The organism is Caballeronia udeis, assembly GCF_001544555.2.
Taxonomy (GTDB): Bacteria; Pseudomonadota; Gammaproteobacteria; order Burkholderiales; family Burkholderiaceae; genus Caballeronia; species Caballeronia udeis.
The window spans coordinates 228704-277297 of record NZ_FCOK02000003.1 but is presented as its reverse complement, the minus strand read 5'-3'; the positions used below and the strand labels follow the sequence as shown (position 1 = coordinate 277297).

Here is a 48594-nt window from a genome sequence, read left to right as displayed (position 1 = left end):
GGCTACACCTAAACCCTAAAAATAGCCGAAACCCAATGCTAGCGGAGGTTTCGGCTAATTGATGGGGAAAAGTACGGCTTAGGCATGGCCCGATCAACGAATACGATTTCTGGACGCCGTCAATGAGCGTTCCACATCGGGTGGCTCATCTTGTTCCCGGCATCCCCACCCGACACACCCTATATGAGCGTCAGCGCGAAGCGGATTGGCTCGTGGCCGGCGCGCGTGAAAAAACTGGCGGGCGCTCGCAGGAAGAATTGGCATTGTATGGGCGGGCAGTCCGACATTCGGCAACGACCAATTCCACTCCATGCCGTTCGCCGCGTGGTCACCGTTCTCGGAGGTGGCGAACACCGAGTGGTTTTCGTTGCAGAAGGGGGCGGCACGCAACCAGCTTTCGCAGCCCGGTTGCGCGTTGAAGCCCCACGACCTGACCGACGACATCCACGATTTCGCCGATACCGCCGCGCTGATCAAGCAACTCGATCTGGTGATCTCGGTGGATACGTCGGTTGCCCATCTGGCGGGTGCGCTTGGCAAGCCCGTGTGGGTGTTCCTGCCGGCGAGTTACGACTGGCGCTGGATGCTCGATCGCGACGACAGCCCGTGGTATTCCGGCATGCGTTTGTTCAAGCAGACCACGCTCGGCGACTGGGCTGAGCCCGTGGCGCGGGCGAAAGCGGCGCTGATGGGCAACGAACCTTAATCGCCGCTTACTTCTCCGCTGTCTGCATCGACTCGATGGGCTTATCGCGGGTAATCAGGCGCAAGCCGCTTGCAATACTGGCCACGCCCGCGAATCCGGCGCCAATCGCGAGCGCGAGCGTCGGACCGTGATGCCCGGCAATGCCAAAGCTTAGCGCGACCAGCGCTGCGCCAGTCGCCTGGCCGATCAGCCGAGCGGTTGCCACCACGCCGCTTGCGCCGCCGCTGCGTTCGCGCGGCGCGCTTGCCATCAGCGCTTTCAGATTGGGCGATTGGAAGAATCCAAACCCCGCGCCGCATATGCCCATACGAATACAGATATCGAGGACATGGGGATGCGCCGGCATCAACGCTAGCGACGCCATGCCCGCGCACATGACCGCGAGCCCGACGCCGCCGAGCAACCCTGGTTGATGTCGATCCGATAAACGCCCGGCGACCGGCGCCAGCAAGGCCACCATCACCGACCATGGCGTCATCAGGAAGCCGGTTTCCACCTGGCTGCGTCCGAGCACGCTTTCGAAATAGAACGGCAGCGAGACGAACGCCAGCCCTTGCGCGGCGAATGAGCACACGGCGGTTGCCGTCGATAACGCGAACATCGGGCGCTTGAACAGATCGACGGGAAGCATCGGCGCCGGATGACCGCGTTCCCGACGCAGCATCAGCCCGCCCGCGAGCACCGTCACCGCGAGCGCGATAAGCACGATATGGGTGGGCGCGCGCTGCGCCGCTTCGCCAAGCGCGAACACCAGCGCGGCGAACGTGATCACGTTCAGTCCGGCCGCCACGCGGTCGAAGCCGTGCTTGGCGCGCGGCGTCTGCGGCAACGCCGGCCAGCCGATGATCAGCGCCAGCAGCCCCACGGGCAGGTTCACGGCAAACAGCCAGGGCCAGGGCCCGAGCGAGAGCACGATCGATGCGATCGTCGGCCCGATTGCGAACGATATCCCCACCACGAGCGCATTCAGCCCAAGCCCGCGCCCAAGCCGGTGATGCGGATAGATTGACCCGATCAGCGCCGTGTTCACGCTCATCACTGCACTTGCACCCACACCCTGCAACAGCCGCGCCGCAGTGAGCGACGGCAGCGACCACGACAGCGCGCATGTCAGCGACGCCACGAGGAACAGGATCAGCCCGCCCAGATAGATCTTCCTGTGTCCGACGATGCCGCCCAGCGCCGCGAACGGCAGCAGCGTGGCGACCATCGCGAGCTGATAAGCGTTGATGATCCAGACGGACGCGGCAGGCGCTGCGTGGAGATCGGCGGCGATCGCCGGGAGCGCGGTATTCGCGATGGCCGTATCGAGGGTGGCGAGCGAAACGGCGAGCAGGATTGCCGCCATGGCGCGACGCTGGAGCGCGGTCATAGGGCTATCGGCGGGAAGAGTGGTCTGGTCTGACACGGTTTTTAGGATTAGGCGTGATCGGCGATAGTCCGACACGATACGGGATCGTGGCGAAGCTCGCCGGGCACCCTCGCGGGAGCTTTCAAACAGGTGTCAGTACGGCCTCGCCGGCGAAGTGCCGAGTGGCGTTGTCGACGAACATCTGCACCGAGGCCGCCACTGCTTCCGGCGAGCGCCCGCCCACGTGGGGCGTCAGCACGACGCGCTCGGAGCCTGTCAGCAACGCCGGCGGCGCGGGTTCGCCTTCGTAGACATCGAGTCCCGCGCCGGCGATCACACCACGGTCGAGGGCATCTGCCAGAGCAGCGGTATCCACAACACTGCCGCGCGACACGTTCACCACATAGCCTTTTGAGCCGAGTGCGGCGAGCACGTTGGCGTCGATCAGATGTTTGGTCGATGCGCCGCCTGGCGTGGCGACCACGAGGTAATCAGCCCATTCGGCCAGCGCGATGACTGAATCGAAGTAGGTGTAGGCCGAGTCCGGTTGCGGGCGGCGATTGTGATAACCGACCTTGATATCGAAGCCTTGCGCTCGTTTAGCCACCTTCCTGCCGATATTGCCCAGCCCGATTACGCCCAGTTTTTTGCCCGAGAAGTTCGGCTGGAACGGCAGGTCGTCGCGCCAGACGCCGGCGCGGCATGCGCGGTCGAGCACGGGGATCTGGCGGACGACGCCAAGCAGCAGCGCGAAGGCGTGATCGGCGACGCAGTCGTCGTTGGTACCCGCGCCATTCACCACGGTGATGCCGCGCGCTTGCGCCGCATCGCGCGCGATGTTTTCGTAGCCCGCGCCTAACGCGCCGATCAGCTCGAGGTTCGGCAGTTTCGCGACGGACGCTGCATTGATGCCGATAGTGCCGTTTGTCAGAACCGCGCGGATTTCTTCGGCATGGCTGGTCAGGGCTTGATCGAGCGCGGGTTGATCGAGGGCTGTAATGACGTTGAAGGCACTGGTGATGGTGGTCTGGCTTTCAGGACGAAGCGGGACCACGACGAGGACGGTGGGGAGCATGGGCACAGGGTTGAAGGAGTGAAGGGCCAAGTTTCGCATTTTTTTGAGATGGCGTTGGGACGTCCCGGCTCTCTTCAAACGTCTCGGCACGTTGCCGCGCTCGCTAATATTGCGTTGCTACGGATCGTTCCATGTGTGGCTGACGCCGCGATCCCGTCACAGAAACTGATCGACTGCCTTCGCATTCGCCCAGATTCTCCCAGCTCGGCGCAGTACTTCCTTGCATGTCGTTTGACGAGTTGTGTGAGGCAGAGGAAATATCTTTTCCGGGCCGGGCGCATTAAGTTGATTCGTACGGGGATCCTTTGGACGATCCGCTATAGGAGCGCAGACGGCTCCGTTGATTTGATAAAATCATATACATTATTTCGGATACCTTAGTTATGAAGAGCAAGCTGATGCTGTGCTGAATGCTCGTCTGAAGTTTCATGTGTGCGCCGTGAAGAGATGGAGCAGCATTGATCGGAGCGGGGACAGCCGTCTTGCATACGGCGACGTGTCCGCCCACGTCTACTCCAAACGGTGGTCTCGCTCGCGGCAAACCGAGCCGTCAAGCTATCACCTCCCACGCCAGCAGCAGCCGCCACCAAACCCGATCCCCACACCAACCGTCGGCGCCGCGTAATACGCGGGCGCATAGGCATATCCATATCCCGGCGCGGGGGCATATCCATAAGGCGGCGCGACGATACACCCCGAAAGGCCAACCGCTAGTCCCACGACAAGTAAGAGCCTGACCATGATTTTTCTCCCTGTTACGGGTTAGAGGGATGGGACCGGGCCATTGTTCAGCGGGAATTGTGTCGCGTGTCGCGAGTTGGTATCGGGAAATTACACGCTGTCCGAACCAGGAATCTGCCCCCAATCGTAGATTAGGGTTTCCACCTAAAACGACAATAATCTCTTGCTTGCATCGCGCTTAATTTTCAGAGACGGCTTACCTACACTGGAAACACTGAACGCGAACAAGGTTGTTCGCGGCAAAACAAGATTCGGAGGTAAGTATCATGAAATCGCTCATTCAAGCCGTTGTAGTTGCCGCAGTGCTCGCCGTCCCGGCCGTGTCGTTTGCTCAGTCAAGTCAACAACCGCTGACCCGTGCTGAAGTGAAGGCGCAATTGATTCAGATTGAAAAGGCCGGTTACAACCCGGCGACTGCGAACGATTACGACTACCCAGCCAACATTCAAGCCGCAGAAGCCCGTGTCGCAGCCCAAAACGGCGGCACCAGCAGCTACGGTGGCGTGGCTAACGGTTCATCGGATTCCGGCAACGCTGTCCAATCGTCATTCGGCGACAGCGTGCACTCGGTGTACATGGGCCATTAATCAGATAAGCATCACGCGGTACGAAAGACGCCGGCGACGAACACGAACGTGAGTCGTCCGGCAGCGTAACCCGAGCGTGCAGAATGCTTGCCCGCCTGAATAAAAACTGAATTCGCACCTCCTCCAACGGGTTAATCCCGGTGGACTTGCCCAGCGCCCCTGTCTGGGCTTTTTTGCATCTTTCGATGACGCGTAAAAAGCAAGTTCCAGACGTCCAGTAAAGATCGTTCTTACATACTGAAAGGTTCGCATTTCAAATTGCGTGACCTAAAATGTAAGCAGTCTGTGACGCATTAAGGAGGCGGCTATGACTGAGTCGATGATCGGTTTTGTAGTGGGCCTTGCGGTCCTGATAGCGATTGCGGCTGTATTGGGCCGCCGGTATCGACGCGAACACCCGGAAGACGGCAGCGGATGGGTGCGTATGCGTGAATGGCTCGATGCCCACCACATGAGCTGGATGCACCATAAGCATTAATGCGTCGCTAAAAAACAAAAAGGCCACTCGCAACGCGCAGTGGGCAAAGATGAAGAGAGTAGCGAACCGTCATGGCGCGGATGCGGAAGCGCCCAGTGGAGCGGTGCGGGGCGCACCGTCTTCAGTTGCTGCAGGCGGCTTCACCGCTCGCGGAGGCCTCCGTCCGTCGACCTCTGCTTTTCCATATGCAATTGCAAACCGGCAGGCGTCGTCCGCTTCCGCGAAATGTCCCAGCACGCCGGACGCCCAGCGCGCACCGTTCGGTTTCGTGACAATGACCATTGACGCAAAACTGCCGCACTCGCCGGCTGCGAGGGGCATCAAAACATGATCGTTATAGTCGAGTGGAATGGCGTGCATTCGCTCTCCCCGTTAAACGAGTTTTCGATGGATGATTCTCCCGTGTCGGGGTAAACGTGGTTGTTAGTAATTGAAAAAAACGGAAACAACGCGTGCAAAAAGACCCGAATGCGCTGGGCAAGGCTGTGAACGCAGGTTCTGGTCATGTCGGGTCTTTGCAAGCCCCGAAACACGATACTCACGGAGAACACTTCTGCTTGAGCAATCCTCCATTACCAACCATAAAGTCGGTAATGCTTTCGTGAAGCTTTTGGAAAATATTCTTATCGTGAAAGAACAAGGATTGCGTAAAGTTATCGCGCTGTTTTGACAGGTGCGCGTAGCCAGTCGTGATTGCTCAGAACGAAATTTTGAGAATTTGCGCTCCCGGTCCTTGGGTACCCGCATACAGGTTGTTGTTTTTGTCGATCGCGAGGGAGGTGACGAAGCCCGAAGGCGCAGCGAACGGATACGCGGTGACTGTGCCACCGACCGACATGCGATAGATCGTTTGTATGTCAACGGTAAAGATATCGCCTGCAGCATCGACGGTAAATCCCGCGCCCGTCATTGGTGTGGGCGGCGTGATTGTCGTCACGGTTCCATCAGGCGCTATCTTGCGGAATACGCTGGGGCTTCTCACATAAAGGTTGTCGTTGGCATCGATCCCCAGATTGTTGGAGGTCATCGTCAGCGTCGCGGCAGTCCCGGCTCCGTCCGCGTTTCCAGCCGTGCCATTGCCTGCAAAAACAGTCCAGCCGGTCGGTGGGGTGAACTTGACGATCCGGTTATTGACTACATCGGCTAAAAACAGGTTTCCCTTGCTGTCGAACACAAGTCCGCCAGACGCAACGTTGGGGGAAGGGGAACTCTCCCAGTTCGGATACGGACTTGCCAAGGCTCCTGAAGCCGTCATTTCGGAGATCGACGCACCAAACAATGCTGGCGAAACGGAGGCGAGCGTCAAGCTGGGGGCCGAGCCGTAGATGTCGTTAGCTGAATCAATCGCAACGCCGTCCCATGCGTAGGGCTGAGCCAAAGCGGACAAGGTTGTCACTACCCCTTGCGGCGTGACTTTCCGGAGTGCGCCTTCGTCCGAGAAGATCACGTTGCCATTGTTGTCGACGGCAAGAAATCCACCGCCATGAAGTATTGCGGCAGCGCCCGTTCCGTCCTGGATAGCAGGTGTCGACGGAGAGCCGGCGAAGGTCGTCGCCGATCCCGCCAGAGCCGTGATCGTGACCGGCGCGGCAGAGACGGTCGCGCTCGATGTTTGTCCGGTCGTGACCACGTTGTTCGCGGCGCCGGTTGCGCTCGCTGGCACGGTCACCGTTGCGCCAGCTTGTGTGGAGACTGTGTTCGATGATCCATTCAGGGTGATGACGCTGCCATTCGGCGACGTAATGATCGCGCCGGAAGGCACCATCACCGACTCGTTCGCGGTCATGGTCACAGAGGCGCCTGCTGCCACGGTGGCCGGTGCCGCCGAGCCGGGGCTCGCCGCCGTCGTCGAATTGCCGCCGCCGCCGCAGGCGACCAGCATCGTACTGACGCACGACACGAGAATGGCGCGCAAGAAAATCGTCATGGATCTTCGTTCCCTAATAAATGGGAAAGAAGAATACATCGGCGCTTCTTAATGAGACGGCTGTCATCGACGACCGAGTGTTACAAAAAATTACCGATATCAACCCGTGCCCACTCTCAATGGACATCCTTGAATCGGAATATGCAGATGCCTACATACGAAGCTTAACTTTGTAGTTTGCCTTCATATCTGCTAACGTACCGACATGAAGACGAACGACAAAATGGAACCCATCGATCCGGAAGGCGCGCATGCGCATGCTGTCGCGGGGGAGTTGCGCGTGGTGCTGGGCAAACTGAAGCGGCGGCTGCGTGAAGAGGCGAGTCTGGGAGAGTTCACGTTGTCGCAGATGTCAGCCCTTAGCCGGCTGGAGCGCGAGGGTCCCGCGACCGTTACCACACTCGCGCGGGCTGAAGGTGTGCGACCGCAATCCATGGGCGCCACCGTGTCGGCTCTCGAGGCGGCCGGGTTTGTGATCGGCACGCCGGACCCAGCCGATGGACGTCAGACCATTTTGTCGCTCACTGACACCTGCCGCGAATGGATCAAGGCGAGCCGTGCAGCCCGGGAAGACTGGTTGTTCCGTGCCATTCGAACCAAGCTCACGCCCGCGGAGCAGCAGGAACTTGTGACCACCGTGGTGCTGCTCAACCGGCTCGTCGATTCCTGATTGATCCAAGCCGCGTGGCAGAAGCAGTGCCATCGGCTCAGCTATTCCCGTTGCCGTGCCTTATTCCGGGCCGCGCCGCAGTCCACCTCGCATGAAGGAAAACACCATGGCAATCACCACGCTCGACCCGAAAACGGCCCTTGTCGTCATCGATTTGCAAAAGGGCATTGTTGCGCTTCCCACCGCGCACCCCGTCAATGAAGTCGTCAAGCACGCCAGCGAGTTGCTTGACGCGTTTCGCAGCCACGGCTTGCCGGTCGTGCTCGTCAACGTCGTCGGCGGCGCGCCGGGACGCGCGGAGCAGGCCCGTAGTCTCTCTGGGCTTCCCGCCGACTGGGCCGACCTTGTCCCCGAACTGAAGCAGCAGTCGGACGATCACATCGTCACGAAGCGCACGTGGGGCGCGTTCACGAACACCGACCTCGATGAACATCTGAAGAAGCTGAGTGTTACGCAAGTCGTTATCGCCGGCGTGGCGACCAGCATTGGGGTGGAGTCGACGGCCCGCTACGCCCACGAGCACGGCTTCAATGTGACGCTGGCTACCGACGCGATGACCGACATGAACGCCGATGCCCACACCAACAGCATCACGCGGATCTTCCCAAGGCTGGGCGAGACGGGCACGAGCCGCGAGATCATCGATCTGCTTGGCAGCACCCGCGCGTGAGCTCGTTCAGCGCGGAGATCGTAGCCTCGGGAGCTGTCCGATGAAAGGCACCTTCCGCTCGCTGAACAGCTTCAACTACCGGGTCTGGGACGGCGGCGCGATCGTGTCCAATATTGGAACGTGGATGCAGCGCACCGCCCAGGATTGGCTCGTGCTCACGCAACTGACCCACCACAATGCGACTGCGGTGGGCATTGTCATGGCGCTCCAGTTCGGCCCGCACCTTCTCCTGCTTCCCTTCACCGGTCTCGCGGCCGATCATCTCGATCGCCGCAAACTTTTGATCGGCACGCAGGCGGCGTTGGGAACGCTCGCGCTTGGGCTGGGTGTTCTCACTGTCGCCGGATGGGTCCAGTTGTGGCACGTGTACGTGTTTGCGTTCTTGCTCGGCAGCGTGAGTGCCTTCGATGCCCCCGCGCGTCAAACCTTCGTCTCCGAATTGGTGGGGGAAACTGATCTGTCGAACGCGGTCGCGTTGAACTCCACATCGTTCAATGCCGCGCGGATGATCGGGCCGGCCATTGCAGGCGTGCTGATTGCATCGGTGGGGACCGGGTGGGTGTTCCTGATCAACGCGGCGTCGTTTGTCGCGGTGCTCTGCTCGCTGGGGTTCCTTCGCGTGCGTGAGTTTCATCAGAGCAAGCGGGCTGTCCGGGCGCGCGGGAGTCTTGCTGAAGGGTTTCGATATGTCTGGAAGCGGCCGGATCTGAAAGCGGTGCTGCTCATGCTGTTTCTGATCGGAACGTTTGGACTCAACTTCCCGATTTTCATCTCCACGATGTCCGTCACCGTCTTTCACGCCGGAGCGAGTCAATACGGACTCCTGTCGTCGATCATGGCGATAGGTACGGTCGCGGGTGCGCTGCTCGCCGCGAGGCGGGCGAAACCGCATATTGGTGTGTTGTTCGCGAGCACTGCGATCTTCGGCGTTGGCTGTGCTTTGGCAGCAATCGCGCCGGGTTATGGGTTCTTTGGTCTTGCGCTCGTGGTTATCGGCGTGTCCGCGCAAACCATCACCACGACGACGAACAGCACCATGCAGCTATCGACCGAACCCGCCATGCGCGGTCGCGTGATGGCGATCTTTCTCGCGATCGCGCTGGGCGGCACGCCTTTGGGTGCACCGGTGGTGGGCTGGGTCGCCGACAGGTTTGGCCCGCGCTGGGCGCTTGGCGTTGCCGCGGCGGCGGGGTTTGCAGCGGCTATCGTCGGGATTCGGTATTTGGCGAAGTACCGCCAGTTGCGAGTGTTCATCGACGCGGGGAGGCTGCGGTTTAGTATCGATGACGGTGATGCGGTGGTTTGAAGGGCGAATATCTCTGGCGATAACCGAAAGTCACAAAGCAAATCTATGGTCACGCCCATTTTTGCAACGCTGATTTTTGATGATGTAGTGGGGTGGCTTGCGTAAATCTATCCGAAGGGCTGCGGCGGCGCATCTGCTCTCGTTGGCTGCATGGCAAGACTTCTCACGGCCGTGATCGAAACCCCGCTTGGCTATCAAGCATCATGAACTGACGGCTGAGCTTGCCTCGTCAGCACGGTAACGACGGTCGCACGTGACTGGGCGGCGGCACATTGGATGCCTAACGGGGATGGATGTCGCTTACCCTCCATCAGACCAAACACCAGATGCTCGATGACTTCCTTCGTCAGCAGCTCAAAAATCCGACTGCTCGAATGAAATTTGCGTAAGTTCGAGATGTGTATAATTTTAAGAGACTATACACATTGCGAGGTATACCATGCGCACCAACATCGAAATCGACGACAGGCTGATGGCCGAAGCGCTTGCCGCCACAGGCATCAAGACCAAGCGGGAGGCTGTCGAACTCGGCCTGAAGACGATCATCCGGCTCAAGCAGCAGGAACAGATCCGTCAGTTCCGCGGGAAGCTTCACTGGGAAGGTGATCTTGATGCAATGAGAACGGATCGATGACGCTCGTCGATTCGAGCGTCTGGATCGATTATTTTCGGGGCGTGATCTCGCCGGAAACCGACAAACTCGACGCCTTGTTGGGCGCGGAAGCGCTGCTCACGGGTGACCTGATCGTGGCGGAGGTGTTGCAGGGCTTCTCGGCCGAGTCCGAATTCAACACGGCCAGACAACTGATGACGACGCGCCTGAGCGTTGTGTCGCTCGTCGGCCCTGATAACGCTGTTCAGGCTGCGCGAAATTACCGCGCCTTGAGAGCACAAGGCGTGACGATCCGGAAAACCATTGATACGCTGATCGCAACTTACTGCATCGAGAATGGCGTGTCGCTGCTGTTTAGCGACAGGGACTTCAATCCTTTTGTCGATTACCTAGGCCTTAGATCAGCGATAGTGGACAACTGATCAGGCCGAGGATTGCGTCCGCAACCCACGACTGTATTTCGCCTCCGGGATTTTTGGGGCGGCCGCATCGTCCGTTTCCTGTGTCAGGTCGCGATTGAGACGCACATCAGCGGCTGGCCCTCGCCGGCTGCCTTCTCGCTGGGCGGCTCAAGTCGCACGAGGAAATCGAAATCGCGTTCCACGAGCCTTGCGAACTGTTCCTGCACGGCACCGAGCTTCAGAAGACACTGTACGTGCCAGTTGATCCCGACAACGAGCCAATCCGTCAGGCCGTTCCATTCGGCCAACAGGATGGCGCCAGCGGTACAGTTCTCCTCGGCGAACTTTTCGATGCGCCGCCCGATGAGCCGGGCATCATCCCGGAGCATCGTGCCTGAGATGTGCAGCGACACCGTATGTGCGGTTTCGTCGTGCGCAAGGTACACGCTGGCGAAGCCGCTCAGGTGCCGCCGGACCCGCTCGATCTGTTCAGCTTCCAGGTCGTCATTGACGGGCAGCGAGCCCGAGAGGACGTACGTTCCTTTTTCCATGGCGGCCATCCTTGTATGCTTGCGATGATGCCTATTATCGACCAGTGGGTTCTGTTGCTGGTGCAACGTCCGTGGTGCCTAGTTGGGCGAGGATGAAGGCCTGACGAGCCAGCAGTGCGTCCAGCTGGGCGTGCAGATCCGTGAGTTCGTCGAGCAGTTCGACGTGTGACGCCAGCCCGAGGGTGAGGAATGACGGCTCGCCATAGCGTAGCCGGCTGAAGATCGCGCCCGCCGCGGCCCAATCGCGTGAGAACTGTTCGAGCGTATCTTCGACCGACTGCTGTTCGTCTTCCGAGAGCGCACCGCGCACGCGTATTACGAGCGAATGGGTTACGTCGTCAGTTGCAAAATAGACGTCAGCCGGGTTTTCGAGGCTTTCGGCGAGTGCCGTGCGTGGGCGTGCTTGAAACTTGAGCGCAGCGGCAGGGCACCACGGATTTCGTAGTTGGCGGACATGACATTTCCTTTTCCGGAAGGCAGCAGACCCTTTGTTCAGGCATAAACGGGCGCGTATCGTGACCGACGGAATGCCATCGGTAGGTCGTCAAGCAGGTATGCCACTTATCAACGGGCCGCTGGGGCGTAACAGACGCATCGATTCTGGCGTGATGTCGTTGTTGCGAAATCATTTATATCCTACTTTAATCAACAAAAGCGTTCATGTCAAATAAAAGTCCACGAATGAATAACTTCACGCTGCGGTTGAGGCAGGAGCGGCGGCGTCTTGGCATGAATCAAACAGATTTCGGCAATGCAGGTGGGGTTCTAAAGCAAGCGCAGTCCAATTACGAGAAGGGCTTGAGATATCCGGATGCCAGCTATCTGGCCGGGATTGCGGAGGTCGGCGTCGATGTCATGTATCTGCTGACTGGGCGCACTTCCGATCCAGCAACCCTTGCGCTTGATTGCGATGAGGAGAGGCTTCTCGCCGGATATCGTGAACTGAAGCCTCGCGAAAAGAGGGGAGTGCTGGGGCTAGTGAGCGCAATCATCGATACATCTCCCGAGGGTGGGGCGGATGTCGGGAATACTGCGGCATCTGAATAACTGCGTGCGCTCTGGGCAAAGAAGGCTGCGGAAGCGGCCAAATCACCCAGCACTGAGGCGCAGAACGGGACAGTCGCATGCGAGTCGAAGTGAATGGCGTGACTGTCGCCGCTCAGGACAGTGGCCACCGCAGGTATGGCGCATTTCCCTGACTAGGGAGATCCACGTGCGATAGCTAGTGGGCACACGGAGAGCCGCCGACGCGGCGACCGTGATTGGCGGACTCCCGCAGCGTCGCCCGCAACTCGACGTCGAACGCACGTAGCACGCGCATCACGTCACGACGGTCCGCCTTCAAGCGTTCTTGAGGGCGCCACAACAGGTCGGCGGCGAGATCCTGGCAAGCCTTGGGCACAGATTTATGCATCAAATGATGCTATAATAAAAGCCTTACTGCGGAGGCGTTTATGCGTACCACCATTGCCTTGGACGACGAACTGATCGCCAAGGCTCAAGCGTATACGGGTTTGGACGAAAAAACGGCGCTGGTTCGTGAGGCTCTCAAAGCCCTTATCCAGCGCGAGGCCGCGCGCCGACTGGCGAGCCTTGGCGGCAGCCAACCGGGAATTCAGGGGGCGCCGCGTCGTCGGCAGGATATCGAATGATTCTGGTCGACACATCAGTATGGATCGACCACATCAACGCGTCTGATTCAATGCTGGTGAACTTGCTGGCAGAAGAACGCGTGCTCGCCCACCCCTACGTCATTGGGGAAATCTCTCTCGGCAGCTTGCGCAATCGCGAAGTCGTCCTTGGCGCGCTACGTGACCTTCCGAGCGCCCCTATCGCCACGCCCGAAGAGATTTTTTATCTCATCGAGGGCGAGCAACTATTCAATCGCGGAATTGGATACGTCGATACGGCGCTACTGGCATCCACGCGGTTGCAGCCCGGCGTAACCATCTGGACGCGCGACAAGCGACTGAAGAAGATCGCCGACGAACTCGGATTGGGTGCAACGTTGGGACACTAGCCGCGGGTTTCAAGACTAGAATGATCATCGCACTTCTTGCTGGCCTCGCGCAGTCGTGCTGCCAGCGTTGAACTTGGGGCGTCGTCAACGAAAGCCGCTTCGCAGTGCGCCACGTTTACCACGCGTGACACTCGCGTTACATCCCGATGTTCCGCCACTCCATGCCGGACGGCGGATCTGCATGGGCATCGGCCAGGACACCCCCTGCTACTTCCGTGTCGCCCTCAAGGAGCCGCAGTCTCCAAGCGCCGCCCAAATTAGAAGGGCGCGGTGTTGGTGGCTCGATCGAACCCGTACATAACGCCGTCACGATTGCCGAAATCTCTGTCGAGAAAGGGGCGACATCGCTGTTGATGCCTGTGGCATGTCGACGCCAGCTGGTCGATTTATCCGATGATATGGCAACCAAGATTGACATCCAGTTTTACTCCGATGCCAGAGACGCGCTCTTGAAGGCCATGGCTGAGTGACCCAAAATGAACGATAGCCCGATGACGACCCGGTGGTGTCACGGCAAAATAGCTTTGCTTTTAAATTGGAAGTGTTTGATTTATATAGGTTTTTTGTCGAGACGGGTGTAGATATCGCTTTTGCTATAAAAAGAGATTCGAACCCGTCTCGCCGATCGCCTCTTACGCCCAAAAGGGCGCGTATCGCGCGTAGCGGCGCGAGGTTGATTCTGAGTCATCCAGCTTGATCTTTCCAGCCTCCAGCGTTTGATTGATGATCACGGAAACAGCCTCAACCTTCGTAGCGGGCAGATGGAAACGTTCCCGAAGGCTTTGGTTCGACATGCGTCGGTTGCTTACATACTGAAGTACGCAATGTTGATAGCAAGCCCGGATCCGGTCCGCTTTGCTCATGTCTTTAAAATCCTGATGCGCAAACATCACAGCCGTTGTTCGGACGTCGCCAACCCGGAAATCTGGAGCCGGCAGTTGGAACATTTCGGATGCGGAAACGACCTTGTCGATGCCACTGCCTTTTTCTTCGCAAATCCCCATGCGGCGCATCAGATCAGCAAGTCTTTCATTTCGAGACCGGTATTCGTCAATAAATCGTTCGAGAGGGATCGGTGGGATGCCGGGGTTAGATATCTCGACACGATCAGAATACATCTCAATCATTACCGACATGCCGGTAAGCGAGAAGTCCTGATGTACAAGCGCGTTAGCGACCAACTCTCGAAGTGCCTGCTTCGGGAACATACGCACTTCTTCACGAATGGTTTGCTCTATTACCCTATTCCTCGGCGCATGCCCATGGAGAATTGAAAGTGCAGCTTCAAACCCGATTGCATAGCCCTTCTTGCCGATTTGCTCCAGCTTAGTCTCGACCTTGTTCGTGCCTTCATAAACGACCAGCCGCAAACCCTTCCGAGATACTGACAATGGGAAGCTATCCAGATGCTTACCAAGCAAGATAGCGCCAAGATTCGATATCGACCAAGTTTGTCCCTCTCGAAAGATGAGAGCCTCGCTTTCCAACCGGGAGATTACGCCATCGCGGCTTGTAGGATATGGTAGTTTCACCAAGTCAAAATATGCTTGCGTGTCCAAAAGCGCGACCACCTCGTCCGCACTGCAACCAACGACTGCGAACTCTGCCAGCCAGTCTGGCTTCCCCTCTGCAAAAATGTCTCGCAAACGGTCTTCCGACATTGGCACGAGTTCGTCGGTCGAACGCATCCAGTAAGCACCATCCAAGCTATAAGCGGTACCAATAGGCCGGGAAGGGATATGGAAAATGACAACCCGCCCGTCCGCGTGTGCAAAAGTTTCGACATCGACTCGGAAACGCAGTGCTGTGAGCAGCCGACTCGCGATGTCGGCCGTGTTTGTGAACGCGGCGGTTCCGACTACCCTACGCGGAATCTTGTCGCTGACACCCAGGATTAAGACCCCACCGCCCTCGTTCGCCAGAGCGACGCAATATCGTTTCAGCTTGGTGGTATCAAATTGTTCTTTGGCTTCTTTGAACTCTAAGTGCTCGTCTTCAGTATTGGCTGAGGTCCACTGAGAGAACTGTTCCGGCGTTGTCATCTTTACCTTTCGCTGCCTAAGATAGTGCGAACAACATTTTCGTGTACACGTAAGCTTGAATCTTACCCGAGCGAGTTTCTCAGCAAGCGATAAGCCGCCGTGAACCACGCCAAGCATCTTTTTTTTGGGAGGAGGGTACACGCCAAGGTACACAAAAGACGGAAAAGCTTGGCCGAGTCGTGCTGTTCCGAGTCGTGTTGTTTAAAGGCATAAAGACTTCACAAGGTTCGGTATCGGGCACGTGCTCCAGTCGGTCGGTGGCCAGGGAGCACGACGCGAAACGCGCGAGCCGGTTGAGACTTACCTAGCCGGGGTGATTCGCTCAGCGTGCTCAACGACTCCAGTCGTGTGCCGCACGAAGAACGTCGTGAATCAGCAGCGCGGCAATCGCACCGTTGGTTGCCGGATTGAGATGTGTATCACCCCGATTTCATGTGGTCGCGATTCGGCACCGCCCACGCCGCACACGTGCAAACTTGCCGGAGCGGCAAACTTAGCGCGCCACAGCGCCCGTTCGCCGCGGGGCGTTACGGCCCCCCCGTTAGCCGAGCCGTTCGCGTTGACAGCTGTAGCGCGTTTGCGCCCCCCGGTTTGGCCGACGAACGCAGGGGCTCGGCGTCACGATCGCTGCCTTCCCGCTGTTGGCCTTCCCCGAATCGGGTTACATGACGGTTACATGGCTCAGAAAAACAAAAAGCCCAGTCGCAATGACTGGGCTAAGTGCTTGATATCTTTGGTGGGGCGTGACAGATTCGAACTGTCGACCTACGGATTAAGAGTCCGCTGCTCTACCAGCTGAGCTAACGCCCCGAAAAACTGAATCCGAATTATAGCGACGTTTTCCGCGATTACGCAACTGTCTGCAACGCAAAACCTGAAAATACCGTCTCGCTGATGCCCGAGAGCCGCGCGGCACATGGCGTGGACGTTCATCGTCCGTCTCAAAAAAGCCTCGCTTCGGGCAATTGTCACGAGCCGTTATCATGACGGACGCGTGAAACACGCGCTCGTTGCGGCACCGGCAATCGCACGAAGGCAGCCACAAAAACACCCGCGAGACCAACATTACGAAACCGACTCCATGGACGAATCCGCCATCCGCACTCTGCTCGACACCACCTTCGCGCCGTGGATCCGCGACCTGGGCCTCGCGCCGGAAAGCGCCACCGATACCAGCGTCACCCTGCGCCTGCCCCACGCGGACAAGCTCCGCCACGCGGGCGGCGTGATCTGCGGCCAGGTTTTCATGGCCGCTGCCGATACCGCCATGATCATCGCCATCGCGCATGCGCTGGGCGGTTTCCAGCCGATGACCACCGTCTCGCTCACCACAAGCTTCCTGCGTCCGATAAAAACCGGCGATGTCCTGGTAACCGCGTCAATCCTGCGCCGTGGCCGCAACCTGATCTTCGGCGAAATCGAACTCCACGATGAAACCGGCGCGCTCGCCGCGCACGCGACCACCACGGTCATGCTCCTCACATAATTCAATCAAAACATGTTCGATCAAGTCGTATTCGCCGGCGGCGGCAACCGCTGCTGGTGGCAAGCCGGTTTCTGGGACGTCGTCCAGCCGGAACTCAAGCTGCGCCCGCGTGTGATCACCAGCATCTCGGCCGGCGCGGCCACGGCGTGCATGCTGTACATGAACCATTCCGAATGGGTGATGGACTACTACGCGCACGTGCTGCGCGACAATTCGAAAAACGCGTATTGGGGCAATTTGCTGCGCAGCGAATCGGTGTTTCCGCACTATCGGATCTATCGCCAGGCTTTACTCGATATCTACGGCGCCGAATTTCCATCGCTGCAGGACGCGCCGGAAATTCGTATCGGCTTATCGCATTTGCCGCGTTGGCTCGGTGCCCGCAGCGGGGTGGCGGCGGGGCTGATCGCCTATAACATCGAAAAGTACGTGCGCAAGAAGCTGCATCCCACGCTCGGTCAGTCCCTCGGTTTCCATCCGGAATTCGTGAAAGCGCAATCGTGCGCGACGGTCGAAGACCTCGCCGACCTGATCCTGCAGTCGTCTTGTACGCCGCCGTTCACGCCGGTCATGCGTCGGCACGGCCGGCCCGTGCTCGACGGCGGCATGGTCGACAATGTGCCGGTCGGCGCGCTGGATGCATCGCCGGGACTGGTTCTCGTGATGGTGACGCGCGTGTATCCGCGACCGCAGATGTTTGTCGTGGAGCACGGTGCGAACCGCGACCAGCGCCGCGTTTATGTACAGCCGTCGCGCAAGGTGCCGATTTCGGCGTGGGATTACACGAGTCCGTCGCTGATGCGGCCCGCGTACGACCTGGGCCGTGCCGACGGCGAGCAATTCCTGACACGCTTGCCCGATCTGCTGGGCGCAGCCGCGCATCTCTAAGAAGGAGTATCGAACCCATGGCCAAACACCACAAATACACGCTGCAAGTTGTCTGGACGGGCGACCAAGGCTCCGGCACCTCGCGCTACGACGCGTACTCCCGCGACCACCTGGTTCGTGCGGCGAACAAGCCGGCCATCGAGGCATCGAGCGATCCGGCGTTTCGCGGCGACGCCACGCGCCACAACCCGGAAGAGCTGTTCGTCGCGTCGCTTTCGTCGTGTCACATGCTCTGGTACCTGCACCTTTGCGCCGTGAACGGCATCGTGGTGACGGGTTACGTGGATGACCCCGTTGGCACGATGGAGGAAACGGCGCAAGGAAGCGGTCGCTTCACCGACGTCCTCCTGCGCCCGCAAGTGACTATTGGCGCAGGTGGCGACGTGAAGCTGGCGGACCGTTTGCACGAGGAAGCGCATAAGTTCTGCTTTATCGCGAACTCGGTCAATTTCCCCGTCCGATGCGAACCGTCCACGGACATTTCCACGCTTTAACTATCGCCGGCGTCCGCCCACGAGCGCTTCCGGATTCGCGACGCTCGAGGTGTCGCCGGCATCGAAGGCGAGGACGTTCTTGAACGCCGCCGTGAAATAGAGCTCGTAGCTTTCGCGCTCCACGTACCCGATATGCGGCGTGCAAATGACGTTTTCCATGCGCAGCAGGCTATAACCCTGCAGGATCGGCTCGCTTTCGAACACGTCGATGGCAACCATCCCCGGCCGGTTGTGATGCAGCGCGTTGAGCAGCGCATTTTCTTCGAGCAGTTCGGCGCGGCTGGTATTCACAAACAGCGCGGTGGGCTTCATGCGCATCAAGTCGGCGGCCGTGACAATGCCGCGCGTTTCGTCGTTCAGCCGCAGATGCAACGAGAGCACATCGCTCTGTTCGAACAATGCTTCGCGGCTCGCGGCCACATCCACGCCGTCCGCACGCGCGGCGGCCTGCGAATGCTCCCGGCCCCAGACCATCACTTTCATGCCAAATGCCTTGCCGTAACCGGCAAGCAACTGGCCAATTTTTCCGTATCCCCAAATCCCCAGCGTCTGGCCCCGAAGCACCTGGCCCAGGCCGAAATTCGGCGGCAATGCGGAAGTCTTGAGGCCGGACTGCTGCCACGCCCCCTGCTTCAGGTTCGCCACGTACTGCGGTATCCGGCGCTGTGCGGCCATGATCAGCGCCCAGGTCAGCTCGGCCGGCGCAATCGGCGAACCGGTGCCTTCGAGCACTGCGATTCCGCGCTCGGTACACGCATCGAGTTCAATGTGGCCGCCCGCTTTGCCGGTCTGGCTGATCATGCGCAGCCGCGGCAGTTTGTCGAGCAGTTGCGAGCTGATCCGGGTGCGCTCGCGGATCAGCACAAGCGCTTCTACTTCCGAAAGTCTGCTAGCCAACTGTCCGAGTCCGCGCACCGTGTTATTGAATACTTTCACCTCATGATCGGCGAGCAGACTGAAACAATCTAGCTTGCGAACGGCGTCTTGGTAGTCGTCCAGGATGGCAATTTTGATTGGCATGGATTGGCTTTTGATAGGCATCAAACGTGCTGCAGAAATTCGAGGATGGACAGGAATCGACGCGGTAAGTTCGGGTAATTACGGATTTATCGGGTAATTACGTAGAAATTCGCCGGAATACGGGCATCGCGTCGCGTTAAGCTGCTGGTGTAGCACGGCGAATTTACCGGTCGCCGAATGGGTATCTGAAAGAATTCGAATGCGGAATAGGGCAGTTTAGCCATTCACGCGTCACTAGCGCCGGAAAACCGGCAACGATGGAGACAATTCTTATCCCTTTTTAACAGTATGTTCCGTGCCGACGCAAGCCGCGATTCAGACGGCAGTCGCCACCAGACTAGTCAACTCCCCGACGCATGCCTTGTTTTTGTGTCGCCGTCTGCCACGTGAGTTCCGCCGTGCAGGCAAAACCGGCGACCTGAAATGCGCCTCTCGCGAGCAGCGCCGGCGGGTTGCAAACCGTTTTCTCATCTAAGAACGGAGTGTGCTCGATGAACCAGCCCGCAGTAGTAGATCAAAACGTAGTCGCCGACCGCGACGCACCGTCGTATGTGAAGAACCAAAAACTCATCGACTGGGTGCAGCGGGTCGCCGCGCTGACGAAGCCGGACCGGATTGAATGGTGCGACGGGTCGGAGGAGGAATACGACCGCCTGTCCCAGCAAATGGTCGATGCCGGCACGCTCAAACGCCTCAATCCGGCCAAACGGCCTAATTCCTATCTCGCCTGCTCGGACCCGTCCGACGTCGCGCGGGTGGAAGATCGGACGTTCATTTGCTCGGCGCGCGCAAGCCAGGCCGGTCCGACGAACAACTGGATCGACCCTGCGGAAATGCGTCTTACGCTGGACGGTCTCTTCGACGGCTGCATGACCGGCCGGACGATGTTCGTTGTCCCCTTTTCGATGGGCCCGCTAGGCTCGCCGATCGCGCACATTGGCGTGGAACTGACCGACAGCCCGTACGTGGTCACCAACATGCGCATCATGACGCGCATGGGCCGCGCGGTGTATGACGTGCTGGGCGCCGACGGTCAGTTTGTTCCCTGCGTGCATTCGGTTGGCGCTCCGTTGCAGGCAGGGCAGAAGGACGTGCCGTGGCCGTGCAATGACACGAAATACATCGTCCATTTTCCGGAAAGCCGCGAGATCTGGAGTTTCGGTTCGGGTTACGGCGGCAACGCGCTCCTCGGCAAGAAATGTTTTGCGCTGCGGATTGCATCGACAATGGGACGCGACGAAGGCTGGCTCGCCGAACACATGCTGATTCTCGGTGTGACGTCGCCGGAAGGGCGCAAGTATCACGTCGCGGCCGCGTTTCCATCGGCGTGCGGCAAGACCAACTTCGCGATGCTGATCCCGCCGCAGGACATGGCGGGCTGGACGGTCTCCACCATCGGCGATGACATCGCCTGGATCAAGCCGGGCCGCGACGGCCGCTTGTACGCGATCAACCCCGAAGCGGGCTATTTCGGCGTGGCGCCGGGCACGAGCGAAAAGACCAACTTCAATGCCATGGCGACGCTCAAGGAGAACGTGATTTTCACGAACGTGGCCCTTACCGACGACGGCGATGTCTGGTGGGAAGGCATGACAGACACACCGCCGGCGCATCTGATCGACTGGCAGGGTAACGACTGGGCACCCGAGTCGGGCAAGAAGGCGGCGCATCCGAACGCGCGCTTCACGGCACCGGCCGCGCAATGCCCATCTATTGATGCCGACTGGGAAAATCCGGCGGGCGTAGCGATCGATGCATTTATTTTCGGCGGCCGTCGTTCCGACACCGTGCCGCTCGTGACCGAGGCGCGCAACTGGAATGAGGGCGTCTACATGGCCGCCACGATGGGCTCCGAAACCACCGCCGCCGCGGCCGGCCAGCAAGGCGTGGTCAGGCGCGATCCGTTCGCCATGCTGCCGTTCTGCGGCTACAACATGAGCGACTATTTCGGGCACTGGCTGAAAGTGGGCGAGCGGCTGGAGAAACTCGACGCCAGGCTGCCGAAATTCTTCTGCGTGAACTGGTTCCGCAAGGGCGACGACGGCAAGTTCGTGTGGCCCGGTTTCGGCGACAACATGCGCGTGCTGAGCTGGATGATCGGCCGTATTGAAGGCACCGCGAAGGGTGAGGAACATGCGTTCGGGTTGTCGCCGCGCTTTGAGGACATAGACTGGGGTGCACTCGACTTCACCCGGGAACAGTTCGAACGCGTGGTCTCTGTGCAGGACTCGGCATGGCGCGCTGAACTCGAATTGCACGATGAGTTGTTCACGAAACTCGCCCAGGGACTACCCGACGAGCTTTCAGAGACGAAAGCCGGGATCGAAAAAAGACTTTCAGCCTGACTTTCTGTTACAGCACGATTAGCGCGATTAGTGACGGAAGTCGACATAATCGATGAAATAAGGGCCGCATTAGCGGCTCTTATGCATTTCCCGCAGTACTGCGCCAAAATTGCTTCAGCCAGTTTTTCAGAATTATATCGGCTCTTACTTTAGAGCTACATCGTTCCGAATTTAGCAACAATGCACTGTGTTTTACCTTACTGAATGTTAAACCCGAAATTTTTTGTCGTAAAAAGTCACATTTTCGGCAACTTCTGCACGAAAGACGGAGTCCTAGGATAATTCCGAATTGCTTCTGGAATTTAAAAGAGGCCGTCTAGCAGCAGGAGTTGTCTCATGGATCATTTGCAGTCGATGAAAGTATTCGTCCGAGTGGCGGATCTCGGCAGTTTTGCCCGCGCAGCCGGCGCAATGGATATCTCGAATGCAGTGGCAACACGTCATATTGCTGACCTGGAGGGGCGTCTGGGCACCCGCTTGCTCAACCGCACTACGCGCAGCCTGTCGCTAACCGAGTCCGGCCAGGTGTACCTGGAACGCGCTCGCCAGATCCTCGACGAGCTTGAGGACGTCGAACAAATGGTGGTTGCACGTAACCACGAGCCGGTTGGATCGCTACGAATTGTCGCACCCGTCGTGTTCGGCCTGCACAACCTCGCGCCCGTGCTGCAGACCTACGCGCAACGCTATCCGAAAGTCGTGCCGGACGTCACGCTGGTCGACCGGCAAGTCGATCTGGTGGAAGAGGGCTTCGACGTGGGCATTGTGATCGCGCGCCAGATGCGCAGCGCAAGCATTGTCACGCGGCGCCTGACGACCGGGTGCCTGACCGTATGCGCGACGCCCGGGTATCTCGAAAAGCACGGCGTGCCGGCGCGGCCGGAAGACCTGGCCGAGCATCCGTCGCTGAGCTTGCCGTCCGAATATTTCGGCGATGAGCGCGTGTTCACCGGCCCGGAAGGCGAAGTGCGCGTGCGGCCGACGAACGTGATCGTCGCGAACAATACCGAGATGCTGCGCCAGTTCGCGCTGCTCGGCATGGGCATCGCGATCCTGCCGAGTTACCTGATCGGCAACGACACCACGCGCGGCAGGCTCGTGCGCCTGCTGAGCGACTATCAGCTGCCGCAGGTCGAGATCAACGTCGCGTATCCGAGCCGGCGCCATTTGCCGGCGAAGGTGCGCACGTTCATCGATCACCTTGTGGAGCATTTCAGCCAGACGCCGAATCATCAGTTGGGCGAGCAATGGGTGAAGGACGGGTTCGTCAAGCCGGGGGCGCCGGCAATCGATGAGCGCGATTCCGAGCCGCTGGTTGCGCATGCGGCGTACGCGGAAGCAGAAGGCGGTGCACGATTCGAAGCGCCTTCCGCCGATGACAGCAAGGTCGGAAGCAAGCCTGCGAAGTCGCGCTCGCGTGCGACGCCGGCCATGCCCTCGCCGTTCTGATGGGGGCCGCCTTGGTGGGGCTCATTGGGCGGTCAAGCGTTGTCCAGCACGATGAACGAAAAAAAGCCCGCGGATGATTCGCGGGCTTTTTTAATGCGGGGCCTAACCTACGGCCCTCAAAACCTGAATACCTGAAAATTAACCCGCCTTGCGAGCCGGTGCCTTCTTGGCCGCCACCTTCTTCGCAGGCGCTTTCTTCGCCGCAGGCTTGACGGTCGTTTTCTTGGCCGCCACGGCGACGTCGCCGTCGCCTTCGTCTTCTGTTTCAGCAGCTGCCGCAGCACCGCGCTTGACGGCCGGCTTGGCACCCGGCTTCGGTTCCTTCTTCTCGAATTCGAAGCCGATCTTGCCGTCCGGCTGCTTCACGAGAAACGCCTTGAAGTTACGGCCCGTGCGCGACGACTTGAAGCCCGTCAGCAAGTCCGTGCGTCCTTCTTCGAGCAGTTTCGTCATTTGCTCGCGCGACATTTCCTGCTGCAGGATCACCTTGCCCGAACGGAAATCGCAGGTCTTCGGATTCGCCACCGAGTTTTCGCACACATAACTCATGCCGTGCTCGTACACGCGCGACTGGCACTTCGGACACGCGCCAACCGGCGTCTGCTCCGAGAAATCCACCGGTTCGCCGTCTTCGCCGCCTGAATCCTGACCGAAGTCGAACTCGAGTTTCCAGTTCTTGATTTCGTCGTCGAAGGACAGCTTCAGGATGGCGGAAAACGGCCGGCCCATCTTGCTACGGAAACCCGACAGCGGCCCGATGGTTTTATCCTTGATCAACTGCTCGACTTCCGGAATCTCGAACTGCCGTCCGCCGGGAATCTTCGACATCGAGAATTCGCACTTCGTACAAGCGAATCGCCGATAGTTCTCTTTAATCTGGCTGCCGCAATTCGGACACGGTGTTTCGAGCGTCGAATAATCGCCGGGGATGGTGTCGGAGTCGTATTCCTTCGCGCGCTTCACGATGGTCTGTGTCATGCGCGCGATTTCCTGCATGAACTCGTCGCGCGGGAGCTTGCCGCGTTCCATCTGCGACAGCTTGTGCTCCCACTCGCCGGTCAATTCCGGGGCCGTCAGTTCCTCTACGCCCAGACCGCGCAGCAAGGTCATCAACTGGAACGCCTTTGCCGTAGGAATCAGCTCGCGGCCTTCGCGCACCATGTACTTTTCGCCCAGCAGCCCTTCGATGACCGCTGCACGCGTAGCCGGCGTGCCCAAGCCCTTTGCGGCCATTGCTTCGCGCAATTCCTCATCTTCAATGAGCTTGCCCGCGCCTTCCATGGCCGAGAGCAACGACGCTTCGTTGTAGCGCGCCGGCGGTTTCGTCACGAGACCCACTGCGGCGACCTTCTCGACGTCGACCTTCTCGTCCTTCTGGACCTGCACGAGATTGGCTTCTTCGCCGCCCACTTCCTTGCCGTAGACCTGCAGCCAGCCCGGCTCGACGAGCACCTTGCCTTCGGTCTTGAAATGATGGCCGGCGACTTCGGTGATCCGCGTGGTGACCAGGTATTCGGCCGCCGGGAAAAATACCGCGAGGAAGCGCTTCACGACCAGGTCGTACAGCTTCTGCTCCGGCTCGGACAGCGCTTTCGGCGCCTGCAGGGTCGGGATGATGGCGAAGTGATCGCTGATCTTCGAGTTGTCGAAGATGCGTTTGTTCGGTTTCACCCAGCCCTTGTCCAACGCCTGCTTCGCGTGCGGCAAGTAGTTGTTGCTCTCCTTGAGCATCGCGAGCGTGTCTTTCACCGTCGGAATGTAATCTTCCGGCAGCGCGCGGGCGTCAGTTCGCGGGTACGTCAGCACCTTGTGCTTTTCATACAACGCCTGAGCCAGGCCGAGCGTGTTTTTGGCCGAAAACCCAAAGCGGCCATTGGCCTCGCGCTGCAAGCTGGTCAGGTCGAACAGCAACGGCGACATCTGCGTGGTCGGCTTCGCTTCTTCCGTGACCGTGCCGGTCTTGCCACGGCAAGCCGCGACAATGGTTTCCGCAGCGGGCAAGCTCCAGAGGCGCGAGTCGCGCTGCTCCGGATCGCCCTCGACGCGCTTGAATTTCGGGTCGAACCAGCGACCTTCGTACATGCCCTTCGCAGCGATAAATTCAGCACGCACTTCCCAATAATCGCGCGGCACGAAACGACGGATCTTTTCCTCGCGTTCCACGACGATAGACAACGTTGGCGTCTGAACGCGGCCAACCGTCGTCAGGAAGAACCCGCCGCCCTTGCTGTTGAACGCGGTCATGGCGCGCGTGCCGTTGATGCCCACGAGCCAGTCGGCTTCGGAGCGGCAACGGGCGGCGTCCGCGAGCGGCTGCATGTCGGCGTCGCTGCGCAGGTTCGCAAAACCGTCGCGGATGGAACCGGCGGTCATCGACTGGAGCCAGAGGCGCTGCACCGGCTGCTTGGCTTTGGCGTGTTGCGCGATCAGGCGAAAAATCAGCTCGCCTTCGCGCCCCGCGTCACAAGCGTTGATCAGGCGATCGACGTCCTTGCGCTTGAGCAGTTTGCTCAGCACCTTCAGCCGCGATTCGGTTTTGGCGATCGGATTCAGGTCGAAATGGGGCGGAATGACGGGCAGGTTGGCGAAGCTCCACTTGCCGCGCTTGACCTCGTACTCTTCCGGCGCGGCAATTTCGAGCAAGTGGCCGACAGCCGACGACAGCACGTAGTCTTCGCTTTCGTAATATTCGTCATGCTTGGTGAAGCCGCCCAAAGCGCGCGCGATGTCGTTCGCGACAGAAGGCTTTTCAGCGATGATCAGGGCTTTGGACATGACTCGATTCTAGTTAGGGACTGGCATGAGGCCGGGTTTGGGCGGCTTGCGCCACCACGGTTCGGACTCGTTAACGTCCGCTTTATAGCATATGGCGTGCGGCGCGCGGTCTGGCATTTAGTGAAACGCGGGATGCCGAACGGTGAATGTGGGCGCTTTGTGATGCAAGCGCGAAAGCCGTTTCAGCTTACGAGTGCGCTCAGTTGCGCATATTGGTCTTGCCAGTTGATTCGAATTTACGCGGCGACGAGCGCGGGCCGGATCTTCGGTGCGCCCACCATCCCCGGCAACGCGCTCAAATCGGTCAACATGCGCGCGACAATGGACGTTTGCGGCAATACCGTTCCAAAAAAACGGGTTGTCACAGCGTCTTCAATCAAGACGGTCGGAAAATTTTCCACATCGAGGTCATCGAAGCGATCCGCCTGGTTTTCAATGTCGATCCATGCAAAGCAGATGTCCGGATGGGCGTCGGCGAGCAGGTCGAAACCCTCGCGATAATCGCGGCACGTCCCGCACCATTCGGCGCACAGGCAGGCGACGAGCAGCGTGCCGGCGCTGGTCAGGCGCTCGGCGATCTGATCGGCGTCGGTGTCGAGATTCAGCGCGGGCATGGTTCCTTGCGGTCCTTTTCGTCAGTCATTTGTTGGGTTTGCAAGAAGCGGATTTTGTCGCGAATGTAGCATGGTGCCGAAAAATCAGCGCTCAAGCCGGGTAAAGCGTCCCCCCCGGCAACGCGCCAACCCGTCCCGACAATTCGAGTTGCAACAGCAGGCTTTGTAGCGTCGCACCATCCATTTCGGTCCGCTCGGCAAGAATTTCAAGCGTCGCGGGCGCGTGCCCGAGTGCATCGAGCAGGCGGTCGGTTTCGGGAGTGGCCAGTTTTATTGACGCTGATGCCCAGGACGCGCTCGCCGGCTTGCTACGCGCGGCGGTTGCTGACCCCGACGCGCTTTCCCACGCTTTCGTGGCTTCGAAACGGGCGCCGCCGCTGCTTTGCTCTGAACCGAAAAACCGAACTTCTCGAGAATGTCCTCGGGTGTTTCCACGAGCTTCGCCCCCTGCTGGATCATCCGATGACACCCGCGCGATAGCGGCGCGTGGATCGAGCCCGGGATAGCGAATACGTCGCGCCCCATTTCGTTGGCGAGCCGGGCGGTAATCAGCGAACCCGAACGCGTGGCTGCTTCGACGATCAGCACGCCACTCACCAACCCCGCGATCAGGCGGTTACGCTGCGGAAAATTTGCCGGCCGGGCCGGTGTGCCGAGTGGCCATTCCGACACGATCGTGCCGTTTGTCGCAATTTCGTGCGCCAGCGCGTGGTGCAGCGGCGGATAGACAAGATCCGCCCCCGTTCCAATGACCGCAATCGTGCCGCCGAGACCGCTTAGTCCTCCACGATGCGCCGCGCCGTCGATACCCAGCGCGAGCCCCGACACAATCGCGAGCCCCGCATCCGAAAGGGCCTGCGCGAAGCGGCGGGCGTCGTCAATGCCTTGCGGCGTTGCGCTTCGGCTGCCGACAATTGCCACCGCCCGGGCCTGAAGCAGGTCCAGCCGTCCCTTTACATATAGCAGCGGTGGCGGATCGGGCATGGTCAGGAGCGCCGGCGGGTACGCTGAATCCGCAAGCGTGACGATCCTGTTGCCCGGAACCGACGCCCACTCAAGCGTGCGCGCAAGGCATTCGTCGAATGGACCGAGTTCCGAGCGCGGCGGGGGCCCAAGCACCGCACAGGCCGCTTTCTCTCCGGCGATTGCCGCGGGCGCGCCGAATGACTAGTTCAGCACCGCCTGCGGCCCGCCGAATTCGGCAAGCAACGCACGCAGCGCGATGGGCGGTAAACCGCTCGCATTAGCCAGCCGCAGCCAGGCCGAAACGTCCCGCAAATCGGTCTCTCCCAGACAGGGCTTGGCGTCGGCCGTCGGCAACAGGAAAGGTGTCATGTTAAAATTTTCATATTCCGAAATACGAAAGGATTGTCGAAGGGCCTTTTTCCTGGCCTTTCGGACAACGCGTTGCCGCCCCGCGAGCGGCACTGAAACGACGTTGAAGCGCCGCGTTTCGGCCCAATCATCTTCTCGATACCGGCACTCTTTTACAACCTGGCCGAATGGCCGACTATCGCGCGCCGCGGCGTGCGTCGATAATCTGAATCATGGCTCTGCTCAACATACTCAAATACCCGGACAAGCGGCTGCACAAGGTCGCGAAGCCCGTAGAGGTCGTCAATGACCGGATTCGCAAGCTCGTCGCAGATATGGCTGAAACCATGTACGCGGCGCCTGGCGTCGGCCTTGCCGCGACCCAGGTGGACGTGCATGAACGCGTGATCGTGATCGACACGTCGGACACGCACGACCAGCTTCAGGCCTTCATCAATCCGGAGATCATCTGGTCGAGCGACGAGAAGAAGGATCACGAGGAAGGCTGCCTGTCGGTGCCGGGCATCTACGACTTCGTCGAGCGGCCGGAAAAGGTGCGCGTGCGCGCGCTGAACGAGAAGGGCGAGACGTTTGAAATCGACTGCGAAGAGTTGCTTGCGGTGTGCATCCAGCACGAGATGGATCACCTGATGGGACGCGTGTTTGTGGAATACCTTTCGTCGCTGAAGCAGACGCGAATTCGCGGCAAGATGAAAAAGCTCGAAAAGGCGCTGTGACGGGTCGATTCACCAAGACGGATGCTGGAATTTGCAGGTTGCTGAATCGATGACTCAATCGCTGCGTGTCGTATTTGCCGGAACACCTGAATTTGCCGCTGCCGCACTGGCCGCCATTCACGCGGCGGGTTTTCATGTGCCGCTCGTGTTGACGCAGCCGGACCGGCCCGCCGGACGCGGATTGAAACTGGCTCCCGGGCCGGTCAAGCGGTTGGCGGTCGAGCGCGGCTTGCCGGTGGCGCAGCCGACCTCGTTGCGGCGCAATGGCAAGTATCCCGAGGAAGCGGCCGCCGCAATTGAACTGCTGAAGGCCACGCCGCACGACGTCATGGTGGTTGCGGCGTACGGGCTGATCCTGCCGCAGGAAGTGCTCGACATCCCGCCGTTGGGCGCAATCAACATTCATGGTTCGCTGTTGCCTCGCTGGCGCGGCGCAGCGCCCATTCATCGTGCGCTCGAAGCTGGTGACGCCGAGACGGGCATCACGCTGATGCAGATGGATGCGGGACTCGATACCGGTGCAATGATCCGGGAAGGCCGCATCGCGATCACGCCTGCGGACACCACGGCCACGCTGCACGACCGGATGGCCCGGCTCGGTGCTGATCTGATCGTCGAAGCGTTGCGGGATCTCGAACGGGACGGCGCCTTGCCCGCCACGCCGCAGCCGCCGGACGGCGCGACGTACGCCGAGAAGATCGCCAAGCACGAAGCGGCGCTCGACTGGCGTCGTCCGGCGAGCATGCTCGCGCGTCAGATTCGCGCCTTCGATCCGTTTCCCGGCGCGTTTGGAACGCTCGATGGCGTTGTCGTCAAGATCTGGGCCGCAGAGCCGGTGGCACTGACGGGTGATGCGGATCCCGGCGCGATTGTGGAAAGCGGTGCGGAGGGTGTCGTGGTCGCATGCGGTCAGGGCGGCTTGCGTCTCACGCAGTTGCAAAAGCCCGGCGGCAAACGACTGCCTGTGCGCGAATTTCTTGCGGGATCGCCTATTGTTAAAGGGCAACGATTCGAACTTCGGGAAGTCGCGCCGGATGCCTGAAACGGTGTCAGCGTATTTGCCACGCCGTCGTTGCGACGGCTAAAACCAGCCAAAAAACATAGGTCCCGCAATGCTTGGAATCACCGGTTTCACGCTGTTTATCGTCGCCGTCATGTTGCTGAGCGTTACGCCGGGGCCGGATACGGCGTACATCGTCGGCCGGAGTGTCGCACAGGGGCGTGGCGCGGGCGTGGTGTCGGCGCTGGGCATTGCGCTCGGCTGCATTGTGCATACGCTGGCCTGCGCGTTCGGGCTGACGGCGTTGCTGGCGGCATCGGTGACGGCGTTCACCATCGTCAAGTTCGCGGGAGCGATTTACTTGATCTATCTTGGCGTGCGGCTGATCTTCGCCAAGCCGGCAGCCGCGAAAACCAGCCACAAGCCGAGCGAAGCGACCCGCGTTCCCGCCGCACCGAAGTCGCTCCAGCAAATCTTCACGCAAGGCTTCGTCACGAATGTGCTGAACCCGAAAGTGGTGCTGTTTTTCGTCTCGTTCATTCCGCAATTCGTTGCCGTCGACAGCGAACACAAAACCCTCGCCTTCCTCGCGCTTGGTTTTGTGTTCGTGCTGGTCAGCACGTTCTGGAACACGTTCGTGGCGTGGATCGCGGGCAGCGTAACGCAACGCTTCTCCGGCAAGCCCGGCGTCAAGCTATGGCTGGACAGGGTGGTGGGCAGTGCATTCGTCGGACTGGGCATCAAGCTGGCGACTTCACACAGGTGATTGAATTTTTACGGGATGTCCTTATCTAACATTTTGCTTACAATCTGAGGCCGGGCAATTGCGGGCAGATTGTCTGGTCAGGCAAAAAGGCCGCTTCGGCCGCTCGCGCTTAACGCGCATTGATATTGGGTGAGGAGTTCAAGACATGTTCAACTGGGTCAAAACGGCGATGCTGATGGCAGCGATCACGGCCCTTTTTGTCGTGATCGGAGGAATGATCGGCGGCAGCAAGGGGATGATGCTTGCGCTGATCGTCGCCCTCGCCATGAATTTCTTTTCGTACTGGTTCTCGGACAAGCTCGTGCTGAAGATGTACAACGCACAGGAAGTCGACGAAGCCAGCGCGCCGCAGTTTTACCGGATGGTCCGCGAACTCGCCACGCGGGCGCAACTGCCCATGCCGAAGGTGTATCTCATCGACGAAAATGCGCCCAACGCGTTTGCAACAGGGCGTAATCCGGAGCACGCGGCGGTTGCGGCGACTACCGGCATCTTGCGGGTGTTGTCCGAGCGCGAGTTGCGCGGCGTGATGGCGCATGAGCTGGCGCACGTGAAGCACCGCGACATCCTGATCTCGACAATATCGGCGACCATGGCCGGTGCTATCTCGGCGCTGGCCAACTTCGCCATGTTCTTCGGCGGCCGGGATTCCGAAGGCCGGCGCACGAATCCGATCGCCGCTATTGCTGTCGCCATGTTGGCTCCGCTGGCCGGTGCGCTGATCCAGATGGCTATTTCGCGGGCGCGGGAATTCGAGGCTGATCGCGGCGGCGCGCAGATTTCCGGCGATCCGCAAGCGCTCGCCAGCGCGCTCGAGAAAATCCACGCGTATGCCGCGGGCGTGCCATTCCCCGCCGCCGAGCAGCATCCCGCCACGGCGCAGATGATGATCATGAACCCGCTGGCGGGTGGCGGAATCTCGAAGCTCTTTTCCACGCACCCGGCGACCGAGGAACGCGTTGCGCGCCTGATGGAAATGGCGCGAACCGGCCGGATGGAGTGATGGGAGCTGTCTAAGGCATAGTCATGGACCCATCGCCGCGAGAGCGGCGATGGGTCTTGTCACACCATGACACCCTGTCATATAAACAGAGGGTTGCCTCCAACCCCGTCCGTTCGGCCAGCATTCCAGCCTCAATCTCAGACCCAAACCCCTCGCAAGTTACAATGCTTCGTTTGTGCGGACCGGCATCGGCCGGCTCGAACGCCTTCGCCCCGACATGACCGAAAAGCCTTCCCGACGCCGCACCGTTTCATCGGCGGAAAGCAGTCGAGCGTCGTCCGACGCCCGGCTCGCCACGCTTCACCTCGCTCCCGATTCCCTTGCGTTCGCGCTCGATGCCGCCGCGCAAGCAGTCGGCGCGGTGCGTGCCGGTTCCGCGCTGCCCGCAGCCTTGCAGACGGTCATTGCGGCCACGCACGTGGCGGTATCGCGCGGGGCGACGCAGGACATTGCGTACCGCACGTTGCGGCGCCTTGCCGTGGCCGAGGCGCTGCTCGCGAAACTGGTGCGCAAAGCGCCGCCGCCGCATGTATCGAATGTCATGGCATGCGCGTTCGCCCTTCTGGTGGACGACGAAGCCGAGGCCGCCTACACGCCATTTACCGTTGTCGATCAAGCCGTCAACGCCGTCGCCGCGCGGCGCGAATTCGCGTTTGCAAAGGGTCTGGTCAACGCCGTGTTGCGCTCGTTCCTGCGTGAACGTGAAGCGTTACTCGCCGAGGTTCAAAGCGATCCGGTCGCGCGTTTCAACTATCCCGCATGGTGGATCGATGCGGTAAAGCGCGGTCATCCGGACGAATGGGAAAACATCCTGGACGCCGGTAACCGGCAAGGGCCACTTACGTTGCGCGTGAACGCACGGCGTATGAGCGTCGCGCAATATCTCGACGTCCTCAAGGCCGAGCACACAGAAGCCGAAGCCGCGGGCATTCATGCCGTGCGTCTCAAGACGCCGACGGCGGTCGACAAGATTCCCGGTTTCGCCGACGGCGTCGTCTCGGTTCAGGACGCCGGCGCGCAACTCGCCGCGCAGTTGCTGAATGCGCGCGATGGCATGCGCGTGCTCGATGCCTGCGCGGCACCCGGTGGCAAGACGGGCCATGTGCTGGAACTGGCGAACGTCGAGTTGATTGCGGTGGAAAGCGACGCGGGGCGCGCGCGGCGTATCGGAGAGAATCTGCAGCGCCTGAACGTGCAAGCGGAAATTCGCGTAGGCGATGCCGGCGAGCCGTCGGGCTGGTCGGACGGAGATCCGTTCGATCGCATTCTTGCCGACGTGCCGTGCTCGGCATCGGGTATCGTGCGGCGTCATCCGGACATTCGCTGGCTGCGCCGTCCGACTGACATCGCCGCCTTGGTCGAAGAGCAGCGCCGCATCCTTTCTGCGCTCTGGCCCCTGGTCGCAACCGGCGGCGAGTTGCTCTACGTTACATGCTCAATCTTCCCGGAAGAGGGCGAGTTACAGGCGCAGTGGTTTGGAGCGGTGCACGAAGATGCGGTACGATTGGACGCGCCGGGGCAATTATTGCCGACAGCCAGCCGCACCGGCGCGGCTGGTGGGCAAGTATCACCGGACCCGGTCGCGAACTCGCTGACGGACAATTCAGGCGAGGCGCAACGTACCCGTTCAACATTGACGCGGGACGCGGAAGCCTTTGCGGACCACGACGGATTCTTCTACGCGCGCTTTCAGAAACGGTGACGATCAAACGCTTTTTCCCGCTGCGGCTCGCGCCTGCCGGCCAGGCCGTGCTGGCCATGCTATTGAGCCTTGCGCTGTCGTTCATGCCCGTTTCGGCCGCGCAGGCCGATCCCATCGCTGTGCAGCGTGCGTCGCTGCAGGCGGACGGATCGGGCTGGAGTCTCGACGCCCGTTTCGACTTCGACCTCAACAGCAGCCTTGAAGACGCCGTAAACAAGGGTGTGCCTTTGTATTTCACAACGGATTTCGATCTGTCGCGGCCGCGCTGGTATTGGTTCGACGAAGAACCGGTGAGCGTGTCGCAAAGTATCCGGCTTTCGTTTCAGCCCCTGACACGCGAATATCGTGTCTCTACCGGGGGCTTGCAGCTCGGTTTCGCCACGCTTGAGGAAGCGCTCGCGGTCATCAAGCACGTGACGTCTTGGCACGTAATCGATCGTAACCAGGTCAAGCCCGGCGAGACATATAACGCTTCAGTGCGCATGCAGCTCGACATTGCACTGATGCCCAAGCCGTTCCAGATCGACGCGGTCAACAACCGCGACTGGAATCTCTCTTCCGACTGGAAGCGTTTTACTTTTACGGCGGCGACCAGTGCTAAATAAACTACGCCGCCGACCGCTACGCCGCACGAACATGACGGGCCTCGTGGTTCGGGTGCTCGTGACAACGGTTGCGCTCACGGCCATTCTGCTGCTCGTGATGCTGGCCCTGGCCAGCGCGAACACCGAGTTCTTCGATCGTTATTACCAGTGGCTGTACGCCGCGAATCTCGCGGTGGCGGTCGTGCTGATACTGATCGTGATCGGGCTGCTGGCGATCATCATCACCCGGGTGCGGCAGGGCAAGTTCGGCACGCGGCTGCTCGCGAAACTCGCGTTCATCTTTGCGCTCGTGGGCGTAGTGCCGGGCGCGATCATCTATGTGGTGTCGTATCAGTTCGTGTCGCGCAGTATCGAGTCGTGGTTCGACGTGAACGTGGAAACCGCGCTCACGTCCGGGCTGAATCTCGGGCGCGGCATGCTGGATGCATCGTTGTCCGATTTGCAGAACAAGGGCCGCCTGATGGGCGACCAGCTTGCAAGCGCCGATCCGACCAGCCTCACGCTCACGCTGTTGCGCTTGCGCGATCAGTTCAATGTGCAGGACGCGACCATCGTCGAACCGGCGAGAAGCGGCTCCGGTACCGCGCCCGATGTGCGTGTGGTGGCGCAGGCATCGAGTAATTTCGCGGCGCTCGTGCCTGACGACCTGCCCACTCCGCTGCAACTGAATCAGGCGCGTGGCAGGCCGTACGGGGCGATTGAAGGCGAGGTCGATGGCGATTCAAGCCAGACCGGGCCGAAGGGCGCACTGAGGCTGCGGGTGATCGTGAAGATCCCCGATAGCTCGACCACTGAATTGCAGCCGGCCGAACGTTTCCTGCAGATCGAACAGCCGGTCAGTACCGGACTTGCCCGCAATGCCGACGCCGTGCAGCGCGCGTATCGCGAGTATCAGGAGAAGGCGCTCGGGCGCACCGGATTGCGCAAGATGTATATCGGCACGCTGACGCTCGCGCTGTTCCTCGCCACCTTCATTGCGATGATGCTGGCGCTTGCACTCGGCAATCAGCTCGCGCGGCCGTTGTTCCTGCTCGCGCAAGGCACGAAGGAAGTCGCCGAGGGCGATTACACGCCCAAGCGCGAAGTGAAGTCGCGTGACGAGCTCGGCTTCCTCACGCAGTCGTTCAACGCCATGACGCGGCAATTGTCCGAGGCGCGTGCGGCGGTGGAGAACAATCGGATCGCGCTTGAACATTCGAAGGCGTATCTCGAGAGCATTCTCGCGAACCTGACCGCCGGCGTGTTCGTGTTCGACCGGCAGTTTCGACTGACCACGGCGAATCGCGGCGCCGAGCGGATCTTCCGGCAGCCGTTCAATGCGTCGCTGAACTTGCCGCTTGAACAGATCGGCGTGCTGTCCGAGTTTGGTGCAATGGTGCGAAAGGCATTTGCAGATCGCGATGCAGCCGCGAGCGGCAGCGGCCGGCCCATTGGCGACCGTGGGCACTGGCAACAGCAGCTTGCAGTACCGGTGGCCGGCGAGACCGATCCGCTAACCTTGCTGGTACGCGGCACGCAATTGCTGACCCTGACCGAAAGCGATACCGACGACGCCGAGACAACGGGCTACGTAGTCGTATTCGACGATATCTCCGACGTCATCTCGGCGCAGCGTTCTGTCGCATGGGGCGAAGTCGCGCGGAGGCTTGCGCACGAGATCAAGAATCCGCTGACACCGATCCAGCTATCGGCGGAACGGTTGCAGATGAAGCTGGCCGACAAGCTTGCTCCCGCCGATGCGGACGTGCTCAAGCGCGGCGCGACCACCATCGTGAACCAGGTGCAGGCGATGAAGCAGATGGTCGACGACTTCCGCGAATACGCGCGTACGCCGCCGGCCGTCCTGGGCAATCTGCAGCTCAATGATCTCGTGACCGAGGTGCTGACGTTGTATGGCATTGAAGAGGGCAAGAGTCATATCACCGTGGAGCTGACAAAATTGCCGGTGATTCGTGGCGACGCGACGCAGCTCAGGCAGGTGATTCACAATCTCTTGCAGAATGCGCAGGATGCGGTGGCCGATGTGGCTGAACCGCGCGTGCTGCTTGAAACGAAGACAGTAGAATATGGCGACTCCGATGCCTCCGGACATGCCCGCGTGGCGGTGCGGTTGACGGTATCGGATAACGGTTCTGGTTTTCCCGCGCGAATTCTCTCGCGCGCGTTCGAGCCTTATGTGACAACGAAGGCCAAGGGCACGGGTCTGGGTCTTGCAACGGTGAAGAAGATCGTCGACGAGCATGGCGCGCGCATCGACATCCGCAATCGTTCGAAGACCCCTGACGTGATCGAAGGCGCGCAGATCTCGATTCTGTTCCTGCAACTCGCGGACGATACCGCCGAACCGGGCGCGACGCCGCCCTCGGCGGCGGCGGCGAGTCACGGAACGACAAAAGCATTAGTGCAGACAAGGGCAGCGTAAATGGCAACCATCCTGGTGGTAGACGACGAAATGGGTATCCGGGAATTGCTCTCGGAGATCCTGAGCGACGAAGGTCACGTGGTGGAGACGGCAGAGAATGCGCAGCATGCGCGGGAGTACCGGTTGCGGCAGGCGCCGGATCTCGTGCTGCTCGACATCTGGATGCCCGATACCGACGGCGTGACCCTGCTGAAAGAGTGGGCGGCGCAGGGCAAGCTCACCATGCCGGTGATCATGATGTCGGGCCATGCGACTATCGATACGGCGGTTGAGGCCACGAAGATTGGTGCGCTCAACTTCCTCGAGAAACCGATCGCGTTGCAAAAATTGCTCAAGGCGGTCGAGCAGGGTCTTGCTCGCGGCACGGCTGCGGCGCCAATCGCGAATGCGGCCACGCGGCCGGCTTTGCCGTCGAGCGGTTCGACCGTGCCGGCTTCTGCTGCGTTGCCGGTGGCTGCATCGCTGAACCTGGCGGGTGGCGATGGCGGCGCGCTGGGTGCAACGGGTCCGGCGGGCGCGACGGCGTCCATCTCCTTCGACATTCCGTTACGCGATGCCCGCGATGCGTTTGAGCGCGCGTACTTCGAGTATCACCTGGCGCGTGAGAACGGCAGCATGACGCGGGTGGCGGAAAAGACGGGACTGGAGCGTACGCACTTGTATCGCAAGCTCAAGCAACTCGGCGTGGATCTGGGCAAGAACAAGAGCGAGGCTTGACTGGCGGGCGTTCCAGGATCGTTACAGTAAAAAGCTGGCAAAAAGCACTTGAGCGACATAATCCCCTTTGATATACTTTCGTTCTTCGTGGCCCGGTAGCTCAGTTGGTAGAGCAGCGGATTGAAAATCCGCGTGTCGATGGTTCGATTCCGTCCCAGGCCACCACAGTTGCAAAAAATGCCCGGAAACCGCAAGGTTTCCGGGCATTTTCCATTGTGCTATTTTGTTTTCGCTCGCACTGGATGCGCACTGGACGCCAACCTGTCCCGAGCCTTCTCCGCCGGGTCAAGCTCCGGCCGGGAGCGAATGCCACCTTCATGATAAAATCCTTGGTTCTTCAAAGACTTGGCTAAGATAGGACCGGGATAAAACCGCGCGCTGCGGCCTCTCCTGAACCTTAGCCAGATCGCGCATCCCCTCTTCTCCATTGGAGTTTCACGGTGACTCGGACAGACGCTAAAGACAGCGCACTGGTGCTGTTTTCCGGCGGCCAGGATTCGGCCACATGCCTCGCCTGGGCGCTCGATCGCTTTACGACCGTCGAGACACTCGGCTTCGACTATGGTCAGCGCCATCGCGTGGAACTCGAATGCCGGGAAGGTTTTCGGGCATCGGTGAAACAGCAGTTTCCGCAGTGGGCAGAACGGCTCGGCGAAGATCACATGATCGACCTGTCGGTCCTCGGTGCGATCAGCGACACCGCCATGACGCGCGAGATCGAAATTGAAGCCAGCGCGAACGGCTTGCCCAATACCTTCGTGCCCGGCCGCAATCTCATGTTCATGACGATCGCCGCCGCCATTGCCTATCGGCGCGGATTGAAGGTGCTCGTCGGCGGCATGTGCGAAACGGATTTCTCGGGCTACCCCGATTGCCGCGACGACACCATGAAGGCGTTGCAAGTCGCCCTCAACCTCGGCATGGACAGCCGCTTCCTGCTCGAGACACCGCTGATGTGGCTCGATAAAGCCGACACCTGGCGCCTGGCCGAACAGCTAGGCGGCGAGGCGCTGGTGGAACTGGTGCGTGTCGAGACGCACACGTGTTATGTCGGCGAGCGCGCCGAGTTGCATGATTGGGGTTTTGGCTGCGGCCAATGCCCGGCATGCAAGCTGCGCAAGCGCGGCTACGAAGCCTACAAGTCGGGTGAGCAAGTCACCACTGAACCGGTCTGATCATGACGTACGCAGTAAAGGAAATTTTCTATACGTTGCAGGGCGAAGGCGCAAATGCCGGCCGCCCGGCCGTGTTCTGCCGCTTCGCCGGCTGCAATCTCTGGTCGGGCCGCGAGGAAGATCGCGCGGACGCCGTCTGCCAGTTTTGCGACACGGATTTCGTTGGCACGGACGGCGAGAACGGCGGTAAATATCGCACACCTGCAGAACTCGTCGCCATGATCTCGTCGCAATGGCCGGAAGGCGAAGCACACAAGTTCGTGGTCTGTACGGGCGGCGAGCCCATGCTGCAGATCGACCCGCCTTTCGTCGATGCCCTGCATGCAGCCGGCTTCGAAATGGCGATCGAAACGAACGGGTCGCTGCCGGTGCTGGACAGCATCGACTGGATTTGCGTGAGCCCGAAGGCCGGCGCGCCGCTGGTCGTGACGAGGGGCAACGAGTTGAAGGTCGTCGTGCCGCAAGACAATCAGCCGCTGGCCGACTACGCAAAACTCGACTTCGAGTATTTCCTCGTGCAACCCATGGACGGCCCGTCGCGCGACATCAATACGAAGCTCGCGATCGACTGGTGCAAGCGGCATCCGCAATGGCGCCTGTCCATGCAGACGCACAAGTACCTGAACATCCCCTAACGCGAATCAAGCCCAAGCTGAGCCGACGTGCAGACGATTACCCGAAAACTTGAATTCGATGCGGGCCACCGCATCCCCGATCACCGCAGCCAGTGCCGTAACCTGCACGGTCATCGGTATGTGCTGGAAATCACGCTGCAAGGTGAACTCGTCGAAACGGAAGGCGCGCCGGATCGCGGCATGGTGATGGACTTCGCCGACGTCAAGGCGCTGGCAATGGAGCATCTCGTCAACAAGTGGGACCACGCGTTTATCGTCTATGCACGCGACGAAGTCGTGCGAAGTTTTCTTGAGCAGATGGCTGACCACAAGACCGTCGTGCTGGACCGTATTCCTACCGTTGAAAATCTCGCTGCCGAAGCGTTCCGGATTCTCTCCGGCGTCTACAACGACCACTACGGCGTCGATCTGAAGTTGAAGCGCGTGCGCCTCTACGAAACACCGAATTGCTGGGCGGACGTCGAAGGCGTCTGACACTTCAGCGGTCTCAGTCTCCAAGGTCCTAAGGCAGGCTCCTGCCAGCGCTCTTTTGTCACGGTATGATCTTTGGACAAGCCGCACTTTTTTGCTGCGGCGCATTCAACGACATAGCCCTACCGGAGCGAGACATGCCTGTCAGCCATTCCGCCGCGCGTGACCTACCTGGGACCACGCGATGAGCACCTACACCAATCTCCTCAAAGAGCGTTTCACCGAATCCGGCACCTTGTACGGCCTGTGGCTGTCGCTCGGCAGCGCGGACGTGGCCGAAGCCGTGGCGCATGCCGGGTTCGACTGGCTGTGTATCGACATGGAGCATTCGCCGAACGACAGCCATGACGTCGTCGCGCAACTTCGTGCAATTGCCGCCGCGCACTTGCCGACCGAGCCGATCGTCCGCGTGCCGGCGCATGAAGGCTGGCTGGTCAAGCGCGTGCTGGACGCAGGCGCACGCACCCTGATGTTCCCGAACGTGGAAACGGCGGAAGAGGCGGCACACGTTGTGCGTCTCACGCAGTATCCGAACGCCGATGCCCGCGATGGCCTGCGCGGCGCCGCCGGCGCGGTGCGCGCAGCGGCGTACGGCATCCGGCGCGATTACGTGAGTTCGGCGAATGCGCAGATATCGACCATCGTGCAAATCGAATCCGAGCAGGCGCTTGCGAATGTGGAAGCGATCGCGGCTACGCCGGGCGTGGATTGCCTGTTCATCGGGCCTGCCGATCTGGCCGCGAGCCTCGGCCATCTCGGCGATACCAAACATCCGGACGTCCAGGCGGCGATCACGAAAATTATCGATACCGCAAAACACGCAGGTATCGCGAGCGGCATTTTCGCGCTCGATGTCGCCAGTGCCCGGTCATATGCAGAAGCGGGCGTGAAGGTTGTCGCGTTATCGGCCGATGTGGGCTGGCTGTTAAAAGCGACGCGACAGGCGTTGCAGGAGGCAAGGGCATGAAACCCGGAATATTGGGCGCGGTATCCGTAGCGTTGATGATTGTGTGCGGTGCGGCGAGCGCGCAGACCGTCAAGGGCAGTGACATGGCGACGCAAAACGCCGTCGCCGATTACAACGCGGGCAACTTCGGCGCGGCGCGCTCGGAGTTTTTGCACGCGGCGCAGAACGGCAGCCGTCTCGCCGAATTCAATTACGCGATGATGCTGGTGAACGGTGAAGGCGGCCCGGCCGATGTAGAGGAAGGCAAGAAATGGTTGCGCAAAGCGGCCGACGCCAACATGACGCAAGCGCAGTACGTGTACGGGAAGATGTACGACGATGGCGAGTTTGTCGGGCGTGATCCGGTTGAGGCGCATCGCTGGTTCTTGCGGGCGGCGAACCAGGGCCATGTCCTGGCGGAGCTCGCGCTGGCCAATCAGTTCCTCGATGGCCGCGGTACGCCGCGCGACAACGCGCAGGCGTTCGTCTGGTACAAGAAGGCGGCCGAAGGCGGGGACATGACCGCGCAATACGTGGCCGGATCGTTTTACGAGCGCGGCGGCGATGGCGTGAAGAAGAACATCAACGTGGCACGCGCGTATTACGCGGCGGCGGCGGCGCAGGGCGATCCTGCGGCGAAGCTGAAGTTCCAGGAACTCAGCGCGGAACTTGCGCACGAACGGCCGCAATAAAACAAAAGCCCACAATGAAATCATCATTGTGGGCTTCGCAACTGCCACGCGTACAACCGAAAAACCGCTAGCCTTTCATCAGCCGCTTTTGTCGTGACACGCTCATGATGAGCCCCACCGCAACGCCCAGTGTTGTCAGCGCGGTTCCACCATAACTCATGAACGGCAGCGGCACGCCGACCACCGGCAGGATCCCGCTCACCATCCCGATATTCACGAACGCGTAGGTAAAGAACGCCATGGTCAGCGATCCAGCCAGCAGGCGTCCGAACAGCGTCGCTCCGTTGGCCGCGATAAACAGCCCTCGCGTGATCAACGCCATATAAAGGAATAGCAGCACAAGGCCGCCCGCGAGCCCGAACTCCTCCGAAAACACCGCGAAAATGAAGTCGGTATGTTTTTCAGGGATGAATTCCAGATGCGACTGCGTACCTTTTAACCAGCCCTTTCCAAAGGTCCCGCCCGAGCCGATCGCAATGACGGCCTGGATGGTGTGAAAGCCTTTGCCGAGCGGATCGGAGGTTGGGTCGAGCAGCGTGCAGATCCGATGCTTCTGGTAATCATGCATTAGCGGCCAGTTCACTTCCGGCTGGCAAATGCGTTCCTGGAATATGCCGATACTCGCGACGACCAGCACAGCCGCAACCAGCACTGGCACGATCAGCTTGAAACTCAGGCCCGCGAAATAGATCACGAAGAGGCCCGCCGCGAACACCAGCACGGCGGTGCCGAGGTCCGGCTGCTTGGCGATTATCGCGACCGGCAGGATCAGGATCAGGAAGCCGACAATGTAATCCCACCACCGGATACCGCCCTCACGCCGCTGGAAATACCATGCGAGCATGAGCGGCATCGCTATCTTCATGATCTCCGAGGGCTGGATCACCACGCCCACGTTCAGCCAGCGTTTCGCGCCTTTGCGGGTCAGCCCGAACGTGGCGACCGCGATCAGCAGCGCCATGCCGATGGTATAAAGCGGCACGGCGAAACGCATGAGCGTGGGCGGCGGCACGTTGGCGAGGATCCACATCAGCCCGAACGTCAGCATGATGTTGCGCAACTGGTCTTCCACACGGCCGGGGACATCCAGGCTCGCGCTATACAGCGTCACAATGCCCACGCACAACAGCAGGAACACGATCAGTGCGAGCGGTTTATCGAAGCCCGCGAACATGCGCTTCGCGCGTTCGAGCCAGACGCGCTTGTCGAATTGCAGCGCTTGCATGGCGATTCTCCTTTACTCGTCGATGCCGCCAGACGGCGTCAACGTCTGGACAGCGCTTTTGCTGGTGTCGCGGGGAATTGCGACAGTGGGCGTGGGTTCTTTCGGCCGCGACGGGGGCGTTGGCGCGGCCGGTGCCCGGCGAGCCTCGGCGGTACGGCTTGTTTCCTTCGCGCTGGCTGTGCCCGGTGCTTTCGATTCCGTTGCCGGGTGCACTGTTTCCCGCGCTTCCGTAGCGATAGGCGGGACCGGCACGCGCGGCGCTTCCAGCGCGCGCAGCATGCTCGGCGCTGCAGGAACGGCCGGTGCCGCCGGCGCGCTCGACGCCGCATCGGCTCCGCTGCTTGCCGATGCAGCCGCGCCGGACGCCGCTGTGCCCGCACTCGAGGCCGCTGAATCAGACGCAGCCTGCGGCTTGAACGCCGGCGACGTGCCCGTCACCGATGCGGGCAGCGCCGCGTCTACGGGGCTTTGCGCACCCCCGATCACGGGTGCGCCCGCATCTTCCGTCGCCGATGCCGCCGCAGCCACGGCCGCTGCTTCCGCACCCGGTTTCAGCCGGTCGACGAGATAATAATCGAGCACCTTGCGCGCGATCGGACCTGCCGATTCCGCACCCCAGCCACCGTTTTCCACGATCAGCGCCACCGCGATAGTCGGATGATCCGCTGGTGCGAACGCGATAAACAACGCGTGATCTCGCAAATGTTCCGCTATCGCGTTGTGCGAATAATTCGCGCCTTGCAGCGAATAAACCTGCGCCGTGCCGGTTTTGCCGGCGGCCTGATAAGGCGCGCCGCGGAAGATCTTGGCGCCCGTACCGGTGGTCACCACACCCTCCATTGCGTGCTTGATGAAGTCGACGTCCGCCTGCTTGACCGCGATCTTGTCGCTCGGATCGCGCACGGTGACGCGTATCGCCTTGCTGATCGGATTCTCGACTTCCTTGACCAGATGCGGCTTCATGACCACGCCGTTGTTCGCGAGCGTCGCGGTGGCGTGTGCGAGTTGCAGGATCGTGAACGAGTTATAACCCTGCCCGATACCCAGGCTGATCGTCTCGCCTTCATACCAGCGCTGCTGTTCCGGCTTCCGGTACGCTTTCTTTTTCCACTCGGTGGACGGCAGGATGCCGCGCGCTTCGCCGTTGATATCAATACCCGTGATCTGGCCGAATCCCCACGGTTTCATGAAGCCGGCCATTGCGTTCACGCCAAGATCGTGCGCCAGCATGTAGAAATAGGTGTCGTTGGAGACCACGATCGCGCGGTTCATGTCGACCCAGCCCTGACCCGCGCGCACGTCGTTGCGGAAGGTGTGGCCGCCGAACGTGTACGAACCCGGGTCCTGGAAACCCCAACTGGTCGTGCGTTTGTGCAGCGTCAGCGCGGCAAGCGCCATGAACGGCTTGTAGGTCGAGCCGGGCGGATAGGTGCCGTGCAGAGGCCGGTTCAGCAGCGGGTGATCGGGCGAATTGTTGAGGGAATCCCAGGTCTGCTGGTCGATGCCGTCGACGAACGAATTCGGGTCGAAACTGGGCGCCGATACGAACGCGAGCACATCGCCCGTTGCGGGTTCGATAGCCACCAGCGCACCGCGCTTGCCCGCGAACGCCTGTTCGGCGACTTGCTGCAAGCCGATATCCAGCGACAACACCAGGTTGTTCCCCGGCGTGGCCTGCGTGCGCGACAGTGTGCGCACCGGCCGCCCGCCCGCTGTGACTTCCACTTCCTCGAAGCCGGTCAGGCCGTGCAGCTCGGTTTCGTAGCTCTGCTCCACACCGATCTTGCCGATGTAGTCCGTGCCCTTGTAGTTGTTCGCGTCCAGACGCGGATCGTAGTGATCGGTGTCGGCGTCGTTCTGGTCGCTCGCTTCGTCGATACGTTCCTGATCGCGCTGCGAAATCCGTCCGATATAGCCAATCACATGCGCCGCCGTGGGCCCGAGCGGGTATTGCCGGAACAGCCGCGCGCGTACTTCCACGCCCGGAAAGCGGTATCGCTGAGCGGTGAAACGGGCGACTTCTTCGTCGGTGAGGCGAGTGCGGATTGGCAGGCTTTCGAAATTCTTCGAGTCCTCCAGCAGCTTCTTGAAACGCCGCCTGTCGCGCTGATCGACGGGAATGACGGTCGCGATACGGTCGATTTCATCGTCGAGCGTGGTGTCGATCTTCGATGGCGTGATTTCCAGCGTGTAAGCCGAATAGTTCTTCGCCAGCACCACGCCGTTGCGGTCGGTGATGATGCCGCGGTTCGGCACGATGGGCGCGACCGAGATGCGGTTTTCATCGGCTTGCAGCGAGTATTTGCTGAAATGCCAGACCTGCAGATACAGGAACCGCACGCCGATCAGCCCGAAACAGACGAACACGAACAGGCCGGCGGCAGCCACACGCAGGCGAAACTTCGATAACTGTTGTTCGGCGTTCTGAAATTCGGTCATGCAATGTTCGCGGGGACCGCGTGTGTGGCGTATACAGCGTGCAGCGGTTGCGGCAGACGCTTAACTAAACTCAGATTGGCCGCGTGTCGTCGGGATCGGTGGCGCGGCGCTGCGGAATCAGCAACAGGAAACTCGCGACCGGCCACAAGATGGCCTCCACGAACCCGTCGATCAGATATCCCCAGCCGGGAAACGCCGCGCCGGTGAGCAGGCGGATCACGAACGGCACGATTTGCGCGCCAATCAGCAACGGCGCGACCACGAACGTTTGCACGGGCAGGGACATCCACAATACGCGCCTGTGAATGGTGATGGCGCCATACGACAACAGCGTATACGCGAGCGCGTGCTCACCGAGCAGACTGGCATTGTGAACGTCCATGAGCATGCCGAGCATGAACGCGATACCCATGCCCACGCGACGCGGCTGATGGACGTTCCAGAAGAGCAGCACGACCGCGACGAAATCCGGGATGCCGAAGGTCCTGCCCCAGGGCATCAGGTTCAACAGGAACGCGGCGGCCAGACTGAACGTAATGAAGTACGGATTGACCGGCTGCAGGATGTATTGCGGACGGTTCATGGTGCTGCTCCGGGCTCGGACTTGACGGCAGGTTCAGCTTTCCTGGCGTGCCCGGGTTTTTCAGCTTTCTTCGCGCTGGCGGGTTCGGTTTTCTTTACTGCCGCGGGCGGTTCGGGTTTTTTCGCGGCGGGCGCACTCGCCGCCGCCGCAGGAGCGGCCGCGCTGGCGCTTTTCGCCGGTGCCGCCACTTTGCCCTTCTTCCCCTTATTGTCCTTCGCGTCCTTGGCCGCGGCAGCTTCCTCGGCTTCTTCAGGATTCGGCGGCTGGTTGACCTCGTAATGCAGCACGAGCAACTGGCGTGCACCGCGGACCGGTGCGACCGGCAGGCAGACTACGCGGGCAAAGGCGGTATCCGCTTGTTTATCGACGCGAACTACCTTCGCCACCGGCAATCCCGGCGGATAAATGCCGTCCAGGCCGCTGGTCACGAGTTCGTCGCCGGTTTGCACGTCGGCGCTGATTGGCACGAAACGCAGATCGAGCGTGTCGCCCTTCGGCGTGCCGTAGATCACGCTGCGCAATCCGGTTCGCACGATCTGCACGGGCACGGCCTCGTCTTTATCGGAGAGCAGCGTGACTTCCGATTGCAGCGGGAACACACGCGTCACCTGCCCGATAACGCCGTCTTCGTTGACCACAGGCGCGCCGTTCTGGATGCCTTGCTGCGCACCTTTGCCAATGACGATTTTTTGGGTGAAAGGATCGCGGGTGTCGTACTGGACTTCGACAGGCGTGGTTTGCGTGCTGGCGCGCGAGCCTAGCTGGAGCAACGCGCGAAGATGCGCGTTTTCGGCGTTGAGCTGGGCGGCATCGCCCGCTTTTACCGACAATTGGAGGTTCTTTTCTTTCAGTTTGGTGTTTTCATTGCGCAGGGTTGCGCTGGTGACGGCCAGATCGGCCGCGCCCATGAAAATATCGCGCGGCACGAGCGCCGCTCGCTGCAGCGGATACAAACCCGCTCCCAGCACGCCGCGCACGATCTCGAGCGTGTTGAAGCGTGCGTCGGAAATCAGCAGGGCGAGGGCAAGCACCACGAAGAAGATCAATCGCGCGAGAGCGGATGGACCTTGCTTAAAAAGTGGCGGCGGACTGTATTCCATGGTCGGCGCCGAGGGCGTGATCGGTTGGTTCGATGCTGCGGGTCCGCGTGGTGGCGCGGCCCTGCCCAGCGCTGTTCCCCGCGGGCCGGACCAGGCCGGACCACGTGAACCATTGCGCAAGTCGCATACTTCGCGCACGTCGCCGTTGCTGCATTGAGCGAGTGCGTGCTGTTGGCGCCTTAGTGAAAGGCGTCAAGGCTTACTCGTAGGAGAAGATACTGCCGAGCTTGTCCATGCGTTCGAGCGCCATGCCCGAACCGCGCACGACGCACGTCAGCGGATCTTCAGCGACGAGCACCGGCAACCCGGTCTCTTCCGCCAGCAGCCGGTCGAGATCGCGCAGCAACGCGCCACCGCCCGTCAGCATCATGCCGCGCTCGGCAATGTCGGCGCCCAGTTCCGGCGGCGTCTGTTCCAGCGCGATTTTCACCGACGACACGATCTGGTTCAGCGGATCGGTCAGTGCTTCGAGAATTTCGTTGCTCGAAATGGTGAAGCTGCGCGGAATGCCTTCCGACAGGTTACGGCCCTTGACTTCCATCTCCTTGACTTCGGAGCCGGGAAAAGCCGAACCGATTTCCTTCTTGATCGCTTCAGCCGTTTGTTCGCCGATCAACATGCCGTAATTGCGACGGATGTAATTGACGATGGCTTCGTCAAACTTGTCGCCGCCCACGCGGACCGAACCCTTGTACACGATACCGCCGAGCGAAATCACGCCCACTTCGGTCGTGCCGCCGCCAATGTCGACGACCATGGAGCCCGTTGCCTCGGACACCGGCAAACCGGCGCCGATGGCCGCAGCCATGGGTTCTTCGATCAGATACACCTGCGACGCACCGGCGCCGTGGGCTGCTTCCTTGATCGCGCGGCGTTCGACTTGGGTCGAACCGCACGGCACGCAGATGATGATGCGCGGCGAAGGCGAAAACATACGCGATTCGTGCGCAGTCTTGATGAACTGCTTGATCATCTGTTCCGTGACGGTGAAGTCGGCGATAACGCCGTCCTTCATAGGCCGGATGGCTTCAATATTGCCCGGCACCTTGCCGAGCATCTGCTTCGCTTCGCGGCCGACGGCCTGAATGGTTTTCTTGCCATTCGGACCGCCTTCCTGGCGAATGGAGACCACCGAGGGCTCGTCAAGGACGATACCCTTGCCCCGCATGTAGATGAGCGTGTTGGCGGTGCCGAGATCAATCGCCAGATCGTTTGAAAAGTAGCTGCGCAAAAAACCGAACATTCAAAATCCTGTCTCGCTGGGAGCCGTGCCTCGCTTCGAGCGCCAAAGGACGGCAGCGGAAAAAATGACAGCCTGCAGCGGGGACCCATTTTCTGGCCACGCAAATTGCAAGACTGCGAAGAAATCTACCGGAGGATGCGAGCGAACCAGGCGCGCACTTCTCTGAAAAATCTGTAACTAAGAGTAGGCCGCTGGTAAGTCGATCCGGATTTGGGTCGAACGCGTAATGATACCTTATAATTTTGGGGTGTTCGAAGGAAAAGGACGGTACATTTTGCCATCGTCAAGCCTGCTTTTTAGGGCTCCTTTATCTCGAATTGCAGCTCGAATTGCAGTCGCGCTGTTTGTCAGCGCGTAAGTCGAAAAAAACCGGTGATCGAATGTCTCTGACCCTGACCGATGTAAAACGCATTGCGCACCTCGCGCGGCTCGAATTGCCCGAGCACGAGGCCGAACCCACGCTTGCGCGGCTGAACGACTTCTTCGGTCTCGTCGAGCAAATGCAGGCTGTGGATACCACGGGTATCGAGCCGCTTGCTCATCCGATCGAACAGATCGAGAAAGTCGAACTGCGTTTGCGAAACGATGTTGTTACAGAGCACGTAAACCGCGAAGAGTTCCAACGCCCCGCGCCTGCCGTGCGCGACGGGCTGTACCTCGTGCCCAAGGTGATCGAGTAAGTGTCGTGCTTTGAGACAGCGCCTCTGAGGCAACGTATTTGAGGCACTGCAATATACGCACGAAAACAAAAAGGCGCGCGGTACCCGATACCCCATACCCGATACCCGGCGCCCATCAGGAAGAACGCAATGCATCAAAAAAGCTTGACCGAACTGCGCGCGGCACTTGACGCCAAGACCCTCTCCGCCGTCGAACTTGCGCAGCTCTTTTTGCAGCGCATCGATGCAGCCAAGGATCTCAACGCGTTTATCAGCGTCGACCACGACCTCACGCTCGAGCAGGCCAAAGCGGCGGATGCGCTGATCGCCAAAGGCGCAGCGGGCGCACTGACCGGCCTGCCGATCGCGCATAAAGACGTGTTTGTCACGCGCGGCTGGACCTCCACGGCCGGCTCGAAAATGCTCGCCAATTACGCGAGCCCGTTCGATGCCACCGTTGTGGAGCGCCTCAAGAACGCAGGCGTGGTGACGCTCGGCAAGACCAATATGGACGAATTCGCGATGGGTTCGTCGAACGAGAATTCGTATTTCGGCCCGGTCAAGAACCCCTGGGATCTGAAAGCTGTTCCGGGTGGATCGTCGGGCGGCTCGGCCGCCGCGGTCGCCGCACGCTTGGCGCCGGCTGCCACCGGCACGGACACCGGTGGTTCGATTCGCCAGCCCGCGTCGTTCACCGGCATTACCGGAATCAAGCCAACGTATGGCCGCGTTTCGCGTTACGGCATGATCGCGTTCGCGTCTTCGCTCGATCAGGGCGGACCCATGGCCCGCAGCGCCTCGGACTGCGCGTTGTTGCTCAACGCCATTGCGTCGTTCGACCCGCGCGACTCGACCAGCCTGCAGCGCGAGGACGAAGATTACACGCGCTATCTCGGCCAGAACTGGTCCGGCACCGACGCGGCCAAACCGCTCGCGGGCTTGCGCATCGGC

At 60.4% G+C, this 48594-nt stretch carries 50 protein-coding genes, 2 tRNA genes and 1 pseudogene (1 of these 53 running past the window's edge); 32 read left to right on the top strand and 21 right to left on the bottom strand.

Going from position 1 to position 48594, the window contains the following annotated elements; translation table 11 throughout:
* Window positions 1-310: 310 nt before the first annotated feature.
* Window positions 311-706, top strand: coding sequence for a glycosyltransferase family 9 protein (locus AWB69_RS04260; protein ID WP_062082450.1), 396 nt, complete (start codon window positions 311-313; stop codon window positions 704-706).
* Between the two features lie 7 nt (window positions 707-713).
* On the opposite strand, the gene AWB69_RS04255 is transcribed toward AWB69_RS04260, so the two are convergent.
* From AWB69_RS04255 to AWB69_RS45520, 3 genes are all read right to left on the bottom strand, one after another.
* Window positions 714-2078 carry an MFS transporter gene (locus AWB69_RS04255; protein ID WP_062082448.1) on the bottom strand — a complete coding sequence of 455 codons (1365 nt, stop codon included), beginning with the start codon at window positions 2076-2078 and terminating at the stop codon, window positions 714-716.
* 121 nt (window positions 2079-2199) lie between these two features.
* Entirely contained in the window at window positions 2200-3132 is a 933-nt protein-coding gene (locus AWB69_RS04250) for a 2-hydroxyacid dehydrogenase (RefSeq protein WP_062082446.1), read from the bottom strand.
* 558 nt (window positions 3133-3690) lie between these two features.
* Complete coding sequence (locus AWB69_RS45520) at window positions 3691-3873, bottom strand: hypothetical protein (protein WP_075643859.1); 183 nt, start codon at window positions 3871-3873, stop codon at window positions 3691-3693.
* A gap of 266 nt (window positions 3874-4139) precedes the next feature.
* Here AWB69_RS45520 and AWB69_RS04245 point away from each other — a divergent pair, with 266 nt between their 5' ends.
* The gene (locus AWB69_RS04245) at window positions 4140-4460 is read left to right on the top strand and encodes a DUF4148 domain-containing protein (RefSeq protein WP_062082445.1); all 321 of its coding nucleotides are present in this window, start codon (window positions 4140-4142) and stop codon (window positions 4458-4460) included.
* A 307-nt stretch (window positions 4461-4767) separates the two neighbouring features.
* Window positions 4768-4938 (top strand): hypothetical protein, encoded by a 171-nt coding sequence (locus AWB69_RS48570; protein WP_197500160.1) that lies wholly within the window; start codon window positions 4768-4770, stop codon window positions 4936-4938.
* A gap of 69 nt (window positions 4939-5007) precedes the next feature.
* On the opposite strand, the gene AWB69_RS04240 is transcribed toward AWB69_RS48570, so the two are convergent.
* Both AWB69_RS04240 and AWB69_RS04235 read right to left on the bottom strand, forming a co-directional pair.
* Window positions 5008-5298, bottom strand: a complete 291-nt coding sequence (locus AWB69_RS04240; RefSeq protein ID WP_062082443.1) for a hypothetical protein — start codon at window positions 5296-5298, stop codon at window positions 5008-5010.
* Between the two features lie 337 nt (window positions 5299-5635).
* Window positions 5636-6865: an NHL repeat-containing protein gene (locus AWB69_RS04235; protein WP_062082441.1), complete on the bottom strand. Its 1230-nt coding sequence runs from the start codon at window positions 6863-6865 to the stop codon at window positions 5636-5638.
* A 205-nt stretch (window positions 6866-7070) separates the two neighbouring features.
* On the opposite strand from AWB69_RS04235, the gene AWB69_RS04230 reads away from it, so the two are divergent.
* The 5 genes from AWB69_RS04230 to vapC all read left to right on the top strand — a co-directional run bounded on the left by AWB69_RS04230 (window position 7071) and on the right by vapC (window position 10546).
* Window positions 7071-7535 (top strand): MarR family winged helix-turn-helix transcriptional regulator, encoded by a 465-nt coding sequence (locus AWB69_RS04230; RefSeq protein ID WP_062082439.1) that lies wholly within the window; start codon window positions 7071-7073, stop codon window positions 7533-7535.
* Between the two features lie 106 nt (window positions 7536-7641).
* Window positions 7642-8205: an isochorismatase family protein gene (locus AWB69_RS04225; protein WP_062082437.1), complete on the top strand. Its 564-nt coding sequence runs from the start codon at window positions 7642-7644 to the stop codon at window positions 8203-8205.
* 40 nt (window positions 8206-8245) lie between these two features.
* Complete coding sequence (locus AWB69_RS04220) at window positions 8246-9511, top strand: MFS transporter (RefSeq protein WP_062082434.1); 1266 nt, start codon at window positions 8246-8248, stop codon at window positions 9509-9511.
* Between the two features lie 439 nt (window positions 9512-9950).
* The gene (locus AWB69_RS04215) at window positions 9951-10145 is read left to right on the top strand and encodes a type II toxin-antitoxin system VapB family antitoxin (RefSeq protein ID WP_047895290.1); all 195 of its coding nucleotides are present in this window, start codon (window positions 9951-9953) and stop codon (window positions 10143-10145) included.
* Window positions 10142-10546, top strand: coding sequence for a type II toxin-antitoxin system VapC family toxin (gene vapC, locus AWB69_RS04210; protein ID WP_062082432.1), 405 nt, complete (start codon window positions 10142-10144; stop codon window positions 10544-10546). The genes AWB69_RS04215 and vapC overlap by 4 nt, the downstream gene beginning before the upstream one ends.
* Window positions 10547-10629: 83 nt before the next feature.
* On the opposite strand, the gene AWB69_RS04205 is transcribed toward vapC, so the two are convergent.
* From AWB69_RS04205 to AWB69_RS50260, 3 genes are read right to left on the bottom strand one after another with little or no spacing between them, the layout of a single operon-like run.
* Entirely contained in the window at window positions 10630-11085 is a 456-nt protein-coding gene (locus AWB69_RS04205; protein ID WP_231936966.1) for a hypothetical protein, read from the bottom strand.
* Window positions 11086-11110: 25 nt separating this feature from the next.
* Window positions 11111-11386, bottom strand: a complete 276-nt coding sequence (locus AWB69_RS04200) for a hypothetical protein (protein WP_231936965.1) — start codon at window positions 11384-11386, stop codon at window positions 11111-11113.
* 20 nt (window positions 11387-11406) lie between these two features.
* Complete coding sequence (locus AWB69_RS50260; protein WP_269447465.1) at window positions 11407-11532, bottom strand: hypothetical protein; 126 nt, start codon at window positions 11530-11532, stop codon at window positions 11407-11409.
* A gap of 225 nt (window positions 11533-11757) precedes the next feature.
* Here AWB69_RS50260 and AWB69_RS04195 point away from each other — a divergent pair, with 225 nt between their 5' ends.
* Window positions 11758-12123, top strand: a complete 366-nt coding sequence (locus AWB69_RS04195; protein ID WP_062082427.1) for a helix-turn-helix domain-containing protein — start codon at window positions 11758-11760, stop codon at window positions 12121-12123.
* Between the two features lie 175 nt (window positions 12124-12298).
* Here the strand turns inward: AWB69_RS04195 and AWB69_RS04190 are convergent, their stop codons facing one another.
* The gene (locus tag AWB69_RS04190; RefSeq protein ID WP_062082425.1) at window positions 12299-12490 is read right to left on the bottom strand and encodes a hypothetical protein; all 192 of its coding nucleotides are present in this window, start codon (window positions 12488-12490) and stop codon (window positions 12299-12301) included.
* 40 nt (window positions 12491-12530) lie between these two features.
* Between AWB69_RS04190 and AWB69_RS04185 the strand changes: the two genes are divergently transcribed.
* Window positions 12531-12728: a type II toxin-antitoxin system VapB family antitoxin gene (locus AWB69_RS04185; protein WP_062082422.1), complete on the top strand. Its 198-nt coding sequence runs from the start codon at window positions 12531-12533 to the stop codon at window positions 12726-12728.
* Complete coding sequence (locus AWB69_RS04180) at window positions 12725-13096, top strand: type II toxin-antitoxin system VapC family toxin (protein WP_062082419.1); 372 nt, start codon at window positions 12725-12727, stop codon at window positions 13094-13096. The genes AWB69_RS04185 and AWB69_RS04180 overlap by 4 nt, the downstream gene beginning before the upstream one ends.
* A 632-nt stretch (window positions 13097-13728) precedes the next feature.
* Here the strand turns inward: AWB69_RS04180 and AWB69_RS04170 are convergent.
* On the bottom strand, window positions 13729-15138 hold the full coding sequence (locus AWB69_RS04170; RefSeq protein WP_062082414.1) for an ATP-binding protein: 1410 nt from the start codon (window positions 15136-15138) through the stop codon (window positions 13729-13731).
* 734 nt (window positions 15139-15872) lie between these two features.
* Window positions 15873-15948, bottom strand: a tRNA-Lys gene (locus AWB69_RS04165).
* A 271-nt stretch (window positions 15949-16219) separates the two neighbouring features.
* Here AWB69_RS04165 and AWB69_RS04160 point away from each other — a divergent pair.
* The 3 genes from AWB69_RS04160 to AWB69_RS04150 are packed head-to-tail and all read left to right on the top strand — an operon-like array spanning window position 16220 to window position 18006.
* Window positions 16220-16624 (top strand): PaaI family thioesterase, encoded by a 405-nt coding sequence (locus tag AWB69_RS04160; protein ID WP_062082515.1) that lies wholly within the window; start codon window positions 16220-16222, stop codon window positions 16622-16624.
* A 12-nt stretch (window positions 16625-16636) separates the two neighbouring features.
* Window positions 16637-17512: a patatin-like phospholipase family protein gene (locus AWB69_RS04155; protein ID WP_062082412.1), complete on the top strand. Its 876-nt coding sequence runs from the start codon at window positions 16637-16639 to the stop codon at window positions 17510-17512.
* Between the two features lie 17 nt (window positions 17513-17529).
* Window positions 17530-18006, top strand: coding sequence for an OsmC family protein (locus tag AWB69_RS04150; RefSeq protein WP_062082410.1), 477 nt, complete (start codon window positions 17530-17532; stop codon window positions 18004-18006).
* Here AWB69_RS04150 and AWB69_RS04145 read toward each other — a convergent pair whose 3' ends face one another.
* Window positions 18007-19020 (bottom strand): D-2-hydroxyacid dehydrogenase family protein, encoded by a 1014-nt coding sequence (locus tag AWB69_RS04145; protein ID WP_062082513.1) that lies wholly within the window; start codon window positions 19018-19020, stop codon window positions 18007-18009. It lies immediately after the preceding gene.
* 497 nt (window positions 19021-19517) lie between these two features.
* On the opposite strand from AWB69_RS04145, the gene AWB69_RS04140 reads away from it, so the two are divergent.
* Together AWB69_RS04140 and AWB69_RS04135 are read left to right on the top strand one after the other, a co-directional pair.
* A complete protein-coding gene (locus tag AWB69_RS04140) occupies window positions 19518-21371 on the top strand; it encodes a phosphoenolpyruvate carboxykinase (GTP) (protein ID WP_062082408.1) in 1854 nt (617 codons plus the stop codon).
* A 336-nt stretch (window positions 21372-21707) separates the two neighbouring features.
* Window positions 21708-22820, top strand: coding sequence for a LysR family transcriptional regulator (locus tag AWB69_RS04135; RefSeq protein WP_062082406.1), 1113 nt, complete (start codon window positions 21708-21710; stop codon window positions 22818-22820).
* Between the two features lie 138 nt (window positions 22821-22958).
* Here the strand turns inward: AWB69_RS04135 and AWB69_RS04130 are convergent, their stop codons facing one another.
* The 4 genes and pseudogenes from AWB69_RS04130 to AWB69_RS50700 all read right to left on the bottom strand — a co-directional run bounded on the left by AWB69_RS04130 (window position 22959) and on the right by AWB69_RS50700 (window position 27544).
* Entirely contained in the window at window positions 22959-25595 is a 2637-nt protein-coding gene (locus AWB69_RS04130) for a DNA topoisomerase III (protein WP_062082403.1), read from the bottom strand.
* Between the two features lie 236 nt (window positions 25596-25831).
* Window positions 25832-26209, bottom strand: coding sequence for a thioredoxin family protein (locus tag AWB69_RS04125; RefSeq protein WP_062082401.1), 378 nt, complete (start codon window positions 26207-26209; stop codon window positions 25832-25834).
* Window positions 26210-26300: 91 nt separating this feature from the next.
* Window positions 26301-27355: pseudogene (gene dprA, locus AWB69_RS04120) on the bottom strand (DNA-processing protein DprA).
* A 21-nt stretch (window positions 27356-27376) separates the two neighbouring features.
* On the bottom strand, window positions 27377-27544 hold the full coding sequence (locus AWB69_RS50700; RefSeq protein ID WP_407923012.1) for a hypothetical protein: 168 nt from the start codon (window positions 27542-27544) through the stop codon (window positions 27377-27379).
* Between the two features lie 212 nt (window positions 27545-27756).
* Between AWB69_RS50700 and def the strand changes: the two genes are divergently transcribed.
* The 14 genes from def to AWB69_RS04050 all read left to right on the top strand — a co-directional run bounded on the left by def (window position 27757) and on the right by AWB69_RS04050 (window position 40394).
* A complete protein-coding gene (gene def, locus AWB69_RS04115; RefSeq protein WP_062082399.1) occupies window positions 27757-28260 on the top strand; it encodes a peptide deformylase in 504 nt (167 codons plus the stop codon).
* 49 nt (window positions 28261-28309) lie between these two features.
* The gene (fmt, locus tag AWB69_RS04110; protein ID WP_062082396.1) at window positions 28310-29302 is read left to right on the top strand and encodes a methionyl-tRNA formyltransferase; all 993 of its coding nucleotides are present in this window, start codon (window positions 28310-28312) and stop codon (window positions 29300-29302) included.
* Window positions 29303-29372: 70 nt separating this feature from the next.
* Window positions 29373-30026, top strand: coding sequence for a LysE family translocator (locus tag AWB69_RS04105; RefSeq protein ID WP_062082394.1), 654 nt, complete (start codon window positions 29373-29375; stop codon window positions 30024-30026).
* Between the two features lie 145 nt (window positions 30027-30171).
* A complete protein-coding gene (htpX, locus tag AWB69_RS04100; RefSeq protein WP_062082392.1) occupies window positions 30172-31029 on the top strand; it encodes a zinc metalloprotease HtpX in 858 nt (285 codons plus the stop codon).
* Between the two features lie 217 nt (window positions 31030-31246).
* On the top strand, window positions 31247-32731 hold the full coding sequence (gene rsmB, locus AWB69_RS04095; protein ID WP_062082511.1) for a 16S rRNA (cytosine(967)-C(5))-methyltransferase RsmB: 1485 nt from the start codon (window positions 31247-31249) through the stop codon (window positions 32729-32731).
* Window positions 32728-33336 carry a DUF4390 domain-containing protein gene (locus AWB69_RS04090; protein ID WP_062082390.1) on the top strand — a complete coding sequence of 203 codons (609 nt, stop codon included), beginning with the start codon at window positions 32728-32730 and terminating at the stop codon, window positions 33334-33336. The genes rsmB and AWB69_RS04090 overlap by 4 nt, the downstream gene beginning before the upstream one ends.
* 31 nt (window positions 33337-33367) lie before the next feature.
* Window positions 33368-35758 carry a sensor histidine kinase gene (locus AWB69_RS04085; protein ID WP_062082388.1) on the top strand — a complete coding sequence of 797 codons (2391 nt, stop codon included), beginning with the start codon at window positions 33368-33370 and terminating at the stop codon, window positions 35756-35758.
* Complete coding sequence (gene esaR, locus AWB69_RS04080) at window positions 35759-36475, top strand: response regulator transcription factor EsaR (protein ID WP_062082385.1); 717 nt, start codon at window positions 35759-35761, stop codon at window positions 36473-36475.
* A gap of 89 nt (window positions 36476-36564) precedes the next feature.
* Window positions 36565-36640 (top strand) — tRNA-Phe (locus tag AWB69_RS04075).
* 275 nt (window positions 36641-36915) lie between these two features.
* Entirely contained in the window at window positions 36916-37650 is a 735-nt protein-coding gene (gene queC / locus AWB69_RS04070) for a 7-cyano-7-deazaguanine synthase QueC (RefSeq protein ID WP_062082383.1), read from the top strand.
* 2 nt (window positions 37651-37652) lie between these two features.
* A complete protein-coding gene (gene queE / locus AWB69_RS04065) occupies window positions 37653-38285 on the top strand; it encodes a 7-carboxy-7-deazaguanine synthase (protein ID WP_062082381.1) in 633 nt (210 codons plus the stop codon).
* A gap of 27 nt (window positions 38286-38312) precedes the next feature.
* The gene (queD, locus tag AWB69_RS04060; RefSeq protein WP_062082379.1) at window positions 38313-38759 is read left to right on the top strand and encodes a 6-carboxytetrahydropterin synthase QueD; all 447 of its coding nucleotides are present in this window, start codon (window positions 38313-38315) and stop codon (window positions 38757-38759) included.
* A gap of 181 nt (window positions 38760-38940) precedes the next feature.
* The gene (locus AWB69_RS04055) at window positions 38941-39723 is read left to right on the top strand and encodes an HpcH/HpaI aldolase family protein (protein WP_062082377.1); all 783 of its coding nucleotides are present in this window, start codon (window positions 38941-38943) and stop codon (window positions 39721-39723) included.
* 35 nt (window positions 39724-39758) lie between these two features.
* A complete protein-coding gene (locus AWB69_RS04050) occupies window positions 39759-40394 on the top strand; it encodes a tetratricopeptide repeat protein (RefSeq protein WP_231936975.1) in 636 nt (211 codons plus the stop codon).
* A gap of 67 nt (window positions 40395-40461) precedes the next feature.
* Here the strand turns inward: AWB69_RS04050 and rodA are convergent, their stop codons facing one another.
* The 5 genes from rodA to AWB69_RS04025 all read right to left on the bottom strand — a co-directional run bounded on the left by rodA (window position 40462) and on the right by AWB69_RS04025 (window position 46984).
* Window positions 40462-41610: a rod shape-determining protein RodA gene (gene rodA, locus AWB69_RS04045; protein WP_062082508.1), complete on the bottom strand. Its 1149-nt coding sequence runs from the start codon at window positions 41608-41610 to the stop codon at window positions 40462-40464.
* A gap of 21 nt (window positions 41611-41631) precedes the next feature.
* Window positions 41632-44058: a penicillin-binding protein 2 gene (mrdA, locus tag AWB69_RS04040; RefSeq protein ID WP_062082372.1), complete on the bottom strand. Its 2427-nt coding sequence runs from the start codon at window positions 44056-44058 to the stop codon at window positions 41632-41634.
* 70 nt (window positions 44059-44128) lie between these two features.
* The gene (gene mreD, locus AWB69_RS04035; RefSeq protein WP_031356971.1) at window positions 44129-44641 is read right to left on the bottom strand and encodes a rod shape-determining protein MreD; all 513 of its coding nucleotides are present in this window, start codon (window positions 44639-44641) and stop codon (window positions 44129-44131) included.
* Window positions 44638-45741, bottom strand: coding sequence for a rod shape-determining protein MreC (mreC, locus tag AWB69_RS04030; protein WP_062082370.1), 1104 nt, complete (start codon window positions 45739-45741; stop codon window positions 44638-44640). Before mreC ends, mreD begins: the two co-directional genes overlap by 4 nt.
* Before the next feature lie 199 nt (window positions 45742-45940).
* Window positions 45941-46984, bottom strand: a complete 1044-nt coding sequence (locus AWB69_RS04025) for a rod shape-determining protein (protein WP_017772379.1) — start codon at window positions 46982-46984, stop codon at window positions 45941-45943.
* 380 nt (window positions 46985-47364) lie between these two features.
* Here AWB69_RS04025 and gatC point away from each other — a divergent pair, with 380 nt between their 5' ends.
* Both gatC and gatA read left to right on the top strand, forming a co-directional pair.
* A complete protein-coding gene (gene gatC / locus AWB69_RS04020; RefSeq protein ID WP_062082506.1) occupies window positions 47365-47664 on the top strand; it encodes an Asp-tRNA(Asn)/Glu-tRNA(Gln) amidotransferase subunit GatC in 300 nt (99 codons plus the stop codon).
* 129 nt (window positions 47665-47793) lie between these two features.
* Window positions 47794-48594 carry the 5' portion of an Asp-tRNA(Asn)/Glu-tRNA(Gln) amidotransferase subunit GatA gene (gene gatA, locus AWB69_RS04015; protein ID WP_062082368.1) on the top strand. It continues 774 nt past the right edge of the window, so 801 of the gene's 1575 nt are visible here — the first part of the coding sequence; the start codon lies at window positions 47794-47796; the stop codon falls past the right edge of the window.

Excerpts from the sequence above, each read along its gene's own strand:
- AWB69_RS04260 (WP_062082450.1), top strand. The coding sequence starts at position 311 with ATGCCGTTCGCCGCGTGGTCACCGTTCTCGGAGGTGGCGAACACCGAG.
- AWB69_RS04255 (WP_062082448.1), bottom strand. The coding sequence starts at position 2,078 with ATGACCGCGCTCCAGCGTCGCGCCATGGCGGCAATCCTGCTCGCCGTT.
- AWB69_RS04250 (WP_062082446.1), bottom strand. The coding sequence starts at position 3,132 with ATGCTCCCCACCGTCCTCGTCGTGGTCCCGCTTCGTCCTGAAAGCCAG.
- AWB69_RS45520 (WP_075643859.1), bottom strand. The coding sequence starts at position 3,873 with ATGGTCAGGCTCTTACTTGTCGTGGGACTAGCGGTTGGCCTTTCGGGG.
- AWB69_RS04245 (WP_062082445.1), top strand. The coding sequence starts at position 4,140 with ATGAAATCGCTCATTCAAGCCGTTGTAGTTGCCGCAGTGCTCGCCGTC.
- AWB69_RS48570 (WP_197500160.1), top strand. The coding sequence starts at position 4,768 with ATGACTGAGTCGATGATCGGTTTTGTAGTGGGCCTTGCGGTCCTGATA.
- AWB69_RS04240 (WP_062082443.1), bottom strand. The coding sequence starts at position 5,298 with ATGCACGCCATTCCACTCGACTATAACGATCATGTTTTGATGCCCCTC.
- AWB69_RS04235 (WP_062082441.1), bottom strand. The coding sequence starts at position 6,865 with ATGACGATTTTCTTGCGCGCCATTCTCGTGTCGTGCGTCAGTACGATG.
- AWB69_RS04230 (WP_062082439.1), top strand. The coding sequence starts at position 7,071 with ATGAAGACGAACGACAAAATGGAACCCATCGATCCGGAAGGCGCGCAT.
- AWB69_RS04225 (WP_062082437.1), top strand. The coding sequence starts at position 7,642 with ATGGCAATCACCACGCTCGACCCGAAAACGGCCCTTGTCGTCATCGAT.
- AWB69_RS04220 (WP_062082434.1), top strand. The coding sequence starts at position 8,246 with ATGAAAGGCACCTTCCGCTCGCTGAACAGCTTCAACTACCGGGTCTGG.
- AWB69_RS04215 (WP_047895290.1), top strand. The coding sequence starts at position 9,951 with ATGCGCACCAACATCGAAATCGACGACAGGCTGATGGCCGAAGCGCTT.
- vapC (WP_062082432.1), top strand. The coding sequence starts at position 10,142 with ATGACGCTCGTCGATTCGAGCGTCTGGATCGATTATTTTCGGGGCGTG.
- AWB69_RS04205 (WP_231936966.1), bottom strand. The coding sequence starts at position 11,085 with ATGGCCGCCATGGAAAAAGGAACGTACGTCCTCTCGGGCTCGCTGCCC.
- AWB69_RS50260 (WP_269447465.1), bottom strand. The coding sequence starts at position 11,532 with ATGTCCGCCAACTACGAAATCCGTGGTGCCCTGCCGCTGCGCTCAAGT.
- AWB69_RS04195 (WP_062082427.1), top strand. The coding sequence starts at position 11,758 with ATGAATAACTTCACGCTGCGGTTGAGGCAGGAGCGGCGGCGTCTTGGC.
- AWB69_RS04190 (WP_062082425.1), bottom strand. The coding sequence starts at position 12,490 with ATGCATAAATCTGTGCCCAAGGCTTGCCAGGATCTCGCCGCCGACCTG.
- AWB69_RS04185 (WP_062082422.1), top strand. The coding sequence starts at position 12,531 with ATGCGTACCACCATTGCCTTGGACGACGAACTGATCGCCAAGGCTCAA.
- AWB69_RS04180 (WP_062082419.1), top strand. The coding sequence starts at position 12,725 with ATGATTCTGGTCGACACATCAGTATGGATCGACCACATCAACGCGTCT.
- AWB69_RS04170 (WP_062082414.1), bottom strand. The coding sequence starts at position 15,138 with ATGACAACGCCGGAACAGTTCTCTCAGTGGACCTCAGCCAATACTGAA.
- AWB69_RS04160 (WP_062082515.1), top strand. The coding sequence starts at position 16,220 with ATGGACGAATCCGCCATCCGCACTCTGCTCGACACCACCTTCGCGCCG.
- AWB69_RS04155 (WP_062082412.1), top strand. The coding sequence starts at position 16,637 with ATGTTCGATCAAGTCGTATTCGCCGGCGGCGGCAACCGCTGCTGGTGG.
- AWB69_RS04150 (WP_062082410.1), top strand. The coding sequence starts at position 17,530 with ATGGCCAAACACCACAAATACACGCTGCAAGTTGTCTGGACGGGCGAC.
- AWB69_RS04140 (WP_062082408.1), top strand. The coding sequence starts at position 19,518 with ATGAACCAGCCCGCAGTAGTAGATCAAAACGTAGTCGCCGACCGCGAC.
- AWB69_RS04135 (WP_062082406.1), top strand. The coding sequence starts at position 21,708 with ATGGATCATTTGCAGTCGATGAAAGTATTCGTCCGAGTGGCGGATCTC.
- AWB69_RS04130 (WP_062082403.1), bottom strand. The coding sequence starts at position 25,595 with ATGTCCAAAGCCCTGATCATCGCTGAAAAGCCTTCTGTCGCGAACGAC.
- AWB69_RS04125 (WP_062082401.1), bottom strand. The coding sequence starts at position 26,209 with ATGCCCGCGCTGAATCTCGACACCGACGCCGATCAGATCGCCGAGCGC.
- AWB69_RS50700 (WP_407923012.1), bottom strand. The coding sequence starts at position 27,544 with ATGACACCTTTCCTGTTGCCGACGGCCGACGCCAAGCCCTGTCTGGGA.
- def (WP_062082399.1), top strand. The coding sequence starts at position 27,757 with ATGGCTCTGCTCAACATACTCAAATACCCGGACAAGCGGCTGCACAAG.
- fmt (WP_062082396.1), top strand. The coding sequence starts at position 28,310 with ATGACTCAATCGCTGCGTGTCGTATTTGCCGGAACACCTGAATTTGCC.
- AWB69_RS04105 (WP_062082394.1), top strand. The coding sequence starts at position 29,373 with ATGCTTGGAATCACCGGTTTCACGCTGTTTATCGTCGCCGTCATGTTG.
- htpX (WP_062082392.1), top strand. The coding sequence starts at position 30,172 with ATGTTCAACTGGGTCAAAACGGCGATGCTGATGGCAGCGATCACGGCC.
- rsmB (WP_062082511.1), top strand. The coding sequence starts at position 31,247 with ATGACCGAAAAGCCTTCCCGACGCCGCACCGTTTCATCGGCGGAAAGC.
- AWB69_RS04085 (WP_062082388.1), top strand. The coding sequence starts at position 33,368 with ATGACGGGCCTCGTGGTTCGGGTGCTCGTGACAACGGTTGCGCTCACG.
- esaR (WP_062082385.1), top strand. The coding sequence starts at position 35,759 with ATGGCAACCATCCTGGTGGTAGACGACGAAATGGGTATCCGGGAATTG.
- queE (WP_062082381.1), top strand. The coding sequence starts at position 37,653 with ATGACGTACGCAGTAAAGGAAATTTTCTATACGTTGCAGGGCGAAGGC.
- AWB69_RS04055 (WP_062082377.1), top strand. The coding sequence starts at position 38,941 with ATGAGCACCTACACCAATCTCCTCAAAGAGCGTTTCACCGAATCCGGC.
- AWB69_RS04050 (WP_231936975.1), top strand. The coding sequence starts at position 39,759 with ATGATTGTGTGCGGTGCGGCGAGCGCGCAGACCGTCAAGGGCAGTGAC.
- mrdA (WP_062082372.1), bottom strand. The coding sequence starts at position 44,058 with ATGACCGAATTTCAGAACGCCGAACAACAGTTATCGAAGTTTCGCCTG.
- mreD (WP_031356971.1), bottom strand. The coding sequence starts at position 44,641 with ATGAACCGTCCGCAATACATCCTGCAGCCGGTCAATCCGTACTTCATT.
- mreC (WP_062082370.1), bottom strand. The coding sequence starts at position 45,741 with ATGGAATACAGTCCGCCGCCACTTTTTAAGCAAGGTCCATCCGCTCTC.
- AWB69_RS04025 (WP_017772379.1), bottom strand. The coding sequence starts at position 46,984 with ATGTTCGGTTTTTTGCGCAGCTACTTTTCAAACGATCTGGCGATTGAT.
- gatC (WP_062082506.1), top strand. The coding sequence starts at position 47,365 with ATGTCTCTGACCCTGACCGATGTAAAACGCATTGCGCACCTCGCGCGG.